General features: G+C 68.2%; 56 protein-coding genes and 1 tRNA gene. 40 read left to right on the top strand and 17 right to left on the bottom strand.

Annotation, left to right across the window (positions count from 1 at the left end; translation table 11 throughout):
- Nucleotides 1-337: 337 nt before the first annotated feature.
- The gene (locus tag OC490_RS29770; RefSeq protein WP_019056394.1) at nucleotides 338-619 is read left to right on the top strand and encodes an HU family DNA-binding protein; all 282 of its coding nucleotides are present in this window, start codon (nucleotides 338-340) and stop codon (nucleotides 617-619) included.
- A 94-nt stretch (nucleotides 620-713) separates the two neighbouring features.
- On the opposite strand, the gene murA is transcribed toward OC490_RS29770, so the two are convergent.
- Complete coding sequence (murA, locus tag OC490_RS29765) at nucleotides 714-2060, bottom strand: UDP-N-acetylglucosamine 1-carboxyvinyltransferase (RefSeq protein ID WP_043679363.1); 1347 nt, start codon at nucleotides 2058-2060, stop codon at nucleotides 714-716.
- A 254-nt stretch (nucleotides 2061-2314) separates the two neighbouring features.
- Here murA and OC490_RS29760 point away from each other — a divergent pair, with 254 nt between their 5' ends.
- The 11 genes from OC490_RS29760 (at nucleotide 2315) to OC490_RS29710 (ending at nucleotide 15638) form a co-directional block, all read left to right on the top strand.
- Entirely contained in the window at nucleotides 2315-2890 is a 576-nt protein-coding gene (locus OC490_RS29760; RefSeq protein WP_262061095.1) for a YqgE/AlgH family protein, read from the top strand.
- Nucleotides 2891-2951: 61 nt separating this feature from the next.
- A complete protein-coding gene (locus OC490_RS29755; protein ID WP_026178118.1) occupies nucleotides 2952-3239 on the top strand; it encodes a DUF3039 domain-containing protein in 288 nt (95 codons plus the stop codon).
- Between the two features lie 242 nt (nucleotides 3240-3481).
- Nucleotides 3482-4777 carry an extracellular solute-binding protein gene (locus OC490_RS29750; RefSeq protein WP_262061094.1) on the top strand — a complete coding sequence of 432 codons (1296 nt, stop codon included), beginning with the start codon at nucleotides 3482-3484 and terminating at the stop codon, nucleotides 4775-4777.
- A 60-nt stretch (nucleotides 4778-4837) separates the two neighbouring features.
- Entirely contained in the window at nucleotides 4838-5737 is a 900-nt protein-coding gene (locus OC490_RS29745) for a carbohydrate ABC transporter permease (protein WP_262061172.1), read from the top strand.
- Nucleotides 5734-6579 (top strand): carbohydrate ABC transporter permease, encoded by an 846-nt coding sequence (locus OC490_RS29740; RefSeq protein ID WP_262061093.1) that lies wholly within the window; start codon nucleotides 5734-5736, stop codon nucleotides 6577-6579. The genes OC490_RS29745 and OC490_RS29740 overlap by 4 nt, the downstream gene beginning before the upstream one ends.
- A 1-nt stretch (nucleotide 6580) precedes the next feature.
- Nucleotides 6581-8212 (top strand): beta-N-acetylhexosaminidase, encoded by a 1632-nt coding sequence (locus tag OC490_RS29735; protein WP_262061092.1) that lies wholly within the window; start codon nucleotides 6581-6583, stop codon nucleotides 8210-8212.
- A 234-nt stretch (nucleotides 8213-8446) separates the two neighbouring features.
- Nucleotides 8447-9340 carry an FAD binding domain-containing protein gene (locus tag OC490_RS29730; RefSeq protein ID WP_262061091.1) on the top strand — a complete coding sequence of 298 codons (894 nt, stop codon included), beginning with the start codon at nucleotides 8447-8449 and terminating at the stop codon, nucleotides 9338-9340.
- On the top strand, nucleotides 9337-11085 hold the full coding sequence (locus OC490_RS29725) for a 2Fe-2S iron-sulfur cluster-binding protein (protein WP_262061090.1): 1749 nt from the start codon (nucleotides 9337-9339) through the stop codon (nucleotides 11083-11085). Before OC490_RS29730 ends, OC490_RS29725 begins: the two co-directional genes overlap by 4 nt.
- Entirely contained in the window at nucleotides 11082-13397 is a 2316-nt protein-coding gene (locus tag OC490_RS29720; RefSeq protein WP_262061089.1) for a xanthine dehydrogenase family protein molybdopterin-binding subunit, read from the top strand. Before OC490_RS29725 ends, OC490_RS29720 begins: the two co-directional genes overlap by 4 nt.
- Before the next feature lie 257 nt (nucleotides 13398-13654).
- The gene (locus OC490_RS29715) at nucleotides 13655-14830 is read left to right on the top strand and encodes an SUKH-4 family immunity protein (protein ID WP_262061088.1); all 1176 of its coding nucleotides are present in this window, start codon (nucleotides 13655-13657) and stop codon (nucleotides 14828-14830) included.
- A 100-nt stretch (nucleotides 14831-14930) separates the two neighbouring features.
- Nucleotides 14931-15638 (top strand): DinB family protein, encoded by a 708-nt coding sequence (locus OC490_RS29710; RefSeq protein WP_262061087.1) that lies wholly within the window; start codon nucleotides 14931-14933, stop codon nucleotides 15636-15638.
- Nucleotides 15639-15647: 9 nt separating this feature from the next.
- Here the strand turns inward: OC490_RS29710 and OC490_RS29705 are convergent, their stop codons facing one another.
- On the bottom strand, nucleotides 15648-16034 hold the full coding sequence (locus tag OC490_RS29705) for an AQJ64_40280 family protein (protein WP_262061171.1): 387 nt from the start codon (nucleotides 16032-16034) through the stop codon (nucleotides 15648-15650).
- 648 nt (nucleotides 16035-16682) lie between these two features.
- Nucleotides 16683-18791, bottom strand: coding sequence for an ATP-binding protein (locus OC490_RS29700; RefSeq protein ID WP_262061086.1), 2109 nt, complete (start codon nucleotides 18789-18791; stop codon nucleotides 16683-16685).
- A 166-nt stretch (nucleotides 18792-18957) separates the two neighbouring features.
- Between OC490_RS29700 and OC490_RS29695 the strand changes: the two genes are divergently transcribed.
- Nucleotides 18958-19986: a DNA cytosine methyltransferase gene (locus OC490_RS29695; RefSeq protein ID WP_262061085.1), complete on the top strand. Its 1029-nt coding sequence runs from the start codon at nucleotides 18958-18960 to the stop codon at nucleotides 19984-19986.
- Between the two features lie 150 nt (nucleotides 19987-20136).
- Here the strand turns inward: OC490_RS29695 and OC490_RS29690 are convergent, their stop codons facing one another.
- The gene (locus OC490_RS29690; protein ID WP_262061084.1) at nucleotides 20137-21153 is read right to left on the bottom strand and encodes a pentapeptide repeat-containing protein; all 1017 of its coding nucleotides are present in this window, start codon (nucleotides 21151-21153) and stop codon (nucleotides 20137-20139) included.
- A 433-nt stretch (nucleotides 21154-21586) separates the two neighbouring features.
- Here OC490_RS29690 and OC490_RS29685 point away from each other — a divergent pair, with 433 nt between their 5' ends.
- Together OC490_RS29685 and OC490_RS29680 are read left to right on the top strand one after the other, a co-directional pair.
- Nucleotides 21587-22033: a GntR family transcriptional regulator gene (locus OC490_RS29685; RefSeq protein WP_262061170.1), complete on the top strand. Its 447-nt coding sequence runs from the start codon at nucleotides 21587-21589 to the stop codon at nucleotides 22031-22033.
- 11 nt (nucleotides 22034-22044) lie between these two features.
- On the top strand, nucleotides 22045-22614 hold the full coding sequence (locus OC490_RS29680; protein WP_262061083.1) for an HD domain-containing protein: 570 nt from the start codon (nucleotides 22045-22047) through the stop codon (nucleotides 22612-22614).
- Here OC490_RS29680 and OC490_RS29675 read toward each other — a convergent pair.
- Nucleotides 22602-23075 (bottom strand): NUDIX domain-containing protein, encoded by a 474-nt coding sequence (locus OC490_RS29675; protein WP_262061082.1) that lies wholly within the window; start codon nucleotides 23073-23075, stop codon nucleotides 22602-22604. The two genes, OC490_RS29680 and OC490_RS29675, sit on opposite strands and share 13 nt — an antisense overlap.
- Nucleotides 23075-23842 (bottom strand): helix-turn-helix domain-containing protein, encoded by a 768-nt coding sequence (locus OC490_RS29670; protein WP_262061081.1) that lies wholly within the window; start codon nucleotides 23840-23842, stop codon nucleotides 23075-23077. Before OC490_RS29670 ends, OC490_RS29675 begins: the two co-directional genes overlap by 1 nt.
- A 498-nt stretch (nucleotides 23843-24340) precedes the next feature.
- Between OC490_RS29670 and OC490_RS29665 the strand changes: the two genes are divergently transcribed.
- The 16 genes from OC490_RS29665 to OC490_RS29590 all read left to right on the top strand — a co-directional run bounded on the left by OC490_RS29665 (nucleotide 24341) and on the right by OC490_RS29590 (nucleotide 37032).
- Complete coding sequence (locus OC490_RS29665; RefSeq protein ID WP_262061080.1) at nucleotides 24341-25153, top strand: DUF4097 domain-containing protein; 813 nt, start codon at nucleotides 24341-24343, stop codon at nucleotides 25151-25153.
- Nucleotides 25154-25255: 102 nt separating this feature from the next.
- A complete protein-coding gene (locus OC490_RS29660) occupies nucleotides 25256-25546 on the top strand; it encodes a hypothetical protein (RefSeq protein WP_262061169.1) in 291 nt (96 codons plus the stop codon).
- Entirely contained in the window at nucleotides 25543-25689 is a 147-nt protein-coding gene (locus OC490_RS29655; protein WP_262061079.1) for a hypothetical protein, read from the top strand. The genes OC490_RS29660 and OC490_RS29655 overlap by 4 nt, the downstream gene beginning before the upstream one ends.
- A complete protein-coding gene (locus tag OC490_RS29650; RefSeq protein ID WP_262061078.1) occupies nucleotides 25686-26813 on the top strand; it encodes a conjugal transfer protein in 1128 nt (375 codons plus the stop codon). Before OC490_RS29655 ends, OC490_RS29650 begins: the two co-directional genes overlap by 4 nt.
- The gene (locus OC490_RS29645) at nucleotides 26810-27424 is read left to right on the top strand and encodes a GGDEF domain-containing protein (RefSeq protein WP_262061077.1); all 615 of its coding nucleotides are present in this window, start codon (nucleotides 26810-26812) and stop codon (nucleotides 27422-27424) included. Before OC490_RS29650 ends, OC490_RS29645 begins: the two co-directional genes overlap by 4 nt.
- On the top strand, nucleotides 27421-27762 hold the full coding sequence (locus tag OC490_RS29640) for an RRQRL motif-containing zinc-binding protein (RefSeq protein ID WP_262061076.1): 342 nt from the start codon (nucleotides 27421-27423) through the stop codon (nucleotides 27760-27762). The genes OC490_RS29645 and OC490_RS29640 overlap by 4 nt, the downstream gene beginning before the upstream one ends.
- Before the next feature lie 123 nt (nucleotides 27763-27885).
- Nucleotides 27886-30114, top strand: coding sequence for a cell division protein FtsK (locus tag OC490_RS29635; RefSeq protein ID WP_262061075.1), 2229 nt, complete (start codon nucleotides 27886-27888; stop codon nucleotides 30112-30114).
- A 141-nt stretch (nucleotides 30115-30255) separates the two neighbouring features.
- Complete coding sequence (locus OC490_RS29630) at nucleotides 30256-30507, top strand: hypothetical protein (protein WP_262061074.1); 252 nt, start codon at nucleotides 30256-30258, stop codon at nucleotides 30505-30507.
- A gap of 16 nt (nucleotides 30508-30523) precedes the next feature.
- Complete coding sequence (locus OC490_RS29625; RefSeq protein ID WP_262061073.1) at nucleotides 30524-30718, top strand: hypothetical protein; 195 nt, start codon at nucleotides 30524-30526, stop codon at nucleotides 30716-30718.
- 20 nt (nucleotides 30719-30738) lie between these two features.
- A complete protein-coding gene (locus tag OC490_RS29620) occupies nucleotides 30739-31206 on the top strand; it encodes a hypothetical protein (RefSeq protein ID WP_262061072.1) in 468 nt (155 codons plus the stop codon).
- A gap of 18 nt (nucleotides 31207-31224) precedes the next feature.
- Nucleotides 31225-31515, top strand: a complete 291-nt coding sequence (locus OC490_RS29615; protein WP_262061071.1) for a hypothetical protein — start codon at nucleotides 31225-31227, stop codon at nucleotides 31513-31515.
- A 201-nt stretch (nucleotides 31516-31716) separates the two neighbouring features.
- The gene (locus OC490_RS29610; RefSeq protein ID WP_262061070.1) at nucleotides 31717-32364 is read left to right on the top strand and encodes a DNA methylase; all 648 of its coding nucleotides are present in this window, start codon (nucleotides 31717-31719) and stop codon (nucleotides 32362-32364) included.
- Complete coding sequence (locus tag OC490_RS29605) at nucleotides 32361-33239, top strand: bifunctional DNA primase/polymerase (protein WP_262061069.1); 879 nt, start codon at nucleotides 32361-32363, stop codon at nucleotides 33237-33239. Before OC490_RS29610 ends, OC490_RS29605 begins: the two co-directional genes overlap by 4 nt.
- Before the next feature lie 316 nt (nucleotides 33240-33555).
- Complete coding sequence (locus OC490_RS29600) at nucleotides 33556-35115, top strand: YfjI family protein (protein WP_410099123.1); 1560 nt, start codon at nucleotides 33556-33558, stop codon at nucleotides 35113-35115.
- Nucleotides 35116-35453: 338 nt separating this feature from the next.
- A complete protein-coding gene (locus tag OC490_RS29595) occupies nucleotides 35454-35681 on the top strand; it encodes an excisionase family DNA-binding protein (RefSeq protein WP_262061068.1) in 228 nt (75 codons plus the stop codon).
- A gap of 85 nt (nucleotides 35682-35766) precedes the next feature.
- Nucleotides 35767-37032, top strand: coding sequence for a tyrosine-type recombinase/integrase (locus tag OC490_RS29590; protein ID WP_262061067.1), 1266 nt, complete (start codon nucleotides 35767-35769; stop codon nucleotides 37030-37032).
- A gap of 110 nt (nucleotides 37033-37142) precedes the next feature.
- Here OC490_RS29590 and OC490_RS29585 read toward each other — a convergent pair whose 3' ends face one another.
- Both OC490_RS29585 and OC490_RS29580 read right to left on the bottom strand, forming a co-directional pair.
- Nucleotides 37143-37934: a hypothetical protein gene (locus tag OC490_RS29585; RefSeq protein WP_262061066.1), complete on the bottom strand. Its 792-nt coding sequence runs from the start codon at nucleotides 37932-37934 to the stop codon at nucleotides 37143-37145.
- Between the two features lie 199 nt (nucleotides 37935-38133).
- A tRNA-Cys gene (locus OC490_RS29580) sits at nucleotides 38134-38208 on the bottom strand.
- Between the two features lie 189 nt (nucleotides 38209-38397).
- Between OC490_RS29580 and OC490_RS29575 the strand changes: the two genes are divergently transcribed.
- From OC490_RS29575 to OC490_RS29560, 4 genes are all read left to right on the top strand, one after another.
- Nucleotides 38398-39945: an MFS transporter gene (locus tag OC490_RS29575; protein ID WP_262061065.1), complete on the top strand. Its 1548-nt coding sequence runs from the start codon at nucleotides 38398-38400 to the stop codon at nucleotides 39943-39945.
- Nucleotides 39946-40062: 117 nt separating this feature from the next.
- A complete protein-coding gene (locus OC490_RS29570; protein ID WP_262061064.1) occupies nucleotides 40063-41862 on the top strand; it encodes a DEAD/DEAH box helicase in 1800 nt (599 codons plus the stop codon).
- A gap of 402 nt (nucleotides 41863-42264) precedes the next feature.
- Nucleotides 42265-42906: an IclR family transcriptional regulator gene (locus OC490_RS29565; protein ID WP_262061063.1), complete on the top strand. Its 642-nt coding sequence runs from the start codon at nucleotides 42265-42267 to the stop codon at nucleotides 42904-42906.
- A gap of 65 nt (nucleotides 42907-42971) precedes the next feature.
- Nucleotides 42972-43766, top strand: a complete 795-nt coding sequence (locus OC490_RS29560; protein WP_262061062.1) for a S16 family serine protease — start codon at nucleotides 42972-42974, stop codon at nucleotides 43764-43766.
- Here OC490_RS29560 and OC490_RS29555 read toward each other — a convergent pair.
- From OC490_RS29555 to OC490_RS29525, 7 genes are all read right to left on the bottom strand, one after another.
- The gene (locus OC490_RS29555) at nucleotides 43763-43948 is read right to left on the bottom strand and encodes a hypothetical protein (protein WP_262061167.1); all 186 of its coding nucleotides are present in this window, start codon (nucleotides 43946-43948) and stop codon (nucleotides 43763-43765) included. The genes OC490_RS29560 and OC490_RS29555 overlap by 4 nt on opposite strands.
- Nucleotides 43948-44544 carry a helix-turn-helix domain-containing protein gene (locus tag OC490_RS29550; RefSeq protein WP_262061061.1) on the bottom strand — a complete coding sequence of 199 codons (597 nt, stop codon included), beginning with the start codon at nucleotides 44542-44544 and terminating at the stop codon, nucleotides 43948-43950. Before OC490_RS29550 ends, OC490_RS29555 begins: the two co-directional genes overlap by 1 nt.
- A gap of 81 nt (nucleotides 44545-44625) precedes the next feature.
- On the bottom strand, nucleotides 44626-45582 hold the full coding sequence (locus OC490_RS29545) for a glycine betaine ABC transporter substrate-binding protein (protein WP_262061060.1): 957 nt from the start codon (nucleotides 45580-45582) through the stop codon (nucleotides 44626-44628).
- Nucleotides 45579-46388, bottom strand: a complete 810-nt coding sequence (locus OC490_RS29540) for an ABC transporter permease (protein WP_410099119.1) — start codon at nucleotides 46386-46388, stop codon at nucleotides 45579-45581. The genes OC490_RS29545 and OC490_RS29540 overlap by 4 nt, the downstream gene beginning before the upstream one ends.
- A complete protein-coding gene (locus OC490_RS29535; RefSeq protein ID WP_262061165.1) occupies nucleotides 46385-47629 on the bottom strand; it encodes a betaine/proline/choline family ABC transporter ATP-binding protein in 1245 nt (414 codons plus the stop codon). Before OC490_RS29535 ends, OC490_RS29540 begins: the two co-directional genes overlap by 4 nt.
- 22 nt (nucleotides 47630-47651) lie before the next feature.
- A complete protein-coding gene (locus OC490_RS29530) occupies nucleotides 47652-48299 on the bottom strand; it encodes an ABC transporter permease (protein ID WP_262061059.1) in 648 nt (215 codons plus the stop codon).
- Between the two features lie 12 nt (nucleotides 48300-48311).
- Nucleotides 48312-48803, bottom strand: coding sequence for an Lrp/AsnC family transcriptional regulator (locus tag OC490_RS29525; protein ID WP_262061058.1), 492 nt, complete (start codon nucleotides 48801-48803; stop codon nucleotides 48312-48314).
- A gap of 126 nt (nucleotides 48804-48929) precedes the next feature.
- Between OC490_RS29525 and hppD the strand changes: the two genes are divergently transcribed.
- Both hppD and OC490_RS29515 read left to right on the top strand, forming a co-directional pair.
- Nucleotides 48930-50075, top strand: coding sequence for a 4-hydroxyphenylpyruvate dioxygenase (gene hppD, locus OC490_RS29520; protein ID WP_262061057.1), 1146 nt, complete (start codon nucleotides 48930-48932; stop codon nucleotides 50073-50075).
- A gap of 32 nt (nucleotides 50076-50107) precedes the next feature.
- A complete protein-coding gene (locus tag OC490_RS29515) occupies nucleotides 50108-50974 on the top strand; it encodes a Teichoic acid biosynthesis protein C (Precursor) (RefSeq protein ID WP_262061056.1) in 867 nt (288 codons plus the stop codon).
- A gap of 20 nt (nucleotides 50975-50994) precedes the next feature.
- Here OC490_RS29515 and OC490_RS29510 read toward each other — a convergent pair whose 3' ends face one another.
- A complete protein-coding gene (locus OC490_RS29510) occupies nucleotides 50995-52476 on the bottom strand; it encodes a tetratricopeptide repeat protein (protein ID WP_262061055.1) in 1482 nt (493 codons plus the stop codon).
- Nucleotides 52477-52568: 92 nt separating this feature from the next.
- Here OC490_RS29510 and OC490_RS29505 point away from each other — a divergent pair, with 92 nt between their 5' ends.
- Entirely contained in the window at nucleotides 52569-53975 is a 1407-nt protein-coding gene (locus OC490_RS29505; RefSeq protein ID WP_262061164.1) for an FAD-binding oxidoreductase, read from the top strand.
- Nucleotides 53976-54000: 25 nt separating this feature from the next.
- Here OC490_RS29505 and OC490_RS29500 read toward each other — a convergent pair whose 3' ends face one another.
- Nucleotides 54001-54474 carry an SsgA family sporulation/cell division regulator gene (locus OC490_RS29500; protein WP_019065934.1) on the bottom strand — a complete coding sequence of 158 codons (474 nt, stop codon included), beginning with the start codon at nucleotides 54472-54474 and terminating at the stop codon, nucleotides 54001-54003.
- A gap of 264 nt (nucleotides 54475-54738) precedes the next feature.
- On the opposite strand from OC490_RS29500, the gene OC490_RS29495 reads away from it, so the two are divergent.
- Together OC490_RS29495 and OC490_RS29490 are read left to right on the top strand one after the other, a co-directional pair.
- Nucleotides 54739-56289 carry an RDD family protein gene (locus OC490_RS29495; RefSeq protein ID WP_262061054.1) on the top strand — a complete coding sequence of 517 codons (1551 nt, stop codon included), beginning with the start codon at nucleotides 54739-54741 and terminating at the stop codon, nucleotides 56287-56289.
- A gap of 89 nt (nucleotides 56290-56378) precedes the next feature.
- Nucleotides 56379-57038, top strand: a complete 660-nt coding sequence (locus OC490_RS29490; RefSeq protein ID WP_262061053.1) for an RDD family protein — start codon at nucleotides 56379-56381, stop codon at nucleotides 57036-57038.
- Nucleotides 57039-57093: the final 55 nt, after the last annotated feature.

Raw genomic sequence — 57093 nt, 5'->3', positions numbered from 1 at the left:
AACCCGGGGCCTTGGGCGGACGTTTATCGTGGCGGCCAGGTTTCGGGCCTCTCCAGGCCCGGCCCTCGCTGCCGGGAGCCGACGGAGCGTCACCACACTGATGCAGTGGCGCTCTTCGTGTGACTCCCACGGGTGTTCTCACGACTCCTACGGGTGCCGGATTGGCTTTCCCGCCGCAGGTAGGGGCAGGATGCGTCTTCGGGCGCGAGGGTCTGGACGACGGACCCGGGTCCGGGGACTCACCGAGGACCCTGGCAGCATCGGCTTCACCGTGCCCGATATGCGGCTCCGCCGCGTGGCACGCCTCAAACGGCAAGAAGAACACGGGAGTAACAACATGAACCGCAGTGAGCTGGTGGCCGCGCTGGCCGACCGTGCCGAGGTGACCCGCAAGGACGCCGACGCCGTTCTGGCCGCCTTCGCCGAGACCGTCGGCGAGATCGTCTCCAAGGGCGACGAGAAGGTCACCATCCCCGGCTTCCTGACCTTCGAGCGCACCCACCGTGCCGCTCGCACCGCGCGCAACCCGCAGACCGGCGACCCGATCAACATCCCTGCCGGCTACAGCGTCAAGGTGTCCGCGGGCTCGAAGCTCAAGGAAGCCGCCAAGGGCAAGTAGGCCTTCGCGTACGCGACGGGATTGCGTACGAGGCTCAGCAACGCGAATGGGGCGGCCACCCGGCAGGGTGGCCGCCCCATCGTCGTACAGATGCTTAACCCAGCGCCTTGCCCGGGAGTTCGACCTTCGCGCCCAGCTCCACGAGCTTCTCCATGAAGTTCTCGTAGCCGCGGTTGATGAGGTCGATGCCGTGGACGCGGGACGTGCCCTGGGCCGCCAGCGCCGCGATGAGGTACGAGAAGCCGCCGCGGAGGTCGGGGATGACCAGGTCGGCGCCCTGGAGGCGGGTCGGGCCCGAGACGACCGCCGAGTGGAGGAAGTTGCGCTGGCCGAAGCGGCAGTGCGAGCCGCCGAGGCACTCGCGGTAGAGCTGGATGTGCGCGCCCATCTGGTTGAGCGCGGAGGTGAAGCCGAGGCGGGACTCGTAGACCGTCTCGTGGACGATGGAGAGGCCGGTCGCCTGCGTCAGGGCGACGACCAGCGGCTGCTGCCAGTCCGTCTGGAAGCCGGGGTGCACGTCCGTTTCGAGCGCGATGGACTTCAACTGGCCGCCGGGGTGCCAGAAACGGATGCCCTCGTCGTCGATCGCGAAGGCGCCGCCCACCTTCCGGTAGGTGTTGAGGAACGTCATCATCGAGCGCTGCTGGGCGCCCCGGACGTAGATGTTGCCTTCGGTCGCCAGCGCCGCGGACGCCCAGGACGCGGCCTCCAGGCGGTCCGGAAGGGCCGCGTGGGTGTAGCCGCCGAGCGAGTCCACACCGGTGATGCGGATCGTGCGGTCGGTGTCCATGGCGATGATCGCGCCCATCTTCTGCAGTACGCAGATGAGGTCCTCGATCTCCGGTTCCACGGCCGCGTTGGCGAGTTCGGTGACGCCCTCCGCCAACACCGCGGTCAGCAGCACCTGCTCGGTGGCGCCGACGGACGGGTACGGCAGCTGGATCTTCGTGCCGCGCAGCCGCTGCGGGGCCTCCAGGTACTGGCCGTCCGCCCGCTTCTCGATCTTCGCGCCGAACTGCCGCAGCACCTCGAAGTGGAAGTCGATCGGCCGGCCGCCGATGTCGCAGCCGCCGAGCCCCGGGATGAACGCGTGCCCGAGCCGGTGAAGGAGCGGACCGCAGAACAGGATCGGGATGCGCGACGAGCCCGCGTGGGCATCGATGTCGGCGACGTTGGCGCTCTCGACGTGCGACGGATCGAGCACCAGCTCGCCCGGCTCCTCACCCGGACGGACCGTCACCCCGTGCAGTTGCAGCAGTCCGCGTACGACCCGAACGTCTCGGATGTCCGGTACGTTGCGCAGTCGACTTGGCTCACTGCCCAGCAGGGCGGCGACCATGGCCTTGGGTACGAGGTTCTTCGCACCGCGGACACGGATCTCGCCCTCCAGCGGGGTTCCGCCGTGGACAAGCAGTACGTCGTCTGAGCCGTTGACGGTCATGAATCTCGCGTTCCGTGGAGTTGGGCAGGGGCCGAAGACGTAAGCGTAATGGCCGCCCACCCCCCTTCAGAAAGCCCGAGGACCACTCAGCTACGTCATAGCTGTGTCACAACACGAACCGTTCTCAATCGGGCACATGGGGTCACCGGGCGGGGGGTGTGCGCGTCGGACGCTTCGGTGCGCCCTGAGCTGCATTCACTCAGGTACCCGCATTGCCTCCCCCATCACGCGGAAGATGCGGGATCATGTCTGGCATGACCGAGGTGTCCTCGCTCACAGGGCGGTTGCTCGTGGCAACACCCGCCCTGGCGGACCCGAACTTCGACCGCGCGGTGGTGCTCCTTCTCGACCACGACGAGGAGGGCTCCCTCGGTGTCGTCCTCAACCGGCCCACCCCCGTGGACGTCGGCGACATCCTGGAGGGCTGGGCGGATCTCGCCGGTGAACCGGGAGTCGTCTTCCAGGGCGGCCCGGTGCAGTTGGACTCGGCCCTCGGCGTCGCCGTCATTCCGGGCGGCGCGTCGGCCGGCGAGCGCGCCCCGCTCGGCTGGCGGCGGGTGCACGGCGCGATCGGACTCGTCGACCTGGAGGCCCCGCCCGAACTGCTGGCCAAGGCGCTCGGCTCGCTGAGAATCTTCGCCGGGTACGCCGGCTGGGGACCGGGGCAACTGGAGGACGAACTGACGGACGGCGCCTGGTACGTCGTCGAGTCGGAGCCCGGTGACGTCTCCTCGCCGTCGCCGGAGCGGCTCTGGCGCGAGGTGCTGCGCCGCCAGCGCAGCGAGCTCGCGATGGTGGCGACCTATCCGGACGACCCTTCTCTGAACTGATCGCTGAACTGAACGACCCTTCGCGGAACTGATGCCGGTGGGCTTCAGTACCCTTGGCCGTATGAGCACTCTTGAGCCCGAGCGCGGGACTGGTACGGGGACCCTCGTAGAGCCGACGCCCCAGGTGTCGCACGGCGACGGGGACCATGAGCGCTTCGCCCATTACGTCCAGAAGGACAAGATCATGGCGAGCGCCCTGGACGGCACTCCCGTGGTGGCGTTGTGCGGGAAGGTCTGGGTACCGGGCCGCGACCCGAAGAAGTACCCGGTGTGTCCCATGTGCAAGGAGATCTACGAGTCCATGGGTTCGGGCGGGGACGGCGACAAGGGCAAGGGCGGCGACAAGTAGCCGTTCGGCAGGTCTGACTTTCTGAGGCTCTCGGTTTCTGAGGCCCTCAGGGCGCGCTTCGGTGCGCCCTGAGGGCCTTTTGCATGTTTCGACGACTTTTCGACGGCCTTTCGCGTGTCACGAAGTGGTTGAGACCTCTTGTGGCCGCGTTCATCTACTCCTTAATCTCCGTGGTGTTGTGCAGAGCGAAACGCCCATTGCATATGTTGCAACGCACGCCCGGATTCCCGGAGGAACGCTCCATGAAGCTCGCCCCCAGATTCGCCGTACTCCTGGCAACCGCCGCTGTCGTGGCCGGCTGCGCGCCCCAGACCTCCGACAACTCGTCCTCGGACAAGGACGATCAGAGCGGCACCCTGCGGGTGTGGCTCTTCCAGGAGGTCGGCAACGACCCGAAGGCCAAGGTCGTCGACTCCGTAGTGGCCGCTTTCGAGAAGGCCCACAAGGGCACCAAGGTGGACGTCGAGTACATCCCGATCGACACCCGCGCCCAGCGCGTCAAGGCAGCCTTCAACGACCCGAAGTCCGCGCCCGACGTCATGGAGTACGGCAACACCGACACGGCCGGCTACGTCCACGACGGCGGACTCCTCGACGTCACCAAGGAGTTCGGCGCCTGGAGCGAGGCCAAGGACACCGACCCCACCGCGAAGCAGTCCGTCACGGTCGACGGCAAGCTGTACGGCTCCCCGTTCTACGTCGGCGTCCGCGCCCTCTACTACCGCACCGACGTCTTCAAGGACCTCGGCCTCCAACCCCCCAAGACCATGGCCGAGTTGGCGTCCACCGCCCGCAAGATCCACAAGGCGAAGTCCGACCTCTACGGCCTTGTCGTCGGCGGCGCCTACACCTACGGCGCGATGCCCTTCGTCTGGGCCAACGGCGGCGAACTCGCCACCGGCACGAACGGCACCTACACCTCCGCGATCGACAGCGCCGCCGCCCAGAAGGGCATCAAGGCCTACACCTCGCTCTTCACGAGCGACAACTGTCCCGCCGCCAAGTGCGCGGTCATGGGCGGCAACGACACGATCACCGCGTTCGCGGCCGGCAAGGCGGGCATGGCGATCGGCGGCGACTTCAGCCACAGCGCGGTCGAGGCCGGCAAGGTCAAGGGCAAGTACGCGGTCGTCCCGCTGCCGGGTGTCGCGTCCGGCTCGGTCGCCCCCGCGTTCGCCGGCGGCAACAACATCGGTGTCCTGAAGAGCACTTCGCACCGCACGCTCGCGGTGGACCTCATGGAACAGCTCACCTCGAAGGCGACGCAGGCGTCCATGTTCGACGCGATGGGCTTCCTGCCTACGTTCACTGATGTGCGGGACGCCGCTGCGGCGAAGGTGCCGTTCGAGAAGCCGTTCGTGCAGACGCTCGCCGCCGGCACCAAGTTCGTTCCCGCGTCGCCGGGTTGGTCCGAGATCGACTCCTCGCTGGTGCTGCCGACGATGCTCCAGGAGGTCATCAGCGGGAAGAAGAGCGTGGCGGCGGCTTCCAAGGACGCGGCCAAGAAGATGAACGACGCGTTCAACTCCGCGGGTTGACCGGTGGCGCCTAATAGCTCGGTGGGTGTGGATCGTTTGCGGGCGCGGGGGCGTCGTGGCCTGTCGCGCAGTTCCTCGCGCCCCCAGGGGGGTTGGACGACCCCTTGGTTGTATCTCGCCCCCGCCCTCGTCGTCCTCGGCGGTCTGCTCGTCTACCCCATCTATCAGCTCGGCCTGATCTCCTTCTTCCAGTACACGCAGGCCCAGGTCAGTGGTGGCGAGCCGACGACCTTCAAGGGGTTCGGGAACTACTCGGAGTTGTTCTCCGACAGCCAGTTCTGGCAGGTGCTGCTGTCGACCGTGCTGTTCGCGGGGGCGTGCGTGGTGTCGACGCTCGCGGTCGGCTGCGCCCTCGCCGTGCTGCTCACCCGCGTGCGTGCCGTGCCCCGACTCGTGCTGATGCTGGCCGCGTTGGGGGCATGGGCGACACCGGCGGTGACGGGTTCGACGGTCTGGCTGTTGCTCTTCGACCCGGACTTCGGGCCGGTGAACCGGATCCTGGGACTCGGTGACCACTCCTGGACGTACGGACGCCTCAGCGCGTTCTTCCTCGTCCTGCTCGAAGTGGTGTGGTGCTCCTTCCCGTTCGTGATGGTGACGGTCTACGCCGGCATCCGCGCCGTACCCTCCGAGGTCCTGGAGGCCGCCGCCCTGGACGGCGCCTCGCAGTGGCGCATCTGGCGGTCGATCCTCACGCCGATGCTCCGGCCGATCCTGACCGTCGTCACCATCCAGTCCGTCATCTGGGACTTCAAGGTCTTCACCCAGATCTACGTCATGACCAACGGCGGCGGCATCGCGGGCCAGAACCTCGTCCTCAACGTGTACGCCTACCAACAGGCGTTCGCGTCCTCGAAATACAGCCTCGGCTCGGCGATCGGCGTCGTCATGCTGCTGATGCTGCTTGCCGTCACGCTGATCTATCTGCGCCTGCTCCGCAGGCAGGGGGAGGAGCTGTGAGTACGCTCCGCGGTTTTGTACGACGGCCCTGGCGGCTCGCGGCCGAGGCCTCGGCGCTGCTGATCGCGGTCGTCGTCGCCTTCCCCCTCTATTGGATGGTGCTCAGCGCCTTCAAACCGGCCGGGGAAATCGAGTCGAGCGAGCCCCGGCCATGGACGCTCGCGCCCTCCCTGGACTCCTTCCGACGGGTCTTCGGGCAGCAGGAATTCGGCCGGTACTTCGTCAACAGCCTTGTCGTGGCGGGCACCGTGGTCATCGTCTCGGCACTGATCGCCTTTCTCGCCGCGACCGCCGTGACCCGATTCCGGTTTCGCTTCCGGACCACCCTCCTGATCATGTTCCTGGTGGCCCAGATGGTGCCCGTGGAAGCGCTGACGATCCCCTTGTTCTTCACCATCCGGGGGCTCGGCCTGCTGAACACCCTGGGGTCGCTGATCCTGCCGCAGATCGCGTTCTCGCTGCCGTTCGCGATCTGGATGCTGCGGGGGTTCGTGAAAGCCGTACCGGACGCGCTGGAGGAGGCCGCGTACATCGACGGGGCGAGCCGGACGCGATTCCTGTGGCAGATCCTTTTCCCGCTCGTCTTCCCGGGGCTGGTCGCCACGAGCGTGTTTTCCTTCATCTCGGCCTGGAACGACTTCCTCTTCGCCAAGTCCTTCATCATCAGCGACACTTCCCAGTCGACCCTGCCGATGGCCCTCCTTGTCTTCTACAAGCCGGACGACCCGGACTGGGGCGGGGTCATGGCGGCCTCCACAGTGATGACGATTCCGGTGCTGGTGTTCTTCGTACTCGTACAGCGACGTCTGGTCTCGGGGCTGGGCGGAGCGGTTAAGGACTGACGTGACTTCAGAGACGGAACTGATTCCGGCGCCCACGGCCGTCGGCGATCCTGGCCGCTGCGGTTTCCCGTTCGAGGCGGACACCGGCCTGTGGGGCGAGCCCGGCACCGAGGGCACGCAACGCTGGCTGCGGTCCACGCTCGGCGCCGCCCTCGGGCTGTCGCTTCCGCCGGGTGAGGAGGGTGCCCGCAACACGGTCGCGCTGCGCCTCGACGCCGGCCTGCCGCCGGAGGCATACCGCCTGCAGGTGGTCGCCACCTGGGGTGTCGTGATCACGGGCGGCAGCCCGGCCGGCGTGTTCTGGGGAGCCCAGACACTGCGTCAGCTCCTCGGCCCCGCCGCCTTCCGACGCGCCCCCGTCCACCCCGGCACGACCTACGGCGTGCCGCACCAGACCATCGACGACGCGCCCCGCTTCCGCTGGCGCGGCCTCATGCTCGACGTCGCCCGGCACTTCATGCCCAAGGAAGGCGTCCTGCGCTACCTGGATCTGATGGCGGCGCACAAACTCAACGTCTTCCACTTCCACTTGACGGACGACCAGGGCTGGCGCGTACAGATCAAGCGGTACCCGAAGCTGACCGAGATCGGCTCCTGGCGGGCCCGCACGAAATTCGGCCACCGAGCCTCACCCCTGTGGGACGACAAGCCCCACGGCGGCTACTACACGCAGGACGACATCCGCGAGATCGTCGCCTACGCCGCCGAGCGGCATATCACCGTGGTCCCCGAAATCGACGTACCGGGACACTCGCAGGCCGCCATCGCCGCGTATCCGGAACTCGGCAACACGGACGTCATCGACACCAACTCCCTCTCCGTCTGGGACACCTGGGGCATCAACCCGAACGTACTCGCCCCCACTGACAACACCCTGCGCTTCTACGAGGGGGTGTTCGAGGAACTCCTCGACCTGTTCCCCTCGGAGTTCATTCACGTCGGCGGCGACGAATGCCCCAAGGACCAGTGGAAGCAGTCGTCGGCCGCGCAGGCGCGCATCGAGGAACTCGGGCTCGCGGACGAGGACGAGCTGCAGTCGTGGTTCATCCGACACTTCGACAAGTGGCTCTCCGCGCGCGGGAGAAGGCTCGTCGGCTGGGACGAGATCCTGGAGGGCGGTCTCGCGGACGGGGCCGTCGTGTCGTCCTGGCGCGGCTACGAGGGCGGGATCACCGCCGCCCGCGCGGGCCACGACGTCGTCATGTGCCCTGAACAACACGTGTACTTGGACTGGCGGCAGGATGGCGGCGAGGACGAGCCGGTGCCGATCGCCCATGTGCGCACCCTGGAGGACGTCTACCGCTTCGAGCCCGTTCCGTCGCAGCTCACCGAGGCCGAGGCCCGTCATGTGCTGGGCGCGCAGGCCAACGTGTGGACCGAGGTGATGGAGGATCACGCGCGCGTGGACTACCAGACGTTCCCCAGGCTGGCCGCGTTCGCCGAGGTCGCCTGGAGCGCCCTTCCGGCGCCCGCGGAACGGGACTTCGCCGACTTCGAGCGCCGGATGACCGCCCACTATCCGCGACTCGACGCCCTGGGAGTCGCCTACCGTCCGCCCACCGGACCCCTGCCGTGGCAGCGCCGCCCCGGAGTGCTCGGACGCCCCAAGGACGGCCCGCCCCCGAACGCCTAGAACACAGAAGGGAGAAAGCCCCCAGGAGTCGCCGATGAGTGGCAATTCGCGTGTACCGGTGATGCCGTACCAAAACGGACCATCTCGCCGATGAGGCGGGCGAATGCCTCCTAGCGGACCCCCGCGTTCGGGTCTTGCGAAGATGTGCCAGAGTTGCCACGTCCGCCCTGTCAGCACGTACCGTACGGCAGCAACAGGTGGGACCAGGTGGGGCAGCGGGAAGGGGCAGCCGGTTTGACCACGCACGCACCGCAGGCGGGGCAGTCCGTCACGCTGCCCACGACGCTGGACGAGGCCGTGGCGGCGCTCACGGCCCTGCCCACGGCCGTTCCCGTGGCCGGCGGCACCGACCTCATGGCGGCCGTCAACTCGGGGCAGCTCAGGCCCAGCGCGCTGGTCGGTCTCGGGCGGATCAGCGAGATCCGCGGCTGGCAGTACCAGGACGGCCACGCGCTGCTCGGTGCGGGCCTCACGCACGCCCGCATGGGCCGCCCCGACTTCGCCGCCCTCATCCCGGCGCTCGCGGCCTCCGCGCGCGCCGCGGGCCCGCCGCAGATCCGCAACGCGGGCACCCTGGGCGGCAACATCGCCTCGGCCGCGCCCACCGGGGACGCGCTGCCCGTACTGGCCGCCCTGGAGGCGACGCTGATCATCGCGGGCCCGGGCGGAGCCCGCCGGGAGATCCCGGTGTCGCACCTCCTGGCCGGCGTCGAGATGCTGCGCGGCGGCGAACTCATCGGCTTCGTGCGCGTGCCCCTGCTGCACGCCCCGCAGGTCTTCCTGAAGGCCACCGGCCGGACCGGCCCGGGGCGCTCGGTCGCGTCCGTCGCGGTCGTCCTCGACCCCGCCAGGCGCGGCGTCAGGTGCGCCGTCGGCGCCATAGCGCCGATGCCGCTCAGGCCTCTGGACGCCGAGCAGTGGGTGGCCCGGCTGATCGACTGGGACAACGGCCGCGCGATCGTCCCCGAGGCGCTGAGCGCCTTCGGGGAGTACGTCGCCGCGGCCTGCATCCCCGACCCGGCCCCGGCCGAGGACGGCTCCGTGGAACAGCTTCCGCCCGCGGTACTGCACCTGCGGCGCACCGTCGCCGCACTTGCCCGACGAGCACTCGGGAGGGCGCTGTCGTGACCGACGACCAGCACGGAGAGGGCACCCCCCAGGGCGGCGGACGCTGGGACCCGCTGCCCCAGGGCGACTACGACGACGGTGCCACGGCCTTCGTGAAACTCCCCGAAGGGGGCATCGACGCCCTCCTCGCCGCCCCGGGCCACGGCTATGTGCCACCGCCCATAGCGGCCGGCCCCGCCCCGGACGGCGACCCGTCGGGCACCGGCTCCTGGGCCGTGCCCGCCGAGGGCGTCCAGTGGCCCGACCCGAACGCCGTACCGCAGCAGGGGACGGCCGGGGGCGAGCAGTTCGCCTACCAGCCCGGGGCCACCGGCCAGTGGACCTACCAGGACAGCAATGCCACGGACGCGGGCACCGCGCCCGGTCACGACGTGACCGGGGAGTGGTCGATCCCCGTCGCCGGGGGCGATCTCCCGGACGAATCGGGCGAGTTCACCACCTCCGCCCTGGTCGAGCAGTGGGGCGGCACCCCGCCCGCCACCCTGCCCGGCGGCGCGCCCGCGCCCTGGGCGACGGACGGCGCGGGCCAGAACTGGGCACAACAGGCGTCCGGCACGGGCGTCACGGAGCGGCCGGGGCAGCCCGACGCGCACCCGGCCGAGCACACCGACGGCCGCGGCGCGGCCTACCCGGCGACGGGCACCGACGGGCGGGGCACCGCATACCCCACCAACGGCACCGACGGCCGGGGTACGGCGTACCCGGCGACGGACACCGACGGACGCGGCGTGGCACACCCGGCCGACCGTTCCGAGGCGCACCCGTCAGCCGAGGCGCCCCGCCGGCCGTACGAGGAACCCCAGGGCGCCGACCCGTACGCCCACTCCCGCACCGAGGCCGCCACCGACCCCTACGGGGACGCGCGCGGCGACCGTCACGACGACGCCTCCGCCGAACTCACCGCGGCCGACACGCAGTCGGCCGACGAGAACGGCACGGCGGGCGACGATGCCGAAGGGGCCGAGGGGGCCACTGAGAGGCCCGCTGAGCCGTCCGTGGCGGCCGACGCGTCCGACGGTGCCGAAGCCGCCCCGGAGGCCGCTGAGGCGCCCGTGACGGCCGCGGACGCCGACGCGCCGGACGAGGACGCCGAGCCCGCCCCGAAGATCCCCGGCGAGGAACACCCGCTCGCCTCCTACGTGTTGCGCGTCAACGGCGCCGACCGGCCCGTCACCGACGCCTGGATCGGCGAGTCGCTGCTCTACGTGCTCCGCGAACGTCTCGGCCTCGCGGGCGCCAAGGACGGCTGCTCGCAGGGCGAGTGCGGGGCCTGCAACGTCCAGGTCGACGGACGGCTCGTCGCCTCCTGCCTGGTGCCCGCCGTCACCGCCGCCGGCTCCGAGGTCCGTACGGTCGAGGGCCTGGCCGTCGAGGGACAGCCCTCGGACGTGCAGCGGGCGCTCGCCAAGTGCGGTGCCGTGCAGTGCGGTTTCTGCGTGCCCGGCATGGCGATGACCGTGCACGACCTCCTGGAGGGCAACCCCGCGCCCACCGAACTGGAGGCGCGCCAGGCCCTGTGCGGCAACCTGTGCCGCTGCTCCGGCTACCGGGGTGTCCTGGACGCCGTACAGGAAGTCGTCGCCGAACGCGAGGCGCACGCCGCTGCCGCCGAACCTGAGTCGGACGGCGACGAGGCGCGTATTCCCCACCAGGCGGGCCCCGGGGGCGGTGGCGTCCACCAGTCGGCGTTCGAGTCCCCGCGCACACAGGACCAGGTGTACGGCCAGGACGGAGGTCAGGCGTGAGCAACGAAGCCGCCACCGCGACCACGGAGGCCGCGCCCGCCCCGGAGCTGCCGGGCCACGGCCTGGGCGCCTCGCTCCCGGCCGCCGACGCCCGCGCCAAGACCGAGGGCACCTTCCCGTACGCGGCCGACCTGTGGGCCGAGGGCCTCCTGTGGGCGGCCGTCCTGCGCTCACCGCACCCGCACGCGCGCATCGTGTCCGTCGACACGTCCCACGCGCGCGACATGCCCGGCGTACGGGCCGTCATCACCCACGAGGACGTGCCCGGCAGGGACCTCTACGGCCGAGGCACGGCCGACCGCCCGGTGTTCGCCTCCGAGGTCGTACGCCACCACGGGGAGCCCATCGCCGCCGTCGCCGCCGACCACCCGGACACCGCGCGGATGGCCGCCGCGGCCATCATGGTCGAGTACGAAGTACTCGACCCGGTGACCGACCCCGAGCAGGCCTTCGAGGCCGAACCGCTGCACCCCGACGGCAACCTGATCCGGCACATCCCGCTGCGCCACGGCGACCCGGACGCGGCCGGCGACATCGTCGTCGAGGGTCTGTACCGCATCGGCCGCCAGGACCCCGCTCCCATCGGCGCCGAGGCCGGCCTCGCCGTGCCCCGTCCCGACGGCGGGGTCGAGCTGTACATCGCCTCCACGGACCCGCACACCGACCGCGACACGGCCGCCGCCTGCTACGGCCTGGAGCCCGACCGCGTGAAGGTCGTCGTCACCGGCGTCCCCGGGGCCACCGCCGACCGCGAGGACCAGGGCTTCCAACTCCCGCTCGGACTGCTCGCGTTGAAGACCGGCTGCCCGGTCAAACTCACCGCCACGCGCGAGGAGTCCTTCCTCGGCCACACCCACCGCCACCCCACGCTCCTGCGCTACCGCCACCACGCCGACGAGGACGGCCGCCTGGTCAAGGTCGAGGCCCAGGTGCTGCTGGACGCGGGCGCCTACGCCGACACCTCCTCGGAGGCACTGGCCGCCGCCGTCTCCTTCGCCTGCGGCCCCTACGTCGTCCCGAACGCCTTCATCGAGGGCTGGGCCGTCCGCACCAACAACCCGCCCTCCGGGCATGTGCGCGGCGAGGGCGCCATGCAGGTCTGCGCCGCCTACGAGGCGCAGATGGACAAGCTCGCCAAGAAGCTCGCCATGGACCCGGCCGAACTGCGCCTGCGCAACGCCATGGCCACCGGTGACGTCCTCCCGACCGGCCAGACGGTGACCTGCCCGGCGCCGGTCGCCGAACTCCTCCAGGCCGTACGGGACTTCCCGCTGCCGCAGCTCCCCAAGGACACCCCCGAGGACGAGTGGCTGCTGCCCGGCGGCCCCGAGGGCGCGGGCGAACCGGGCGCGGTGCGCCGGGGCGTCGGCTACGGCCTCGGCATGGTCCACATGCTCGGCGCGGAGGGCGCGGACGAGGTCTCCACGGCCACCGTGAAGGTCCACGACGGCATCGCGACCGTCCTGTGCGCGGCCGTCGAGACCGGCCAGGGCTTCACCACCCTCGCCCGCCAGATCGTCCAGGAGACCCTGGGCATCGACGAGGTGCACGTCGCCCCCGTGGACACCGATCAACCGCCCGCCGGCCCCGGCTGCCGTGGCCGCCACACCTGGGTCTCGGGCGGCGCGGTCGAACGAGCCGCCAAGATGGTCCGCACCCAACTCCTCCAGCCCCTGGCGCACAAGTTCGGCATGTCCACCGAACTCCTCCAGATCACCGACGGCAAGATCACCTCCTACGACGGTGTCCTCTCGACCACGGTCACCGAGGCCCTGGACGGCAAGGAACTGTGGGCCACCGCCCAGTGCCGCCCGCACCCGACCGAGCCCCTGGACGAGGCGGGCCAGGGCGATGCCTTCGTAGGCCTCGCGTTCTGCGCGATCCGCGCGGTCGTCGACGTGGACATCGAACTGGGCTCGGTGAGGGTCGTCGAACTGGCCCTCGCCCAGGACGTCGGCCGCATCCTGAACCCGACCCAACTGGTCGCCCGTATCGAGGGCGGCGTCACCCAGGGCGTGGGCATCGCCCTGACGGAGAACCTGCGCACCGCGCGGGGCCTGATCCGCCACCCCGACCTCACCGGCTACGCCCTCCCCACCGCCCTGGACACCCCCGACATCAAGATCGTGAAACTCGTCGAGGAACGTGACGTGGTCGCCCCCTTCGGGGCGAAGGCGGTCAGCGCGGTACCGGTGGTCACCTCCCCGGCGGCCATCGCCGCCGCCGTACGCGCCGCGACCGGCCGTCCCGTGAACCGCCTGCCGATCCGCCCCCAGGCGGCGGTCGTGACGAACGGCCAGTACGGGCAGTAGGCGGCGCCGGCAGAGCGGTTGCCGAGGGACGGGAACGTTCACGGGTGGTCCGAGCGTCTGATGGGGTGAGGATGTTCCGGACGTTTCGCGTCCGTCCGCGCTCTGCGATGCGTTTTCACTCCGGGTTCGCCGCGTTTTCGCTGGTCAGAGCCATTGTCAGTGGTGCCGCGTAGTGTTTTGGGCAGTGGGGACGACCGCGGAACACCGGTGCCGCACGGGGAAGATTCACGCACGGTGGAACCATGCACGGGGGAACGATGAGCAGGACCGACGCCGGTTCTACGGCGACCATGATCACCTTGACCGAGGACGACCTCGATCCGTACATCACGCACGCGTCCACGCGCCGCTGGCTGACAGGCCCCGGACTGCCGGGTGACAGTGGCCTGTTGACGTTCGAGGAGCTGCGCAGGGAGGGCCTGCGGACGGTCGCGGACTCGCTGGGCGATCCCGACCCGCTGGCGGAGGAGCTCCGGGACCAGCTGGTGATAGGCGCGCTCTGGGGACCCGACGGCGGCGAGGCGGAGTCGATCCTGCTGGACGGCGAGACGGGCGAGATCGCCACAACGTACTTCTTCCAGGACCGCCCGGACCTGATGGAGACCGGCCCACTGGCCCCGTCGATCGAAACGCTGGCCCGCTTCACCGTGACCACCGACGAACTGACCGCCCTGCGCGGCCAGTTCGCGTCCTACGAGGGCCGCCACGGCGCGCAGACGGCGGCGGAGGCGTCACGCCACCTGCTCTCGATCTTCGAGTCGGAGACCGACGGCGAGGTGCCCCCGTTCTGGAAGGCGGCGGCACTGATCCGTCCGCTCGCCCTGGTCGCGGGCCCGGGCACGACGTCAGGCCTGACCCTGGACATCCCGGCCCGCCTGCTGGACCAGGAGTTCGGCCAGGGCACGGTCGCCCGCTTCGAGGAGGTCGACTTCCCCGCCACCCTCACCCACGAGCCGACCCGCCGCTTCCTGCGCGAGACGGGCCTGCCCGAGGACGCGTTGCTCTTCCAACTGGACACGGACGTCCCGCTCCCGACCCTGGCCGAGTACTACGAGGACGAGCCCGCCGACGAACTCCCCGCCCGCTCCGACGAGTTGATCCGCCTCGGCTATCTCGTAGAGGACAACAGCCTGGTGGTGGACGGCGCCACGGGCGAGATCCTGACCTGGAGCGAGCCGGAAGCGACGCTGGCTCCCCTCAACACGGACGTCTCGACCCTCGCCTTCACGCTCTGGCTGCTCCACCGCGAGAGAGCGATCGACGCGGACCTCTCGGGCGAGCTGACGGCAGAGGCGTACGACCAGTTGGCCACGACGATGCTCCAGACCCTGTCGACGGTGGACCCGACGGGCCGGCACGCCGGGACGACCGGCCGACGCCACCCGCACTACTGGACGGAGGCGTTCCAGGACGAGGCGGGAGGAGTGCTCTGACCCGGATGCGGCGGCGGGTGGCGGAATTCGTTCGCGCCGATGTGAAGTGAGCCGTTACCTTCCTTCCGCCTGACCGCAACGTGGCGAGGGGGAACAGGACATGGACACGGAGATCACACGGACCGACCGCTTGGGCGTGCTGCTGGAGCAGTTCGACAAGGCCCGGGAGATGGCCCAGGTCCGGCTGACGGGACTCGGCGACGAGGAGTACCTCTGGGAGCCGACACCCAACTGCTGGTCTCTCCGCCGCCGGAGCGAGGCGGTGACACCGAGGGCGTTCGGACCGGGGGAGTGGGTGCTCGACCTGGGCGCGCCGGACATCCCGGCAACCGAGTACGCCGAGGTCGCCCGCCAGGCCGCCGGCGGCATGACCGTCGCCAAGATCGCCGAGGACTGGAGCGTGAGCGTCGAACGGGTCGAGCAGGTCCTCGCCCACACAGGCGAGCCGGAACCGGACTCGACACCGATCACGACGATCGCGTGGCGCCTGGGCCACCTGCACTTCCAGTTCGCGGGGGCGTGGGAGTGGACGTTCGGTGAGCGACGCCGGGACCCGAAGCAGATGGTCGACTTCACGCCCTCGGCGGCCGTGACGTTGGAGCAGTTCTGGCCGGTGATCGACCGCTGGCGGGCAGCGGTAGCCACGGTGACAGAAGAGGACCTGGACACTGTCGGCTTCTCTCAATACCCGTACGGCTCCGACCCCGACGACCCGTACATAGCCGTCGTGGCGGGAGCCAACCTGGAATTCATCCACCACATGGCGGAGATCGCACTGCTGCGGGACCTGTGGCGGGCGAGGTCGTGACGAGGTGAGTCAGGTACCGGGCTGAGCGCTCCAGGCGCGCCGGAGAGCTGCCTGCACACCCTCCCCGAGCACCGCACGCGTCGTCATCTCGCCCGGCAGCGTGGGCAGTTCGGCCCAGTGGGTCACGGTCTCGGCACTGTCGAGCCCGTAGGGCAGCCGGACGACGCCGTCGGAGTCGACGAAGCAGTCCCGGTGCTCCGTCCCGTCCGCACCGAAGTGCAGGGAGGTGAAGTACATAGGTCGTACCAGCCAGAATTCCTCACCCAGCGCGGCATCGCCCTCGGCGTCGCCGTCCGCCGGATACCGCCCGGTGATCGCAGCCGCCACCGGCATACCACTCCGGGGCAGCCTGTCGCGCGCGTCGACCCACGTCACCACGGTGTCCAGATTCACCATCTCCATGCCGGGCAAGACGACCGGACGCCCGCGCAGGTTGCGTCAGCTTGCTTCGCGCTGGGTGGCGTAAGCCGCCGCCGCGGACGCGCAGTTGACCCGCGGGTTACCGGCGGGCACCGACTGCTCCACGCGCTGCAGGACACTGAACGCGTCCTCGCCATCGACACCGTGCTTCTTCAGACCCTCCAGCGTGTGCTGTGTCCGGAGGCATCCTCTACCTCGTAGACCACGCCGAAAACGACCAACGAAGCCGCAGGGCATGGCTCCGGGACGGTACACCTGCTTGCGGCGCAGCCGAACGAAAGGGCGGCACCCCGATGGGATGCCACCCTTCCAACTCTGGAGGCCGTGGCGGGAATCGAACCCGCGTAACTCGCTTTGCAGGTTTGTCCGGGCTGGTCAGGGCTTGATCCGGACGTGTTCACTGGCGTTCATTCCCGTACAGACGCTGTGCCCAATGAGGCGGGGCGAACGGTCACGGACGGCCGCGCACGGCCATGAACGAGACGGAAACTGAGACGGGTGCGGCCTCTCTTTGAGGCTGCACCCGATCGACTGTCCGTTCAGAGACCATTGACGCGCCCTCTCGGCCAGCCTCGCAGCGGACGAGTCAGCCGGCACGAACTCCGAGGAGCGGGCCGGATAGCCTCACAGTTCAAGCTCCGGGAGAGCCGGGTTTTCGTTGGAGCTGCGAGGTGCGACGATGCTGGGGGCCGTGTCCGGCCTCACAGGGGTCCACCCACCTGCGGTCGATTCAACCAGCTCAAGGAAGTCCCTGTGTGCTCGCTTGGTGGAATCGAGCACTTCGTGCCATGTTTTTCGGGCCACGTTGGGGTCATTCTCAAGCGAAGAGGTCGACACCTCATCGAGGAGTTCGACGCTATCTACCACGAACGTCAGCCTCCTGTAGGGGAACTGGCGTCCTAGTTCAGGATTGTCGTCGAGGAATTTACGCAATGAATGGAGATATCTCATTGCGTTCAAAAACTCTGCATCGGTCAGCTTGTAGCCGAGCCTCTTGATTTCTACAATCCAGAGGACCCCTGAGTCGTGAAGCAGGACAAAATCAGGTTCCTTCGCTTTCCGGTCAATCGCCGTGGTGCTGATATCGGTACCGTATTTCTTGGCATACCACGCTTCAAAGCTAGCCCTGACTCGTTTAAGGGATTCGTTCATCCCCAATGGGGTCCACTCGGGAGCCAGGATCCACGGAGCCTGTTCGATCAGCTCTTGTAGTGGCCTCTCCAGTGTCCTTCCGTCACCAATCAGTGCCTCCAGTTTGGCCACGACATCTAGCCGTTCGGCTGCCACCTGGCCCAGTGAGTACATTTCCGCAATGTGGGCTTTCTGGAAGAGATCCATGACGGCATCCACAGTGGTTTCAGTCGTCTCGGCCACTTCCCGGAGCGCCTGAAGAAGGCTTCGATGCGGCCCCAGTGACATAGCTAGATTACTAATTCGCTCCACATGCTCGGGGTCCCTGAGTGAATCATTGTCTGAATCCCGCACGAGGAGAGCCGCAGCTTCTTTGACGGAATCCCGGTAGACAGGATCGGATGGTGCTGCTTCGATCAGCTTCTGCTCCAATTGTGAAGTTTCCATGAAGTAACGCGTCTTTGCGCGTCGGGTATGCTCTTCACTCCGCTTCGCAAGCTCACGCATCAAGCTCTGGCCCCACTGGCTGAGAGCTTCCCCTAGGTCTGAAGACCAAATGATGTCTTGTCGGTCGGATCGGATTAGATCTTCGTCCTCATCCAACCATTCGGCGTGAAGCTCTCCCACGATTGAACTTCGCAGTTTGAATTCCCCGTGAAACCCCGTGACGATGCCAAAGTCCATCGTCTGAGCCACGAATTTTCCTCGGGCATAGATCCGGACACCCGCCATGGTGGCGTCCTTGTAGGATTTCTCGCTGTAAGCGACGTATCCAGTTACCGGGAGAAAAGAAGATTCGAAGGGGACGGGTCTGTCAGCGAGATCAATTCGAGTCCCTTCCATTAGGTCAATCTTGAGTCGTCCAAGTGTAAATTTATCGGTCATCGAAGAAGCGTTTTTAACGCACACTCGCCAATCGCTGCGTTCAAGGCCGAACCTTGCAGCAAGTTGCCTATTGAGTTCATCCTTACTGGGTACACGTTTCCGAGAGAAATCTCTCAGCTTAATAGTGGTTCCGTGTTCCTCGGACCATGTGCCGTCCAGTTCGCCAGTCTCTGGATGGTAGTCCTTTTCTGTGTCCGCAAGCATGTCAGAGAGGTGAAGGATTAAGTGAGAGGTTAGGTAACCGCTCTCGGTTTTGTCACCCCCAGCGGAAATTACCTCCACTGTCTTGCAGATGCCGAACGGGGCGAGCTTACCGATCCCCTTTCTGCCCATGACCGGACGATTCTTACCGCGAGACTTATCGCTTCCCGTGCGAGTGCGCCTATCGGCACCCACGGTCAGATAGTGACGATTTATTTCGGCAGGAGTCATTCCGTGGCCGTCGTCAGAGATTACGATCTCGTATGCTGCGGAGAGGTGAGGGGCTTTGGGGTCGAAGAGGAAGGCTCCCCATGGAAGCGTGACAGTTACGTCTTCTGCGTCCGCGTCGTAGGAGTTGGCGATTAGTTCAGCCAAGACTGCCGCTACACGGTCGTAGAGCTTGATTCCGAGCTTGTCGATCGTGAGTCGACTGATGCGCATCGTGTAGACGTGTGCAGGGTCGGTGCTTGGCGACATCGCGGCCGACACACGCTCAGGATCGTCGGGGGCGTGCATGGGAAGCTGCTCAGGGTGGTTCGGCGAGTCTGACATCAAGGGCCCCCTGCGGTGGTGACGATGGGCACGACATCCTGCATGATGTAGCGTCAGCTTGCCTAGGGCGCACGCCAGTTGCAGGGGCGCACGATGGTCACGAAGCGCTAAGTTGGGCTAACATCCAGCCGTGACAAAGCCAACTGCCATCGACCTCTTCGCAGGAGCCGGCGGAGCCACCCAGGGGCTCGTGGAGGCTGGCTTCTCTGTCCTGGGCGCGGTCGAGATTGAATCCGATGCTGCCGCTACCCACGCCAAGAATCATCCTGGTTCCCACCTGTGGGAAACGGACATCCGTGCGCTACAGGCCTCTAAGGTGCGCAAGCAGTTGGGGTTAGCCCCCGGCGAACTGACATTGCTTAAGACCTGCCCTCCCTGTCAGGGGTTTTCGTCGCTTGCGTCTGGCAAGGGACTGACTGATCACGAGCGTAACGATCTCGTTCTGCATACAGTTAGATTTGTACGTGCGCTGATGCCGCAAGCCGTTCTATTGGAAAATGTTCCGGGTCTGGCAAAGGATGCGCGTCTGCAATATGTGCGTGATTCGCTTTACTCTCTTGGTTATGTGTCAATGGTTTATCGGTTCGAGGCGTCCGATTTTGCTGTACCGCAACGCAGGCGTCGTCTAATTATGCTCGCCGTTAGAGGGAAGCGGCGGACATTGCCGGATGATATTGCCGAGATTATTCCCGACCTGCGTGGTTCCGTCTCTGTCAGAGCCGCTTTTTCCGAATTGGAAGATACGTATAGAGCAGGAGATCCGCTAAACCGTCATCGGAAGAATTCTGACAAGGTTCGGCGTCGTATTGAGGCGATCCCCGTTGGTGGAGGGCGCCTAGACCTCCCAGAAGAACATCAGCTCGATTGTCACAAGAGGGTCGGCACAAAACACGCCACTGCGTCGTATGGCCGCCTTAAGTGGGATTCTCCTGCGTCAACTATGACCACCCGATGCACAACACCGGCGTGCGGCATGTTCGTTCACCCGGAAGAGCATCGTGGCATCACCTTGCGTGAGGCTGCCACGTTGCAAACGTTCCCGGCAGATTACGATTTTCAAGGCGACTACGGTTCTATTGAACGGCAGATCGGCAACGCCGTACCTGTGCGTATGGCGCACGTCCTTGGGACGGCTGTGCAGAGGACGCTAAACCTCTGACTATTGATTGCTGCACGTCCGGGGCCGATCTCTGGCGCGTAATGTGATGACGTGATGGCATTCTTGCTAACCGCTCGCATGGCCGTCTATGCGGGTTTACGGAGCAGACCGTACAGGCGGGCCAAGCGGCCCACCCCATTCGGTGAGTTCTTACTCAAGATTTTGAGGAATCTCGGCCTGCTTGAATCCCTCGGCTGATGTCAATTGAGACACAGTCAACCCGCGGCATTGGCTCAGTTTGGCGTCAGCGATATTAGCTCCCTTTAAATTCGCTCCGGCCAATACGGCGCCATCCAGCTTGGCGCCCGACAAATTCGCTCCTTGTAAATTGGCGCCAGTGAGGTTAGCTTTAGTCAGGTCGGCCTTCGAAATATTAGCTCCGCTAAGGTTTGCCTCGGTTAGATTCGCATTTTCCAGGATAGCGCCCTCCAAATCGGCTTGCCCCATGTACGCATTTTTGAGGCTGACTCCCTTGAGCCACCCCTCACTCAAGATGGCACGCCTCATATCTGCCTTGTCGAGTACTGCGTTCCCCAGTCGGACGCGTCTGAGGTTAGAATCTTTAAGGTCGCATTTAAGTAAATATGTCTTTCGTAGATCGATGCGAAAAGGTTCTTCTCGTTTAGGGCGGCGTCCGAGTGCAGTTAAGGCCGCACTCAAGAACTCGGGGAATCTCTTGCTGATCTCCTCTACTTGCGCGGTGTTGTCGAGTTGCGCATTGGCTCGCACGAAAGCTGCCAAAACTTCGGCAATTGTTAGGTGATCCCGCTCCGAATCATGCATGATTCGCTCCAGTGCGTAAATTCCGCCTAGCTTCCCTGTGGAGCTTTCGGAAGATAGCATCTTTATTGCAGCGGCGTACCTGTCGATTACCTGACCTTCGCGGGTTAAGGCGGCTTGCTCATTGTCTTTATCGCGCATATGTTCGAGAAGGTCTCGACTGTGGCGATAGTTGCGGTCGGTGTAGTACAGGCTTGTTGCCGCTATGGCCCCCGCTCCTACTGCCACGAGGGCGGTTCGGAATCCGGTCACCACGGCTGCGGCGCCGGGGGTCAGGGCGGGACCTAAATGCTTTGAGTCCGCCCACCATGGGCCTTTCCAAATCAGCAAAAGAAAAAATGTTGCGCCGACGGCTAACGTGCCCCAGAGAAATGCTCGTTTCCTCATGGGGAAACCTTGCATCGTTCGGGGCTGCCGGGTGCCTACGGTTTAACGTTGTGTTGCGTACTTGTTACATGGCCTTGCGTACGGCCTGTTGGTGAGGACTTGATCACCAAAGTGACGCTCAGTTAATCCATCCCTAAAGGGAGTGCCAGGGCTTTCATTTCGGAAGTCCCCTACGCGTTCGGAGTCTTTCTGCGGGCCTTGCCCAAGTCGTCCAGTGCCTGTCATTGATGTGCACGCAACGCCACCATCATCATTAACCTGGTCGGAACCCGGCTCGCGCACCACCTTGCCTCGCTGGAGTGAGGCTGGAAAGGATCAGTGACCTGGCTGCGAACTCTCAATAGGTCGGGCGTGCTGGCGATGGTCATCAGCGAACCGCAACGGTCGTGGGACCCTTGGCATCGAAAGGTGGAGCGACGTGAGAGGAGCCGAGGTGCCGGAGGCCAGTCCGCGCGGAACCTACCTGGTCATTGCGGAGGCGCTGCGAAGCGAGATCCAGGCGGAGCAGGGCGGCGACACCCTGCCGTCCGAGGCCGGTCTGATGCACTCGCACGGAGTCTCGCGGAACACGATCCGCCGTGCGCTCAAGGTTCTCGAAGCTGACGGGGTTGTCGAGTCTGCCCCCGGGATTGGGTGGCGCGTGGTCCGAGGAGGCGACCGACGGTCGCTCGCGCAGCGCATGACGGACGTGATCAAAGAAGACTCGCTCTCGGTTGGGGACACGTACCCGTCCGAAGCGAAGCTGTGCGAGCGGTTCGACGCATCCCGGACTGCCGTGCGCCGCGTTCTGGCGCAGATGGAGGGAAACGGTCTCCTTGCCACCGTGCATGGCAAGGGGCGGACCGTGCGCGCTCTCCCAACTCCTACCACCCGCCCGTAGTCTTGGCCGCCATGGGACTGACTGAGTGGGCGTACACGCTCTCCGATTCGCTGCTCTCCGAACCGCTGCCGCGCCGGTGGGAGCACTCGCTAGGGGTCGCCAAGCGCGCTCGCTCCCTGAGCCCGATCCTGGGGGAGGACGCGGAGCTACTGGAAGCCGCGGCCGTGCTGCATGACATCGGTTACTCGCCGGCCATTGCTGTCACGGGCTTTCATCCCCTGGACGGCGCGCGGTTCCTCAGGGATCAGGAAGGTGCGGACGAACGGGTTGTTCGTCTCGTGGCGCATCACTCCTGTGCCTTGCTGGAAGCGGAGGAACGCGGACTCCGTCAGGAGCTTGAGGACGAGTTCGACCTAGAGCGTCCCGACCTGGTGGACGCCTTGCTGTACAGCGACATGACGACGACGCCGGACGGGACGCAGACGACGGCGGCTGAGCGGCTGGATGAGATCGTGCAGCGATACGGCGCGGACACGATCGTCGGGCGGTTCATCCAGCGCGCGGCCCCCGAGATCCATGCAGCGTCGAAGCGCGTCGGAGACCGGATGGCCGAAGTCTCCGGTAGCGGTCAGCCGATGTAGGGCTCTCGCCGTGTGTCATCGAGGCCGTGCTGAATGCGCAGCATCATCGAAGGATGGATGTCCAGTCCGCCAAGGTCCGCCGGAGCAATCCAGCGGACCTCTTTCGATTCGCTGCTTGTGCGCAGCGAACCGCCGACCGGATGGGCCCGGAAGCAGATGGAGAACTGTTGCCGGACCTCGCCGTCGTCGTACGCCAACACGTGCTGAGGGTCGGTGTAGAGCCCCACGATGTCGTCGACCTCAACGTTGATGCCGGTCTCTTCCCGGACCTCGCGCACGACCGTGTCAGCGATGCGTTCGCCGATGTCGTGGCCGCCACCGGGCAGGGCCCAAAGGTCGTTGTCTGTCTTGTGGATCAGCAACAGACGTCCCGCATCGTCCCGGACCACCGCCGTCACCGAGGGGACCACTGAGTTGGCCTTCGGGGCGTTCGGGTCGCGGAAGTAGTCGATCCGGCTCATCAGCGCGTACCTTCCCAATCGGCGGGTGAGGAGATCGGACGGGCCGACTCCCACACCTTCTCAACACTCTCAGCGTAGGCGTCGAAGAGTTCACCGCCCGGGACCCGTTGCAGGTGGAGCACGGGGGCCATGTAGGCGCCGACCCCGTACAGGTGGCCGTTCGCCAACATCTCGTCATCGGCCCGGTAGATCGAGTTGTAGAGCGTGGTGCCGTGCAGGCGGAACTCGACACCGGGCAGGCCGAAGAGCGAGCCGTAGTTGACGAGGGCGTTTCGAATCTTGCCTGCCATCGCAGCGCCGATCCCTTCGTCCTCGCCGCGCATGCCAACGGCAGGCGACGTGGGCTCTCCCAGCATGAAGCGGATGGGCACTCCGTCGGCCGACTTCTCTTTCACGATGCGGTGGAACGACGCGTCTTCCGTGAGCCAGAACCCGGAGTACACCAGCAAGTCGAACTGACGGGTCGCCTTGGAGTAGAGGTTCGTCCAGAGGGTTTGCATCACGACGGAGCGGTGTGGATAGAGCCTGACCAACTCCGCGTTGCCGGCAGCCGCGACCTCGGCTGACGTGCGCTCGTCCGGCCACAGGTACGACACCTCGCACCTCAACAGCGATGCGGTTGCGAACTGGAATCGGCGATATGGCTTGCGCTCAGGTTCGTTGATCCATCGCTCAACTGTCTTGGCCGCGACCCCGAGCCGTGCGGCGACCTCATCGAGTGTCAGGCCCAAGTCCACTATCGCGCCGCGCAGTCGCTCGTTCGCCATGCCAACCTCCGACTTCCTGGGACGACTTGGTTCGACTTCACGGTAGCTAAGAACGACCTGAGCCGCGCAACCGCGAAGTCGAACGTCGTCGCTGCCGACGCCAGTCTGTAGGTACATCGAGCGCGAGGGACTCGCAGACCTCCAACAGCCGAAGGGCTTGACGGGGCGAACCTCCCTCTGCAAGATGAGGAACACGTAATACATGTTCCTCTTGTTCGGGTCGCTTCGGCGGGCCGATCGAGCGCACGACAAGGGGCCCGGGACAGAGCGGGCCGAGGGACCCGGACCCCTGGTCAACCGGAGGGCTCAAGACCGAAAGGTCACGTCTCCATACGCCTGAAACGGGAGCCCGTGTTCCCGAAGGAGACAGCGCACTACCTCACATCAACTCCCCGCTACTGGCGGGGAGTTGGCTCGCATTCCCGACGCGGCGGCACTCCCGGACAGGACAGCCCGCCGCGCCCGGTCTCGCATCCCGACGCAGTCAGGAGTTCTTCCATGACCGAGCGCATCATCCCCGTGGACGCCGTCGGCCCGATCGCCCTGGATCTGGCGATGAACACCGGCAGTATCCGCGTTGTAGTCGACCCCGAGCTGAAGCAAGCGCGCATGGTGCTGACGACGGAGGCCGCCTCCGGCCTGTCCGCCGATGCGATCCGTGACACCACCGTCAGCCTCACCGGGCAGAACCTCAGGGTCCGTGTCCCGGACGTCGCCGGCGGCATGGGCGGCAGCACCACCATCCGTGTGGGCGGCAACACCATGACGTTCTCCGGCGGCAACGGCGTGCAGTTCGTCAACGGCAACGTCCACATCAGCGGCCACAGCGGCGGCAAGGTGTTCATCAACGGCCGCGAGGTCACCGGCACCGGCCCGGCCGGAGACGCGGTCACCCCGATCACCGCGACGATCCACCTGCCCGCGCGGTCGGTGGCCGTGATCAGCACGCACAGCGCGAACACCGTCGTCACGGGCACGCTGGCGCGGCTGGAGTACGACGGCACCTCCGGAACGCTGACCGCTGAGCGGGTCGGCGACCTGGAAGCCGTGGTCACCAGCGGCAGCGTCATCGTCGGCGAGGTGGGCGGCCCGCTGGACATCAACCTCACGTCCGGCAGCGTCAACGTCGGCGCCTACAGCGGCCATCTCGCCCGGCTGAACCTCACCTCCGGCAGCGTCCGCATGGCTGCGACGGCGCAGGCCACGGGCCGTCTGTCCGTGAATGCGACCTCCGGCAGCGTCCGCGTCACCGGCGCCGGTCACCTGAACGTCCGCCGCCGGGTGACCAGTGGCCACGTGCAGATCAGCTAACCCCTCGCCCCACTTCACTTCGCGGTGCGGTCGCACTCCCGGACAGGACAGCCGACCGCCCCGCGCACTTCCCGACGTATCTAGGAGAGATCCACCATGCGTATGCGCACTTTCGTCGCCGGCCAGGAAGCGCACGGCGACACCGAGTTCGCGGAACTGGCACTCGGCATCGATGTCGACCTGTTCCGGGGCCCGTTGGAGTTCGAGACGGACGGCGAGCGTGCCGCCCGACAGGACGCGGCCCGTGACATCCTCGCCGACCTGCGTGCGGGGGCGGCGGCCGGTGACGAGATCGCCGGTTGGGACGCCCTGTACGCGGACGCCCTGACCCGCACGGTCCCGTTCCTGCGTTCCGCTCGCGTCTTCCGGTCGGGGACGGGGGAAGCGGCATGAGCGGAGACATGAACTTCGACGACCGCATGTTCCTGGAGAGCGAGGCCGTCTACCAGCGCATCCTTGACGGCCAGGTCACCGACGTGCAGGCCGAACTCATGGAGGCCCAGCTCTGCGCCTCGCAGGAAGGTGATCAGTCATGAGCGCACGCAAGCCGCTGACGAGGGTTCAGATCGGTGTGCTGACGGCCGCGTTCGTGCCGATGCTCGCTACGGGCGTGGTCGGCGGGATCGGCACCTACAGCAACATCGGGCACGCCTACGGCACGGGAACCGCGCTCGGCGCCCTCGGTGCTGGCGAGGGCGCCACCGCTGTTCTCGCCCTGGTCCTGCTGGGACTGACCATGCTGGGACAGTCCTCGCCGCGCGTCGTGCGGACCGGGCTGTGGGCACTGCCGGCCGCCGCCGCCGTCATGGGCGCCATGGCCGCACCGGACCCGGGGCGGACCGTGATCTACGCCCTGACCCCGATGGGCATGTCCGTGTCGGCGGAGGGCATGGCGTTCCTGGCTCGCCGGATCGTCGTCCACACCGACGGCCGCGACGCGGAGAACGAGCGGCGCACCGCCGACATCGTGCAGGCCCTCGCCTACCATCGCGCCCGTGCCGCACACCACCCCAGCGATCGGGTCAAGAAGTGGTCAGAGCGCAAGTCGTGGCGGCTGGCCCGCAAGGTCGGTGTCGGGGATGCCGCGCTCGGATCGAGGCTGCTGGACGTCCAGCGCGACCGGATCACCGACGGCGCGGACGCGGCGCTTGCGTCGATGTTCGGCGGCACAACCCCCGCCCTCGCCCCGGGGCACACCATGGAAACAAATGCGGAGGAATCGGCTGGAAGTAGTCGAGAACGGTCTACCTCTGACCTGCCCGTATCGAGCACTCCCACGGTCGTGGTGACGCGGCTTGTGGTGCCCGACCCGGCGCCGGTCGATCTCGGCAAGTCGGGCGTCGGCACGAAGCCGGTGCCCGCCGCCGTCCCGGCGGTGAAGCCGGTCCCGATCGCCCCGGCACCCTCTCGCTCGGTCCCGGCCGCGTCGATCGTGCCGCGTCGGGCGACGGGCCGCGTCCCGGTCGCTGCCAAGTCGCCCCGCAGCCGCCGCACCCCTGAACAGCTCATGGCACAAGCGCGCAAGGCGACGGCTGGCCTGACGGACGCTCAGGTGACTGGGGAGGGTATCCGCCGGGCCCTGCGCACCTCGCCCGCCAACGCCCGCATGCTGCGTGACGCCCTGCTCGCCGAACGCGCTACTACGGCGGTGACGCCGTGAGCATCCTCGCCGCGCTGTTACCGGCCGTGCCCGCTCTCGGGTGGGCGGTCCATGCCCGGTGGCTGCACAGCCGGTTGACCACCGCCCGCCGGGACCCGCTCACCGGGTTGTGGACGCGGGACGCGTTCACCCGGCGGGCCCGTCGCCTGCTGCGCGACCCGCGCGCGGTGGTCGTGCTGGCGGACGTCGACCACTTCAAGCAGATCAACGACCGTTTCGGCCATGCGGCCGGTGACGCGCTGCTCGCCACGATCGCCGACCGCCTTGCCCATGGTGCCACCCCGCGCGGGGTCGTGGGACGGCTCGGTGGGGACGAATTCGCCGCCGTCGTCATCGACCGCGACGGCACGATGCCCGATCGGCTGCACACCCTTGCCCGTGTCCTGGCCCGGCCGGTCGACACCGCTCCCGAGGTGCACACCACGGTGTCGCTGGGGTGGGTACGGGCCGCCGACCACCCCGGTGAGGACCTGTCCGCGCTGCTGCACCGCGCTGACGAAGCCATGTATGCGGCGAAGCGGTCGGGCCGGTCGGGTCCTCGCCGGGCCCGTCTCGGGCGGCTGCTCGGGTCGGTGGCCGGCCGTCGTCCCGGACGGCGCGGCGCGGCATGAGCACGCTGCCGGTCTTCCGGTGGCACCTCGCCCCGGACGGCTACGCCACCCGCCGTCAACTGCGGGCCCGCGACCTGCGCCCCGGCGGACAGGACGTCGCCGCCCAGCTCGAACGCCCCCGGCGACGAGGCCGCCCGCCGCTTGTCGCCTACCTGTACCGCGTCGACCTCGCCAAACCGGTCCGGCCGATGACCCCGGGTCGGTGGCGGGCCCACGCCGCGATGATGCGCGCCCGCCGCACCTGCCCCGAGTGCCACCGGGACGCCGGATACGTCATCCCGTCCACGCTCGGAACCTGCGTGACCTGCGCCTATCCCGAGGAACAGCGCGCCGCCTAAATCGACATGGAACATTCCGTTCCAGCCTTCGTCGAAATCACCGCCACTTTTGGCGGGTCCGGCCGTCCGCCTCCTACAGCAAGCCGGCCGGACCCTTTCGACTCCCGAAGGAGTACGTACATCGTGACCGAGACCACCGCCTTCACGCCCGCCGGGGACCCGGAGGGCACCGAACAGCCGACGGCCGCCGTGCTGCCGTTCCCGCTGAAGAAGAAGACCGACCCCGACCCGACCACCCCGAGCGAGGGCGCGGTGAAGCCGGGGGAGTGGGAGGCCGAACTCCCCGACACTGACGACCCGGAGGCCGACGGCCTGACCGAGGGGGCGCCGGTCGACCCGCCGCGCGAGGTCTACCCGCCCTCGGTCGCGGAATGGATGGAGGCCAAGGACAAGGCCCGTCTGCCGGTGCTGCCGGACTGGGTGAAGCTTCCCGATCAGCGAACTGCCGTCCGCAAGTGGGCCGTTCGCCACTACTCGGCTGTGATCGGCTACCACGCCGTACGCCTGCCGTGCATCTACACGCCGAAGGTGCTGTGGTACTCGCCGCGCGGGGCGTGGCGTTGGTCGGCCGCGATCGGCCGGTGGGTGTTCGACGCAGAGGGCAAGTCGCTGCGTCTGCACTCCGTGGCCAACGAGGACGCGGCGGAGTACCTGAAGCTGTCGCGGCAGCGCAACGACCGCGTCCGCCTGCGCGGGATCGTTGCGTTCGTCGCCGGAGTTGTCGGTCTCGCCGCCGCTGTGACGCTGTTCGTCATGGCCCCGTCGTGGCTGCTCCTGCTGACCATAGCCACGCTGACCACCACGCTCGGGGCGGTCGGAGCGCCGGCGGACCGGCCGCTGATCGACATGGCCAAGGTGACGTTCCGCAAGCGCAAGTTGTCGTCGGACATCGTCATCCGAGCACACGAGGCGGCCGGGCTGACCACCAAGGATCAGACGATCTCCTTCCCCCGGCCGATCGGCCGCGACGGGGACGGATGGCGCGTGATCGTGGATCTGCCGTACGGCAAGACGTTCGAGGACGCGGTGAAGGCTCACGCCCGTCTCGCCTCCGGTATGGACATCGCCCCCACTCAGCTCTTCCTGGACAAGGACGAGACGAGCGGGCGTCGGGTGTCGTACTGGATCGCCGACCGTGACCCGCTCGCTGTGCCGTCGGGCAGGTCGCCGCTGTTGGGGGCGACGCGGGTGGACTTCTGGAAGCCGTTCCCGTGGGGTGTCGACGAGCGAGGCAACGCGGTCATGGCCACCATGCTGTGGCTGTCGCTGCTGGTGGGCGCCGTGCCGCGTCAGGGCAAGACGTTCTCTGCCCGCACGATCGCGCTCGCCGCCGCGTTGGACCCGTACGTGCGCCTGTACGTGTTCGACGGCAAGGCGTCGCCGGACTGGCGCAAGTTCGCGTTGGTCGCCCACCGCATCGGGTTCGGCATCGTGCCCAAGAACGGCATCGACCCGGTGGGACACCTGCTGGCGTCCTTGCGGGAGTTGAAGGCGGACGTTGAGGACCGCTACCACCGGCTGTCCGAACTGCCGTTGCACGTCTGCCCGGAGGGCAAGTTGACCCCGGAGATCAGCCGGGACAAGAAGCTGAACATGCCCCTGACCCTGTTCGTGGTCGACGAGGTGCAGGAGTACCTGACCCACCCCGAGCACGGCAAGGAGATCCTTTCCCTGATGGTCTACCTCGCCCGGGTTGCCCCCGCGGTGGGTGTCTCGGTGATGACGTCGACGCAGAAGCCGGACGACAAGGCGTGCCCCTCGGAGCTGCGTGACCAGCACCAGGCCCGGTTCGCGCTGCGGGTCGGCGCCTATCAGGTCTCCGACGTCATCCTCGGCGCGGGCTCGTACTCGGAGGGGCTGGACGCGTCCAAGCTGCTGAAGTCCCACAAGGGCGTGGGTCTGCTCAAGGGCATGTCCGACGACTCCGGGATCGTGCGCACCTACCTCGCCGACGGCCGCGACGCCGAACGCATCCTGACCAGGGCCGCCGCGCTGCGCGAGGCGGAAGGGACCCTGTCGGGCGACGCGGTCGGCGAGGTTCCGGCAGTCGAGATGTCCGCGACGATCCTTGACGACGTCGCTGCAGTGCTCGGCAAGGGCGAGGTCAAGGTGTGGTCGGAAACGGTCGTGGACCGCCTCGCCGACCTGCGCCCGGAGGTCTACGGCCCGTGGGCGGAGCTGGAGCCCAAGCCCAAGGCGGAAGCACTCACCGCCGCACTCAAGCCGCACGGCATCGGCACGATGCAGATCAGCCGCCGCATCGACGGCGAACAGGTCAACAAGCGCGGCATCAAGCGCGACGACATCGCCGCCGCGATTACACAGCGCAACCAGAAACGGGACGCCGGATAGGTCGCACAGCCTGCTACCGGTAGCGGCAGGCGTCGCTACCGGTAGCAACCCTGCTAGCGACCGAAACCACCCCTGATCAGGCCGCTAGCGCGTAGCTGCTGACCTGCGGAAACCCCTCAAACACCCTCTGAGAGGCCCCTGATGAGCCTTGCAGTGCTCGCTGCCGCATTCCTACTGATGGTCACCCTCGGTTACGTCGTCAAGTGCTGGCTGAGCCCGTTCGGCGACTGCCGTAAGTGCCACGGCATGGGCCACGGCTTCAAGACCGACCGCAAGGGCAAGACCAAGCGCGGCAAGGACTGCCGCCGCTGCGACGCGACCGGCAAGCGCATACGCGTCGGTCGCTGGATCTACAACCGCGCCGCGCGCACCTACCGCGCCGGCACCCGCTGACCCGCCGGAGACACCCGTGGTCCTCACCATCCCGCTCGTTCTGCTGCTCGCCGTCCTTGTCGGTCTGTTGCTGCGCTTCCGCGCGGTCGGCGCCGGCGCGGCCCTCGCTGTCGCGCTCTTCGGCTTCTACCTCGCCCACACCGGCGCGGCCGACACCGTCAACCAGCTCGTCACCGCCTTCACCGACGCCGTGCCCGGCGTCGGCCGCTGACCCGAAGGGAGACCAGCACCGTGAACGAACCCACCGCGTACGGCCGCCCGGCCCGACACGAGACAGCCGCCGTCGAAGTCCACACCCCCACCCCGATCGTCCCCGCCCACACCGCCCCGCTCATGCCCATGCAGCCGGGCATCATCCCGGCCGTGACGAGCATCGTCCTTCCCGACGGCCGCGTCGTCACCGGCTACGCCATGGAGCCCGCCAAGCCCGAACCGGTCGCCGCCAAGCCGGCCGTCTCGCGGGCGGCGGTGAACATCGCGCTCGGGGGCGTCGGGTTCCTCGCCGTGTGCGGGGGACTGCTCATGCTCACCGCGTTCATCACAGCCCTGACCGCCCTGATCACCCAACTGGTCATCCTCGCCGCCGTCATCTTCGGCGGCTGGATCGCCGTGCAGGTGTTCAGCGCGAGCGGCCACAGCGGCGGAACCACGGTCAACATCCGCAAGGCCGTCATCAAGCGCAACAAGTTCTACGGCTGACAAGGGAGAACAACACCCGTGATCCGACTACGCATTCAGGTCGCCCACTGGCCCCGCCGGTCCTTGGTCCTGACCGACACGCCCCGCCCCGACTGCTCCAACTGCGAGGGATTCGGCGGCATCGAGCACCCCTACGGCGACGAAAACGGCGAGTACGCCGGTGACGAGTGGGAGCCGTGCGACTGCTGGAACGAGTCCCGGCGCTGGTTCCTGATGCCCCTGCCGTACCGGCCCCGGTGGCTGCGTCGCCGCGACAACGGCCGTGACCCGTGGGGACCCGGCGGCTACAGCAACGAACCGCCCTTTTAGCTCTGCCCGTGGGCGGCGGCACTCCCGGACAAGGACAGCCCACCGCCCACGGTCTCCGATCCCGACGTTGCAGAACAGGAGACCAACAGCATGACCCAACTGCATGTATTCGGCGAGGGCTTCTCAGCCCCGGCCACTCGAACGGGGCGCGTGTTTCGGCCGCGTCTACTGGATCTCTTCTCGTGTGCCGGCGGTGTCGCGATGGGCTACTACCGCGCCGGGTTCGCCGTGGACGGCTGCGACATTGCCGACCGTCCCAATTACCCCTTCCCCTACCACCACGGCGACGCGCTGACCTACCTCGCTCTCCTGATCGCGTCGGGTGAGATCCACCGGTACTCGTTCGTCCATGCCTCCCCGCCGTGCCAGCACGGATGCGCCCTGACCGTGGGCACCAACGCCTCGCAGGGATGGGGCCGTACCCACGTCGACATGGTCGCTCCCGTCCGTGACCTGTTGGACGCGACCGGATTGCCGTACGTCATCGAGCAACCCAACGGCCGCGCTGCGATCCGCAAGGATCTGACGCTGTGCGGTGAGATGTTCGGTCTGGGGGTCATCCGGCACCGCAACTTCGAGTTGGGCGGTTGGACTGCCGACCGGCCGGCGCACGTTCCGCACCGTGGGCGGGTGCGCGGGTATCGGCACGGCCGGTTCTACGACGGCCCTTACGTCGCCGCGTACGGCGCCGGTGGCGGCAAGCCGTCCGTGCCGGAACTTCAGGCCGCGATGGGCATCACGTGGACCGACGTCCGCGAGGAACTCACCGAAGCCATCCCGCCCGCCTACAGCGAGTTCATCGGTCGCTCTTACCTCGCCAGCGTGAGGACGCTGGGGGCGGTCGCATGAGCACCACGATCGCCCACCTGCGGACCGCGCTGTATCTGGCCGCGCACGCTGTGCCGGTGCTGCCGCTCCGGGACGGGAAGGTGCCGTTCGGCAACTGCCGCACGTGCGCGAAGAACGCATGTGGTGGGCGGCCGAACATGAAGCGCGCCGGCGCCTGCCGTTGCACCGCCCCGTGCCACGCGTGGGCCGCTGCCACCACTGACCCCGCCGTCGTGACCTCGCCGCTGTGGACGTCGGCATGGGAGCGGGCCGTCTGCGTCGGCTACCACCCCGGTGGGGCCGGGCTGACCGTGGTGGACCTCGACAACACGGCCTCCGTCGCGTGGGCCCGCGAGACCCTGCCGACCACCCGGGTCGTGTCGACGACGCGCGGGCAGCACTGGATCTACCGGGGCGTCATGCCCTCCCACAACGCGGTCCGGCCCGGCGTGGACATCAAGTCGCTTATGTCCTACGTCCGTTGGCTGGGACCCGGCACCGGACCCGTGACCACGCTGCCGGACGCCGTGCGCGCCGTCGTGGTGAAGGAAGACGCCACCCCCGCCCCCGGGGAGGTGGACTCTTCCCTCCCCACCCGCGCCACGTGGTCGCGCGAGGTGGCCACCGGGTGCCGCCACACCGAGGACTACGTCCGCACCGGCCTGGAACGCGGCCTCGCCCTCGTACGGGCCCGCACCGAATCCGGCGCCGGATCACAGGCGTTCGGCGTCGCGCGGTTCCTCGCCGCACAGCACGCGACCTGCCCGGGGCCGTGCGGACTCGCGGCGATCGGCGAGGAGATCGTCACCGCCGCCGCCCTGGTGGGCGTTCCGGAGGCGTACGCCCGCCGCGCGGTCACCAACGGCCTTGAGACGACTGTCGAGCACGCGACATGAATAAAGCATCCCGAACTACTATGAAAGGCCGTCAGGGCGCCGTCCAGGGCCCGCCAAGGCCGCGCGTGGGCGAGCCGAAGGTCGCCGCCCGCAAGGGCGTCCCTATCGCTGTTGGTCCTGACCCGCACACGGTCACCGTCACCGGCATCACCCCGGGGCTTCAGATCCAGTGCGAGGGCCTACCGGTCGCGGACTGGCTCTGTGCCTGCGGGCAGCACGAACGCGCCCGGGGCCGTGCCGCTGTCATCAGGCTCACCGCTCGTGTGCGCGCCGGGACTTGCCCCCACACCGCCACCGCCGAAGGGAGGGCCGCTTCATGACTCCACAGCCTGTGGACAGCCCCGATCTGTGGGTCGGGCTGCCCACCCTGGAACACCCCGGCGAGGACGACGCGGTACTGGACGTGTGGGAGGACCCCATTCCCCTCACCGGCCGCCGCGAGCGACCCGCGTTCCCCGCCCACGTCTTCCCCGCCTGGTTGGGGGAGTTCGTGGCGGCCGTCGCGGAAGAGACGCAGACCCCGGCAGACCTCGCCGGATCGATCGCCCTCGCCGTGCTCGCCACGGCGGCCGGCGGCCGGTCGGTGGTTCACGTGCGCGGCAACTGGCGTGAGCCCACCAACCTCTTCACCGTGGTGGCTCTTCCGCCCGGCACCCGCAAGTCCGCCGTCTTCGGCTTGCTCACCGACCCCTTGTACGAGGCGGAGAAGCAGCTTCAGGCGGCTATGAAGCCCATGATCGTGGAAGCGGAGCTGACGGCACGGATGGCGAAGGAAGCGGCGGACAAGGCCACCACACGGGCCGCGTCCGCCGACGGCGATAAGCGCGACGAGATGGTGGCCACCGCCATCGGCCTCGCGCAGACCGCCGACACCCTCACCGTGCCGGCCGAACCCCTCCTGTTGGCGGACGACTGCACACCGGAGACGGTCACTTCGCTCATCGCGGAACAGGGCGGCCGGTTGTCGGTGATGAGCGATGAGGGCGGAATCTTCGACATCATCGCCGGCCGCTATTCCGGCAGTCCCAACATGGAGGTCTTCCTCAAGGGCCATGCCGGGGGCCGTCTGAGGGTGAACCGGCAGACCCGCCGCGAGTACGTCGACGCCCCCGCCCTGACCATGGGTTTGGCCGTGCAGCCCGATGTGCTGGTGGACATGGGGAAGATCAAGGGCGGGAAGGGGCGAGGCCTGTTGGGTCGCTTCCTGTACTCGCTGCCGGTGTCGACGGTCGGGGACCGGAAGGTCATCACCGACCCGGTCCCCGAGCAGACGGCCGCCACCTACACCGCGAGGGTCATCGACCTCACCCTGTCCCTCGCGGGGTGGACCGACCCGGCGCTCATCCAGCTCACCCCCGAGGCGGACGCGGCCCTGATCGCATATCAGGAACGGGTCGAACCGTGGCTCAAGTCACGCGGCGGGAAGCTGGGCCACATCGCTGACTGGGCTGGGAAACTGGTCGGAGCGACCGCCCGCATGGCCGCGTTGCTGCACCTCGCCGAACACGGCGGCAACGGCTATGCCCACCCGGTGACCGAGGTCACCATGAACGCGGCCATCGAGCTGGGGGAGTACTACACCGCCCACGCCCTCGCCGTGTTCGACGCCATGGGCGCCGACCCGGTCGTTGGCCGTGCTCGCAGTGTGCTGGAAGCGCTGAGGGACAACGGGTGGGAGGACGTCAGCCGGCGGGACGTCTTCACCGTCCTGTCCCGCAGCGAGGTCCCCACCGTCGCCGACCTCGAACCCGCCCTGGCGTTGCTGGAAGAGCACGGATATGTGCGCTCGTACCAACCCGAGAAGACCGGCAAGCGCGGACGGCCCCCGGCTCCCCGCCTCTTGGCCCACCCCGCCCTGCGCCATGGCGGCCGGTGACCGGGCCGCGCCCTCAACCCCTCCCGCACAAACCGCAAAATCCGCAATAACCCCCGGACACCCCGCTGACCTGCGACGGGACCCCCGGCCCCATCCCGACCGGGGCCCGCCACACAATCCCGCGATATTCCGCAAAAAACCGAGCACCACCCAACCGCCGGGGACCGGCTGACGCCCGCCCCTGATTTTTGCGGAATATCGCGGATTTCTGCGGAGCACCACCCACCACCACCTGCGCACCACAACACCGCAGGTCAGTGACTCTCCCCGGTATTTCTGCGGATTTTGCGGTTTGTGCGGCGGCACCTGTCCCTGAACCAGCCTCACAGGAGTGAGCCATGGACGAACACGAGACCCCCGACATTCCCGCTGACGACGACCCGACCCTGGTCTTCCTCACCGTCAAAGAGGCTGCCCGCCGACTCCGTATCGGCCGGACCACGTGCTTCGGGCTCATCCGCACCGGAGAACTGGAGTCCGTCATGGTCGGTGGACTTCGCCGGGTCCCGATCGACGCGCCGGCCGAGTACGCGACCCGTCTCCGCACCGCCCAACGCGCCGCTTGACGACGCCCGGGGCGGCGGCACTCCCGGACAGGACAGCCCGCCGCCCCGGTCTCCATCCCGACACGAAAGAAGCAGGAGTCTGCCTGTGGCAGAGGACAAGAAGAAGCGCACCCGACAGCCGAACGGCCGAAGCTCGATCTACTTCGGTAAGGACGGCAAATGGCACGGCCGTGTCACCGTGGGCGTACGCGACGATGGCACGCCGGACCGCCGCCATGTCGAGCGCAAGACCAAGACTGAGGTAGCGGAGGCTGTCCGAGAGCTGGAGAAGCAGCGAGACGCCAAGACCGTGCGGAAGCCCGGCAAGGCGTGGACGGTCAAGGCGTGGTTGACCCACTGGATTGAGAACGTCGCGCCCCTCGCCGTGAACGACAACACGATGGTCGGGTACCGCGTGGCCGTCCGGAAGCACCTCATTCCAGGCTTGGGCGCCCACCGTCTCGACAGGCTCAAGCCCGAACACATCGAGGTGTTCTACGCCAAGATGCAGGCCAACGGCAGCAAGCCCGCGACCGCTCACCAGGTGCACCGCACCTTCCGGACCGCGCTCAATGAGGCGGTGCGGCGCGGGCATCTCGGCAAGAACCCTGTGCAGTTGGCCAAGGCGCCCAAGACGGGGGATCACGAGGTGGAGCCCTACACCGTCCAAGAGGTACAGCGGCTGTTGAAAGCCGCTGAACAACACCGCAACTCCGCGCGGTGGGCCGTCGCCCTCGCTCTCGGACTTCGCCAAGGGGAGGTGCTGGGACTGAAGTGGAATGACGTGGATCTTGCCGGTGGGTTCCTAGTTGTTCGCCGTAGTCGTCATCGGCCTCAGTACGCCCACGGATGCCCCGAGCCCTGTGGACGCAAGGCCGCCGGGTACTGCCCGCAGAAGCGACGGATCAACCCGGAGTTGTCCGTCACCAAGTCACGCGCTGGCCGCCGGGCGGTCGGCCTCCCTGAACAACTCGTTGACCTTCTCCGTGCGCACATCAAGGCGCAGGAAGCGGAGCGGGAAGCGGCCGGCAAGAGCTGGGAACAGAACGGCTTGGTCTTCCCGGATGAGCACGGCCGTAGCCCGTCCCATCGTAGGGACTGGAGTGAGTGGAAAGCGTTGCTGACACAGGCAAAGGTCCGCGACGGGCGACTGCACGACGCGCGTCACACGGCTGCCACGGTTCTACTCATCCTCGGTGTTCCGGAGCGGGCCGTCATGGGCCTCATGGGATGGTCGACCACAGCCATGGCGGCCCGCTATCAACACATGGTGGACGCCGTACGGACGGACATTGCGAAGCAGGTGGACGGTCTGATCTGGAAGCCCGAGACTGACCGGCCGAATGATGACGACGACGCCACTGCCCGTTAATCAGCGTTCCTGCTGACCACGAGCCTGAAGAATTCCATGGCATCTGACCTGGTCAGATGCCATGGAATTCTGCCGGTTTTGGGATCCGGTTCTAGGCCCGATCATTTCTGTCACGCGTCAGCGTTAAGTATTGCGATTCCCAAGGCTTCACGAGCCACGTTTGACAAGTAGCCTGGAGTGATTATTTCAACAATCGCGATAGCGTCAAGTGCGCAATCTTTGGCTTCACCGCGAAGCAATTTTCCGTATTCTGACGTCTGGACTGGATCGTTCGAATAACCGTTTCCTTTAAGGTGGACTAGGGCATCGCGCATCTTGCGAAGGCGCTGAAATTTCGCCCAGTAGACGGTACCTTTTATGGATTTCTGGCCGGTGGCTAGGGGGGCGACCCTGTCAAGCTTTTCTGGGGTTGATAGGCGGAGTGCCATATCTTGCTTACCTAGCTTGACTGTTTCGCCTTTTGCGTTCTCCTTGTCTAGTGTGGCCTCCTCGGGAAGCTTGCCGATTAGGTCGTTTAGCAGTGCTTCTACTGCGGCGTAGGCAAGCAGAACGGCGCTGACCATTTCGGAAAAGCAGTCAAAGGCTAGCTCCTGATTATTGATGGTCCGATCGCCAGACGAGTTGACGCGCACATCGGCCAGAGCTCGATTTCGGAGCCTCTCACCTCTATCCGAATGTCGCTTCGATTCGACGAGATAGAAGGCGACAAAATTTGGTGAAGGGAAGTGAAGTATTGTTCCGTCGTCCAGGGCTACTGGTTGTACGAGGGCGACGAGCGAGCCGGCTGGGTGGGCGTGCTGCAAGACTCCACCGGCGGGGGTGTCCTGGGCTAGGAAGGTGTGTTGCAGCCTCGGGTCCGGGCGGCTCTGGCGCTTCCTCTGGCTGCGGCTCTTAGATGCCATGGTTCATAGTGAAGAGACCGTCGGATACAGCACAACTGCTTTGCGGCACTCCACCTGCCCCGAAGCCCATCACCGACCGGGAGTGCACTCAGCACCGTGCATGTCCCGTCGCGACCAACTGAGACGGGAACTGAGACGGATGACCAAATGGGCGGCATCTCTGCGGGGTGCCGCCCATTTGTTTTGCCTGGTCAGGCACTGGAGGCCGTGGCGGGAATCGAACCCGCGTAACTCGCTTTGCAGGCGAGTCCCTGAACCACTCGGGCACACGGCCGTGTTTGGTGAGTTGACCGTAGAGCCGGGCGGTGGGCCGGAACAAGAGGGCCGGGGGGCGTGCAACGGGACTGCCATACCGCGTTCATGAATGGTCGAGTGGGGGGCAGCGGTCGTACGACCAAGGTCTCAACGGTGGACCGTCTTTCGACAGGGGTCAAGTCGGCGGATGAGCCTTACGCTGGCCCGCATGACCGTCCTCGAACCGCGTGACGCCGATGTCACGGATACCGCACCTGACCTGGCCGATGAGTGTCGTGACGGGGTGCTGGGGCGGTCGTATCGGGCGCTCAGTGTCGGGATCGTGTCCGTTGTGCTGTTGATCGCCTTCGAGGCGACCGCCGTGGGGACGGCCATGCCCGTCGCGGCTCGGGAGCTGGACGGGGTGTCGTTGTACGCGTTCGCGTTCTCCGGGTACTTCACGACCAGTCTGTTCGGGATGGTGTCCGCCGGGCAGTGGTCGGACCGGCGGGGGCCGCTCGGGGCGTTGACCACCGGGATCGGGGCGTTTGCCGCGGGATTGCTGGTCGCTGGGACTGCCCAGGTCATGTGGGTGTTCATCCTGGGGCGGGCCGTGCAGGGGCTGGGTGGTGGGCTGGTCATTGTCGCTCTGTACGTTGTCATCGGGCGGGCTTATCCGGAGCGGTTGCGGCCCGCCATCGTGGCCGCGTTCGCCGCGAGTTGGGTGGTGCCGTCCGTCGTCGGGCCGCTCGCCGCCGGCGCGGTGACCGAACAGCTGGGCTGGCGTTGGGTGTTCGTCGGGATTCCGGTGCTTGTCGTCTTTCCGCTCGCGCTTGCCCTGCCTCAGATACGGCGGCGGGCCGCCGGGCCCGTGTCCGAGCGCGGCCAGCAGCCGCCCGGCTCCTTCGACCGGCGTCGAATTCGGCTCGCTCTCGGGATCTCCCTGGGTGCCGGGCTCTTTCAGTACGCCGCCCAGGATCTGCGCTGGTTCTCGCTGGTCCCCGCTGCCGCGGGCCTCGCGCTGCTCGTGCCGGCCGTGCTCGGGCTGTTGCCGCGCGGTACGTACCGGGCGGCGCGGGGGCTGCCCTCGGTCGTGTTGTTGCGCGGGCTGGGGGCCGGGACGTTCATCTCGGCCGAGTCCTTCGTGCCGTTGATGCTGGTGACCCAGCGGGGGCTGTCGCCGACGTTGGCCGGGTTCTCGCTCGCGGCGGGCGGCGGGACGTGGGCGCTGGGGTCGTGGGTGCAGGCACGAGCGCGGGTCGAGCCGTACCGGGAACGGCTGATGACGTTCGGGATGGTGCTGGTGGCGGGTGCCATCGCCACGGCTCCGAGCGTCCTCATCCATACGGTCCCCGTGTGGATCGTGGCCGTCGCGTGGGGGTTCGGGTGTTTCGGGATGGGGCTGGTGATGTCCTCCACCAGCGTGCTGCTGCTCCAGCTCTCCGCGCCGGAGGAGGCGGGGTCCAACTCGGCCGCGCTGCAGATCTCCGACGGGCTGTCCAACGTCGTTCTCCTTTCCGTCGGGGGCGCGGCCTTCGGCGCCCTGGGCGGCGGCACGGTCACGCATGCGGTCGGTTCGGCGGGTGCGGGCAGCTCGCATCCGGCCGCGTTCGCCGCCGTGTTTCTGCCGATGGCGGGGGTGGCGTTGGTGGGGGCGTGGGTGACCACGCGGGTGCGGGTGAGCGCCAAGGAGCGGTCAGCAGCCGTAGCGCGGAACTCTGAGGATGCGCAGAGGGGAACGGGGAACTCCGGCGATGTTCCGTCGTCTGCTCTGTGACCTCAGTCCCATCCCCGCCCGCCCCGGCGTCGTCCGCACGTTGACACCGGCGGCCCGCCGGTAGGGTGGCCCGGTTGTCATACGTAGCCGAGCCGCCCTACCAACCAAACGGAGACCGTGACTACCACCGCCGCCTCCTCCGCCAACACCCACCACCTCTCCCCGGCCTTCCCCGGCCGCGCCCCCTGGGGCACCGCCAGCAAGCTGCGCGCCTGGCAGCAGGGGGCCATGGAGAGGTATGTCCAGGAGCAGCCACGGGACTTTCTCGCGGTCGCGACCCCGGGCGCCGGTAAGACGACCTTCGCGCTCACCCTCGCCTCCTGGCTGCTGCACCACCATGTCGTGCAGCAGGTGACCGTGGTCGCGCCGACCGAGCACCTGAAGAAGCAGTGGGCGGAAGCCGCCGCGCGGATAGGGATCAAGCTCGACCCGGAGTACAGCGCCGGGCCGCTCGGCAAGGACTACGACGGGGTCGCCGTCACGTACGCCGGCGTCGGCGTGCGGCCCATGCTGCACCGCAACCGCGTCGAGCAGCGCAAGACGCTGGTGATTCTTGATGAGATCCACCATGCCGGTGACTCGAAGTCGTGGGGCGAGGCGTGTCTGGAGGCGTTCGAGCCGGCCACTCGGCGGCTCGCGCTGACCGGTACGCCGTTCCGGTCGGACACCAATCCGATTCCCTTCGTGACGTACGAAGAAGGGAACGACGGGATCCGGCGGTCCTCCGCCGACTACACCTACGGTTACGGCAACGCGCTGGCCGACCACGTCGTCCGGCCGGTCATCTTCCTCTCCTACAGCGGCAACATGCGCTGGCGGACCAAGGCCGGCGACGAGATCGCCGCTCGGCTCGGCGAGCCGATGACGAAGGACGCGATCAGTCAGGCCTGGCGTACGGCGCTGGACGCGCGCGGCGAGTGGATGCCGAGCGTGCTGCGCGCCGCCGACCAGCGGCTGACCGAGGTCAGGAAGGGCATCCCGGACGCCGGCGCGCTCGTCATCGCCTCCGACCAGGACTCCGCGCGCGCCTACGCCAAGCTGATCCGCGAGATCACGGGCAGCAAGGCGACCGTCGTACTGTCGGACGACACCGGTGCCTCCAAGCGCATCGACGACTTCGCCGCGAGCAACGACCGGTGGATGGTCGCCGTGCGGATGGTGTCGGAGGGCGTCGACGTGCCTCGGCTCGCCGTCGGGGTCTACGCCACCACCATCTCCACCCCCCTCTTCTTCGCCCAGGCCGTCGGGCGTTTCGTGCGGTCCCGGCGGCGCGGCGAGACCGCCTCCGTCTTCCTCCCGACCGTCCCCGACCTCCTCACCTTCGCCAACGAGATGGAGGTCGAGCGCGACCACGCCCTCGACAAGCCCAAGAAGGAGGGCGAGGAGGACCCGTACGCCGAGTCCGAGAAGGAGATGGACGAGGCGAACAAGGAGCAGGACGAGGACACCGGCGAGCAGGAGCAGTTCGCCTTCGAGGCGCTGGAGTCCGAGGCCGTCTTCGACCGTGTGCTCTACGACGGTGCCGAGTTCGGCATGCAGGCGCACCCGGGGAGCGAGGAGGAGCAGGACTACCTCGGCATCCCCGGACTCCTCGAACCCGACCAGGTGCAGATGCTGCTGCAGAAGCGGCAGGCCCGGCAGATCGCGCACAGCCGCAGAAAGCCGGACGACCAGGCCGACCTGCTCGAACTGCCCGCCGAGCGGCGGCCCGTCGTCTCGCACAAGGAGATGATGGAGCTGCGCAAGCAGCTCAACACCATGGTCTCCGCGTACGTCCACCAGACCGGCAAGCCGCACGGCGTCATCCATACCGAGCTGCGCCGCACCTGCGGCGGCCCGCCGAGCGCCGAGGCCACGGCCGGGCAGCTGCGCCAGCGCATCGCGAAGGTCCAGGAGTGGGCCACGCGCATGAAGTGACCCATCCGACCCTGCACTCTCTGGAAGCTGGGGTCATTTCTAACCAGTCAAATTCGGCGACAGTGGTTAGAAATGACCCCATCCTCCAGCACCCCCCACTCGCCGTCGGCCGGTGAATCGATCCCCGGGACGGGGCATAACGGCATCAAGTGAACCGGTCCGTACCAGTCAGTGCCCGGATTCTGGACGGAGACTTCCGCTCAGCGAACCCCCTTCGCTAGTGTCCCGCTACGCACACGCCCCGTGGCAGCGCCGCCGCGGAGCGCAGCCGTGAAGCGACTGGGCCCGGACAAGCCGGGCCGCCTCGCCGATCGGCGGCCTCTGAAGCGCGTCACTGACGGGACTCTGTGACGCATCCGCCGCGAGGGGGCCGCCGACCTCACCACTTAAGGAGTGGGCGTCGTGACCGCGGAGACCTCCCAGACGCTCGACCGGGGACTGCGCGTCCTCAAACTGCTGGCCGATACGGACCACGGGCTGACCGTCACCGAACTGTCCAACAAGCTGGGCGTCAACCGGACCGTCGTGTACCGGTTGCTGGCCACCCTCGAACAGCACGCTCTCGTACGACGTGATCTGGGCGGCCGGGCCCGGGTCGGGCTCGGGGTGCTGCGGCTCGGCCGCCAGGTGCACCCCCTCGTACGGGAGGCGGCGCTGCCCGCGCTGCGGTCGCTGGCCGAGGACATCGGGGCGACCGCTCATCTCACCCTGGTCGACGGGGCCGACGCCCTCGCCGTCGCGGTGGTCGAGCCGACCTGGACCGACTACCACGTGGCCTACCGGGCCGGCTTCCGCCATCCCCTGGACAAGGGAGCCGCGGGTCGCGCGATCCTCGCCGCCCGGCACCAGGCGGCGGACGAGCCCGGATACACGCTGACGCACGGGGAGTTGGAGGCGGGCGCGAGCGGTGCCGCGGCTCCGCTGCTCGGGGTCACGGGGGTCGAGGGCAGCGTCGGTGTGGTGATGCTGGCCGATGCCGTGCCCGAGCGGGTGGGGCCGAGAGTCGTGGACGCGGCGCGGGAGGTCGCTGACGCGCTGCGCTGAGGCCGTTGACGGGCGTGGGGTGACCGGCGCCCGGCCGAAAGTGACCGTCGCGTTAGATTGATCCCGTGCTCCTCTCTCGCCTCACGCGCCCCTGGGCCGTAGCCGTCTGTGCCCTGCCCGTCGTGGCGCTGCTCGCCGCGGCGGGTTTCGCGCCGCTGCCGTTCTCGCTGGCGCAGCCCGGTCTGACCGCGAACGTGCTCGGTGAGAACCGGGGCACCCCGGTGATCACGATCTCCGGGGCGCCGGTGCGCACGACGAGCGGCCAGTTGCGCATGACGACGATCGAGGCGACCGGACCCGATCAGCATGTCTCCTTGAGCGATGTGATCGACAGCTGGTTCCGCACCGATCGAGCGGTCATGCCCCGTGACTCGGTCTATCCGAGCGGCAACAGCGTCAAGGAGATCGAGCAGCACAACACGGAGCAGATGCAGGAGTCGCAGGACGACGCGACCACGGCCGCGCTCAACTATCTGAACCTCAGCGACAAGAAGGTGAAGGTCACGCTCACGCTCGCCGACGTGGGCGGCCCCAGCGCGGGTCTGCTGTTCACCCTGGGGATCATCGACAAGCTGAAGGGCGACGGCGACGGGGGCGATCTCACGGGCGGTCGCGTCATCGCCGGTACGGGGACGATCGGCACCGACGGCACGGTCGGCGCGGTCGGGGGAGTGGCCCTCAAGACCCAGGCCGCGCGCCGCGACGGGGCGACGGTGTTCCTGGTGCCGAAGGCCGAGTGCTCGGACGCCAAGTCCGAACTGCCCAAGGGCCTACGACTGGTCGCGGTGACCTCGCTGAAGGGCGCGGTCAGTGCCCTGGAGGCGCTGGAGTCGGGCAAGGGTTCCGTGCCGGGCTGCTAGACGACAGCGGGCCTCGGAGCAGTCGCGGCGAGACGCAGACCCAGCTCCACGAGGGTCCAGCCGAGGCGGGTTCGGAATTCGCGCGGGGGCCTGGCCGCGTGGGCAAGGCGGTGGGCTGCGGCTTGGGCACGGAGTTCGGCGGCTCGAGTGTGGTGCAGGGCGAGGTGGCTCTCAGGGTCGATCACTGGGGTTTCCTTCGCTCTGTGGTGATGGGGAAGACATGCGAGTGGAGGCGGACCTGCTCCGCTTCCGGGTCGTCTTCGGCTGCCTCGTTGTCCTTGTAGCTTCTGAGCAACTCGTGGATCTTGCCGATGAGTTCGCGTGAGAGCGCCGGGGTCATGCGTAGTTCCCAGTCGCTCAGGTCCATCGCGTGGTCCGACCATGCGGGGAACCACTGGTCGCGGGTGGCCAGCCATGCCGACAGCTCGCGGCCGTGCTGCGTGGCGAGCTCCTGGAGGAACACCTCGGCCGCTCCGCGCACCGACGGATCCGAACTCTGGTGCAGATCCTCTTCCATGGAGATGCCCTGGTTGACCACCTGCCACCAACGCTCCCGCCCCTTGCCCCGCTCCGGCGCGTCCTCGACGAAGCCATGCGTGGCGAGCTGTCGCAGGTGATAGCTGGTGGCACCGCTGGACTCGCCCAGCCGCTCGGCGAGCATCGACGCCGTGGCGGGGCCGTTCCGCCGTAGCGCGCTGAGCAGTTCCATCCGCAGGGGATGGGCGAGTCCGCGCAGCGAACGGGCGTCGAGCTTCCGCAAGTCGGGCTGTTCCGGCATGCGTACAAAGGTAGCGTTGCAAAGGATCAGTTGCAACACTTTCTTTGCAACTCCTTCTTTGTAAGTCACCGCCCCCCAGGGCTACTTCACCAACCCCTCCGCCTTCATCCAGTCCAACGCCACCTGATGCGGATCCTCCCCGTCGACATCCACCTTCGCGTTCAGCGTCCGCGCCACCGTGTTGTTCAGCTTCTTCGTGACCGGGGCGAGGACCTCCGCGATCGCCGGCCACTTCTTCAGGGCCTTCGTGTTGATCTCGGGCGCCGCGTTGTAGTTGGGGAAGAACTTCTTGTCGTCGGCCATCACCGCGAGGCTCATCGACTTGATGCGGCCGTCGGTGGTGAAGACCTCGCCGTACGTGCAACTCCCCTTCTTCACCTGGGTGTAGATGATCCCGGTGTCCATCTGCGTGATGTTCTTCGCCGAGATGTCCATGCCGTACGCCTTCTCCATGCCGGGCAGTCCGTCCGCGCGGTTGGCGAACTCGCTCTCCACGCACACCGTCACCGCACCCGGGTCCTTCTTCGCCAGCGCGGCCACGTCCGACAGCGTCTTCGTGCCGTACTTCTTGAAGTTGGCCTGGTTCATGGCCAGCGCGTAGGTGTTGTTGAGGTCGGAGGGAGGCAGCCAGGTCAGGCCGTTCTTCAGGTCCGCGTCCCGTACCGCCTGCCACTGTTTCATCGGGTCGGCGATCGGCTTGCTGTTGCCGAGGTAGGTGATCCACGCGGTGCCGGTGTACTCGTACATCCCGTCCGCGTCACCGGACTTGACGGCCTCCCGCGCGCCGATCGAACCCTGGATGCCGGTCCGGTCGAGGACATCCGCGCCGGCCGCCTGGAAGGCGATGCCCATCATCGCGCCGAGGATCAGCTGCTCGGTGAACTCCTTTGACGTGACGGTGAGATGGGCGCCCTTGAGGGGCTCGCCCCGCCCGACCGTGCCGGGGCTGACGTCGTCGACCATCGGGGAGCCACTGGTCAGTCCGCAGCCGGAGACGACGATCAGCGCACCGACCGTCACCAGACAGGTGCGTTTCACGCGCCCGCCTCCAATCCCCGTGGCCGCAGCAGGAGTTCGGCCAGCGACGCCAGCCAGTCCACGAGCAGGGCGAGACTGACCGTGAGGATGGAACCGAGGACCAGGACGGGCATCCGCTGGGTGGTGATGCCGGTGGTGATCAGTACGCCCAGGCCGCCGCCCCCGCCGAAGGTCGCCAGGGTCGCCGTACCGACGTTGAGGACCAGGGCGGTTCGGACACCGGCCAGGATCAGCGGGACCGCGAGGGGCAGCTCCACCCTTGCCAGGACGCCGAGTTGGGACATGCCGATGCCTCGGGCGGCCTCCAGGAGCGTGGGGTCGTTGGCCTTCAGGCCCGCGATGGTGTTGGAGAGGACCGGCAGGACGGCGTAGATGATGATGCCGATCAGGGCCGCCTTCTCCCCGGTGCCCAGCCAGATCACCAGCAGGGCCAACAGGCCGATCGCCGGGGTCGCCTGGCCCATGTTGGCGAAGGTCATCGCCACCGGGGCGGCCTTCCGGAACGCCCCGCGGGTCAGCAGGATGCCCAGCGGGATCGCGATGATCAGCACGAAGAACGTGGAGATCACGGTCAGTTGGACATGCTGCCAAAGAGCCTTGCTCACCTGCCCGTTGGAGAGCGCGTTCTCCGAAATCGCGTCCAGGTGGGCCTGGTCGAACCACAGCCAGGTCGCCAGCAGGACCGCCACCAGGAACGCGGGCAGGATCGTCAGCTTCTGCCAGGTGATGCGCCGCTTGGGGGGAGTCGGTGGCACGGGGGCCTCCGCCGCCGACTCCTCCTCGTCCAGTTCGGGAGTGGTGGTCACGTGTCCCGCTCCCCTCCGGCGCCCTCCTGCTCGGCGTGCGTCTGGAGGGCCCGGGCCTCCTCCAGCTCGTGCTGTGCCTCCATCGCCTCCAGCCGGTCGGCCTCCAGGAGTTCGTGCACGGAGTTCATCAGCGTCTCCATGTCGACGACGCCCGTGTACTCGCCGCGCCGCCCGGTCACCGCCACCCGCCCCGCGTTGTCCGTGAGCACGGCCTCCAGGGCGTCCCGCAGTGTCGCGTCCCGGGTCACCGTGTCGCTGACCAGCGTGCCGGCCCGGGCCAGTGACCCCTTGGCGCGCATCATGTCGCCGCGCCGCAGCCACTTGTAGGGCCGGCCGCGCTTGTCGAGCAGCAGGATCTCGTTGGTGCCGCTGTCCCTGAGCCTGTCGAAGATGGTCTGGAGCGGGTCGTCCACCGTGACCGTCGGATAGTCGGTGATCGCCACATCCCGTACGCGGGTCAGGTTCAGCCGCTTCAGAGCGGCCCCGGCGCCCACGAACCCGGACACGAAGTCGTCCGCCGGGTTGGTGAGGATCGCCTCCGGGGTGTCGAACTGGGCGATGTGCGAGCGTTCGCGCAGCACGGCGATCCGGTCGCCCAGTTTGATCGCCTCGTCGAAGTCGTGGGTGACGAAGACGATCGTCTTGTGCAGTTCGTGCTGGAGCCTGATCAACTCGTCCTGGAGGTGGTCGCGGGTGATCGGATCGACCGCGCCGAACGGCTCGTCCATCAGCAGCACCGGCGGATCGGCCGCCAACGCCCGTGCCACGCCCACGCGTTGCTGCTGCCCGCCGGAGAGCTGGCGCGGATAACGGCCCTGGAACTCACCGGCGTCGAGACCGACCAGGTCGAGCATCTCCTCCACCCGGTCCCTGATCCGGGACTTCGACCAGCCGATCATCCTCGGGACGAGCGCGATGTTCTGGGCGACCGTCATGTGCGGGAAGAGACCGCTCGACTGGATCGCGTAGCCGACCTTGCGGCGCAGCTTCACCGGGTCGATGTCGGTGACGTCCTCGCCGCCGATGCGGATCCGGCCGCCGGTCGGTTCGATCAGCCGGTTGATCATCTTGAGCGTCGTGGACTTGCCGCAGCCGGAGGGCCCGACGAAGACGACGAGTTCGCCCGCCTTGATCTCCATGTTGACGCTGTCGACCGCCGGCTGCGGACTGCCCGGATACCGCTTGGTCAGGTTCTCCAGCTCGATGGAGGCACCGGAGGTCGTGGGCGCCGGCTCGGGCACGGATCGCTCGGGCACGGATCGCTCAGGCACGGATCCCCCTGGGAATGGTCAGCCGTCCCAGCAGGACGTACGCGGCGTCGAACAGCAGCGCCAGGACGATGATCCCGAGCGTGCCCGCGAGCACCTGGTTGAGGGCGTTCTTGCTGCCCAGCGAGCCGATGCCGCGGAAGATCTCGTTGCCGAGGCCGGGCCCGGAGGCGTACGCCGCGATGGCCGCGATGCCCATCAGCATCTGCGTCGAGACCCGGATTCCGGTCAGAATCGGCGGCCAGGCCAGCGGCAGTTCGACCCGCGCCAGCCGCATCAGCCGGGACATCCCGATGCCCTTCGCCGCGTCCACCAGGGACGGATCGACCCCGCGCAGGCCCACGATCGAGTTCCGGACGATCGGCAGCAGGCCGTACAGGGTCAGCGCGATCACCGTGGGCGGGACGCCGAGCCCCACGATCGGAATGAGCAGACCGATCATGGCGAGCGACGGAATGGTCAGAATGGTCGAGGTGGCCGTGGTGGCGAGGTTGCCCGCCCACTCGGTCCGGTAGGTCACGACCCCGAGCACCACGCCGATCAGCGTGGCCACGACCATGCACTGGAAGACCGCGCTGGCGTGTTGGTAGGCGTCGGTGAGCAGCTGCTGATGCCGGTTGCCCAGGTACTCCCAGAAGCTCACATGCCCACACCCCTACGTCGGCCAGGTCGTCCCTTCCGGCTCCGCCGCCGCCTGTTTCACCAGCGGGATGACCCGCAGCGGAACGGGGTTCTCCATCACGATCGCGGTGGCGGCCCGGACAATGCCATCAAAACCGACGACCCGGTCGATGACCCGCTGGAGATCGGCGTTCGAGCGGGCCACCAGCCGGCACAGCATGTCCCCGCTGCCGGTGGTCGTGTGCAGTTCGAGCACCTCCGGCACGGTCGCCAAGTGCGCCCGTACGTCCGTCCCTTGCCCCTGCCGGATCTCCAGCGTCGCGAACGCCGTGACCGGATAACCGAGGGCCGCCGGATCCACCTGCGGACCGAACCCCCGGATGACTCCATTCGACTGAAGCCGGTCCAGCCGTGCCTGCGCCGTCCCCCGGGCGACCCCGAGCCGCCGGGACATCTCCAGTACGCCGATGCGCGGCTCCTCGGCCAGCAGCACGATGATCCGGCCGTCGAGCTGATCGATCCCCATGGTGTCCGCCTCCGAGGATGGTCATCCTGTACAGAAAGGCCGCCGAAACGGTCGTACCACTGAACAAGCTGCCCAGCGGAAACGCAAACTATTGCGCACCTTGCCGGGGAGGGGGAGCCTGCGCTCATGACCCAGACCACTCACCACACTCCCGACACCGCCCGGCAGGCCGACCCCTTCCCGGTCAAGGGAATGGACGCGGTCGTCTTCGCCGTGGGCAACGCCAAGCAGGCTGCGCACTACTACTCCACGGCCTTCGGCATGACCCTGGTCGCCTACTCCGGACCGGAGAACGGCAGCCGCGAGACCGCCTCGTACGTGCTCACCAACGGCTCCGCCCGCTTCGTGTTCACCTCCGTCATCAAGCCCGCCACCCCCTGGGGCGAGTTCCTCACCCGGCACGTGGCCGAGCACGGCGACGGCGTCGTCGACCTCGCCATCGAGGTGCCGGACGTGCGCGCCGCCCACGCCTACGCCGTCGAGCACGGCGCCCGCTCGCTCGCCGAGCCGTACGAGCTGAAGGACGAGCACGGCAAGGTCGTCCTCGCCGCGATCGCCACCTACGGCGAGACCCGCCACACGCTGGTCGAGCGCGTGGACTACAACGGCCCCTACCTCCCCGGCTTCGCCCCGGCCGAGCCCCTCGTCGAGGCCCCCGCCCACCGCACGTTCCAGGCCATCGACCACTGCGTCGGCAATGTCGAGCTCGGCCACATGAACGAGTGGGTCGGCTTCTACAACAAGGTCATGGGCTTCACGAACATGAAGGAGTTCGTGGGCGACGACATCGCGACCGAGTACAGCGCGCTGATGTCGAAGGTCGTGGCCGACGGCACCCTGAAGGTCAAGTTCCCGATCAACGAGCCGGCCGTCGCCAAGAAGAAGTCCCAGATCGACGAGTACCTGGAGTTCTACGGCGGCGCGGGCGTCCAGCACATCGCGCTCAACACCAACGACATCGTGCGGACGGTACGGACGATGCGCGCGGCCGGGGTCAAGTTCCTCGACACCCCGGACTCGTACTACGACACCCTCGGCGAGTGGGTCGGCGACACCCGCGTCCCCGTCGAGACCCTGCGCGAACTGAAGATCCTCGCCGACCGCGACGAGGACGGGTACCTTCTCCAGATCTTCACCAAGCCGGTCCAGGACCGTCCTACGGTGTTCTTCGAACTCATCGAGCGGCACGGCTCGATGGGCTTCGGAAAGGGCAACTTCAAGGCCCTGTTCGAGGCGATCGAGCGGGAGCAGGAAAAGCGGGGCAACCTGTAACTCACAGGTCCCGCAAGGGACTTGGGAGGACCGTGGCCGACGCGCCCATCGACCTGACCGCACCGGCAGTGCGCTGGCTGTGGGAGAAGGGCACCCTGCACGAACCCACGGTCCTCCAGTCGTTCGCCCTCGACGAGGTCCACCAGCGCCTGTACGTCCTCCAGTTGAGACAGGGCGGCGCCGACGCGGGCAACCTCTGCCTCAACCAGCTCGACCACACAGGCAAGTTGCTCGGCCACATGCACCTCCAGGGCTTCGGGCACGGGGTCAGCATGGGCGTGCAGAACACCCCCGAGGGAGACGTCTGGATCTGGACCGAGGCCGCCGCGAAGGCCGGTTCCGGGGGCGCCTACGGCCAGGCCGTCACCCGTTTCCACTTCGCGAACGGCGCGGTCCGCACGGCAGCCGACGTCGCGATCCGCAAGCCGATCGCGAACTCCACCAACAACCAGCCCACGGTCTGCACGGCCTCGAACCGCATCGCCATCCGCTACCGCATCGCCAACCAACCCCGGTACCGGGTCTGGGACTTGGACGCCTTCGTCGCCCGCGACTACGCCACACCACTCGCCGACATAGCGCAGACCGGCGCCCACCCGGACTCGGCGATCCCGTTCCAGGGCTACGCCCTCGACGGCGACCACCTCTACCAACTCGCGGGCACCGCCTACAACTCCACCACCAACCCGCCCGCGAAGCACGGCAACACCTACGTCTCCTGCCTCGACATCCGCACCGGCGAACTGCTCCAGCAGTCCCGCACGGAAGCCGGCTACTCCCTCACCTACCGCGAACCGGAGGGTCTGGCCGTCCGCACGAAGCCCGACACCCGCCTGTGCATGGGCTTCGCGTCGGGGGAGGCGGGGGCACGCCGGTTCTCGCTCTGCCAGAAGCCGTAGCCGCGGTATCCGCCGACGGCTCAACCCGCCTTCTCCTGCGGCTCCTTGTCCTGCGGCTCCTTGTCCGAGGGCAAGGGCTCGGCCGGCGGCTCGCCCAGGGTCGCCAGCGCGGCCTGGGCCAGTGGCACCCGCAGCGGCGAGAAGTACGGGTTGATCTGCAGCGCCTCCTGGAGATGCCGGCGCGCGGCGGCGGTCTTGTCCAAGTCCCGCTCGATCATGCCCCGATGGAACGCGTACAGCGCGTCCCGCACCCCGCCCCCGTGCACCCGGTCCGTCGCCACCGACGCGAACTTCAGCGCCTCCGCGTCCTGCCCGGCCCGGTGCAGCGCCCACCCCAGCGCGTCCGCCACCGCGATCCCCGGCTGCCGGGCCCACTCGCCCCGCAGCCGCCGTACGGCATCCTGTGCGTCCCCGTGGTCCGCCTCGAACACGCCGAGCACCAGCTCGTCGTCGACACCGCCGGCCGCGTTCCGGGTCGCCAGGGTCTGCAGGGTGTCGTACTGCACCCGGGCCGCCTGGGTGAGGCCCAGTGACTCGTACAACTCACCCAGTTCCAGGGCGTATTGGGGGGTCGGCTGCTTGGCGAGGGCGACCTGGTAGGCGTTCAGCGCCTCCGAGGTCCGGCTCAGTGCCGCCAGTGCCCGGCCCTCCCCGGCGAGCGCCTCCCGCTGGTCGGGATCGATCCGTACGGCCGCCTCGAAGTGCCGTAGCGCCACCTCCCGGTCCCCGCGTTCCCAGGCCAGCTGGCCGGCCCGCTGCCACCAGGCCGCCTGCTCGGCGGGCGCGGTCGCCCCGGCCGCCGCGTCGGCGAGCTGGGCGGCGGCGTCCTCGCGCCAGCCCCGGTCGCGGTAGACCTCGGCGGCCCGCGCCATCACGGCGGGCCCGGAGTGCAGCTCCTGCAGCTTTTCGAGGGTCCGCCGGGTCGCCTTGTAGTCGCCGAGGCCGGTGTACGCGTCGATCAGCAGCGGATATGTCGTCCACCGCTTCGGCGCCAGCTTCACCGCGGCCTCGCCCCAGGTCCGGGCCGCCCGGAAGTCCCGCCGTTCGTTCGCCAGGGCCGTCAGGCCGTCCATCGCCACGGCGCTCGCGTCGTTCCCCTTGGCCCGCACTTTCAGCGAGGTGTGGAGGGCGTCGTCGGCCTTCGGGTAGTACAGGGCGTCCCCGGTCCGCCGCCCCTGCTCCACATAGGCCACCCCGAGCACCGCCCAGGACCGCGCGTCCCGCGGATCGGCCCGCACCCGGGCCTCGCGGTCGCCGATCAGCGCGGCCAGGTCGGGCAGCGCGGCCGGTACCCCCGCGGTGACGGCGGTCAGCGCCTGCGCCTTGGGTCCCGGCGCGGGCGGCGGCGCCGGACGAGGTTCCTCGGGCAGCAGCCACAGCAGCCCGCCGACCACGGCACACCCGGCGACCGAGGCGATCAGCACCCGCCGCAGAACGGGGGAGCGGCGCCTGCGAGCCTCCGCCACCAGGGACGTACCCGGGCTCCGCTGTTCGTTCTCCATGGCGCTCACTCTGCGTCAGTACGACGACCGTGCCCCGGCAGCCGAAGCCGCGCGCGGACGGGGTTCACACCGATGGCCGCGAGTGCGACGCTGTGATCATGAGCCGTATCGAAGCGCCTCGCGACCACGACACCGGAACCCTGCTCGACCGCCTGCTGACCGGGCTGCCCGCCGAGGCCGTCCTCACCGACCCGGACGTCACGGTCTCGTACGCCAACGACATGGCGAGCTTCTGCCCGTCCGGCACCCCGGCCGTCGTCGTGCTGCCGCGCACGGTCGAACACGTCCAGCACGTGATGCGCGTCGCCACCGAACTGCGCGTCCCGGTCGTCCCGCAGGGCGCCCGCACCGGCCTGTCGGGCGCGGCCAACGCCTCCGAGGGCTGCATCGTGCTGTCCCTGACGAAGATGGACCGCATCCTGGAGATCAGCCCGGTCGACCGCATCGCGGTCGTCGAGCCGGGCGTCATCAACGCGACCCTCTCCCGCGCGGTCAACGAACACGGCCTCTGCTACCCGCCCGACCCCTCCAGCTGGGAGATGTGCACCATCGGCGGCAACATCGGCACCGCCTCGGGCGGGCTGTGCTGCGTGAAGTACGGGGTGACGGCCGAGTACGTCCTCGGCCTGGACGTCGTCCTCGCCGACGGACGGCTGATGAGCACCGGGCGCCGTACGGCCAAGGGGGTTGCCGGGTACGACCTGACCCGCCTGTTCGTCGGCTCCGAGGGCTCGCTCGGCATCGTCGTGAAGGCGGTCCTGGCGCTGAAGCCGCAGCCGCCCCAACAGCTGGTGCTGGCCGCCGAGTTCGGGTCCGCGGCAGCCGCGTGCGACGCCGTGTGCCGGATCATGGAGGGCGGGCACGTGCCGTCCCTCCTCGAACTGATGGACCGTACGACCGTCAAGGCCGTGAACGACCTGGCGCACATGGGACTGCCGGAGACGACGGAGGCGCTGCTGCTCGCGGCCTTCGACACGCTCGACCCCGCCGCCGACCTGGCCGCCGTAGGAGCCCTCTGCGAGGCCGCCGGGGCCACCCAGGTGGTGCCCGCCGAGGACGCGGCCGAGTCCGAACTCCTGCTCCAGGCACGGCGGTTGTCGCTCACCGCGCTCGAAGCGGTCAAGGGTACGACGATGATCGACGACGTGTGCGTGCCCCGGTCGCGGCTCGGCGAGATGCTCGAAGGGGTCGAACGGATCGCGGAGAAGTACCAGTTGACCATCGGCGTCTGCGCGCACGCCGGCGACGGCAACACCCACCCCACCGTCTGCTTCGACGCGCAGGACCCCGACGAGTCCCGGCGGGCCCGCGAGTCCTTCGACGAGATCATGGCCCTCGGCCTGGAACTCGGCGGCACCATCACCGGCGAACACGGCGTCGGCGTCCTGAAGAAGGAGTGGCTGGCCCGCGAGATCGGGCCGGTGGGCGTGGAGATGCAGCGGGCGGTCAAGGCGACCTTCGACCCGCTGGGCATCCTCAACCCGGGCAAGCTCTTCTGAACCCGAACCTGATCCTCCCCGCGGCTCACTCCCCGTCCCGCGACTCGTCCGACGGCCAGGGGTCGCGCAGCCACAGGTCGTCGGCCGGGGTCGGTGCGAGCAGCTCGGCGAGGCCGTCGTCGATACCGAGCTGCTCGGCCTCAGAGCCCGGGGGCACCACCCGCAGGGTCCGCTCCAGCCACGCCGACACCTGGGCCGCCGGGGCCTCCAGGAGGGCGTCTCCGTCGGGTGAACTCAGCGCCATCAGGACGACACTGCGCCCCTCCACCTTCGTCGGCCACACCCGTACATCACCGTGCCCGCAGGGCCGGAACACCCCCTCGACGAGCAGTTCGCGGGCGAACGTCCAGTGCACGGGGTGCTCGGAGTTGATGTGGAAGGAGATGTGGACGGCGTACGGGTCATCCGTGCGGTAGCTGAGCCGGGCCGGAACGGGAATGCTCCGTTCCGGCGACAGGATCAGCTTCAGCTCCAACTCCCGCTCTACCACTGTGTGCATGACGTGTGTCCTCTCTCGCGCACGGGCCCTGCGGTGGGCCCGTACGAGTGGAGAGGGCGTGCGGCCCCAAGCATTACGCGACTTCGGGAAACTTTTTTTCCGCGAGGCTTCGCGAAGGCGTCACGGGGCTTCGGGGCGTGTGGACTCCGTGCACGAGCTTGCCCGGAAAGGGGTGGGTCCGGCGGGACGGGCAGTGGTGGTCCCACGGGTCTGATAGATGTGGACACCCTCATTCGACCTCCGAGCAGATACGGGACGACGGACATGAGCGCCCCAACCCCGGCACCCGGTGACGACAGGCCCCGCGAGGGGTACTACCCGGACCCGTCCATTCCTGGATACGTCCGGTACTGGAACGGCGCGGCCTGGGTGCCCGGCACCAGCCGCCCGGCGCCGTCGGACGGGCTGTCGCCCGGCGCGGGCCCGTCCGTCGCGGGCCCGTCCGTCGAGGAGACCGGGCCGCACTTCTTCGACGAGGACCCCGAGCCGGCGTCGGCCTGGGGCGCGGACCGCGCCCACCAGAGCGGTTTCGGCGGCGCCCGGGACCACCACGTCTCCTGGGGCGCCCCGGACCCGAGGGTCCCCGCCCAACAGGACGAACCGTCCAACCCGGGCACCTTCGTCTTCCGCCGCCCCGCGGGCCAGGACACCCCCGACGAGGGCACGACCACTTTCCGCCGCCCCACCCCGCGCACCCCCCAACAGGACGGGGCACCGGGGGCGCATACCGGGAGCACGGGGAACGCGGGCGGCACGGGCACGGGGACCGCGGGCGACTTCGGCACACCGGGCTCGACGGGATCCGGCGCGGCAGCAGGCGGCTTCGGCCCGCCGGGCCGGGCAGGCTCCGGCCCTCAGGGCTCGGGCGGCTCCGATCCGGCCGCCGGAGGCTACCGCTCGCAGGGTTCGGCCGGTTCCGCCGCCGCGGGCTACGGGCCCGCCGGCACCGGCTCCGCTGCCGGTGGCCAGGGGCCGGGCGGAAATCCGCCCGCCACCGACCCCTCCGGCCCGGGCTTCGGCGCCGGCAAGGCCGCAGCCGCGCGTGCCGCCGCACAGGCCCAGGCGGGCAGTGGCGCCGGGGCGGCGCCCGCACCCGCCGCTTCCACGGCTCTCTCCGGCCCCCCGCAGCCCGCCCCCGGTGTGCCCCAGCAGTCCGGGCCGGGGCAGCAGCCGCAGGCGGCCGTAGGCATGCCCATGGCCACCGGCATCGGTGGCGGGCAGCCCTCCTGGGCGCAGCAGGTGCACCGGCTGGCGGGGGACGAGGACGGGCCCGTAGCGCCCTGGAAGCCGCCCGTGGACGACGTGTTCCAGGCGGCGGCCCGGCGGCAGTCGGCGGCCCGCCCCGCGGGGCTCGGCAAGCGGCTGGCGGCCCGGCTCGTCGACACCGTCGTGCTCGGCGCGGTCACCGCGACCGCAGCCGTGCCGCTCGGTGCCAAGGCGGCCGACCACATCAACGAGAAGATCGACGCGGCCAAGCTCTCCGGCCGTACCGAAACGGTCTGGCTGCTGGACGGCACCACGGGCGCCTACCTCGGCATCGTCCTGGCCGTACTCCTCCTCTTCGGCGTCCTCTACGAGGCGCTGCCCACCGCCAAGTGGGGCCGTACCCTCGGCAAGAAGCTCTGCGGTCTCGAGGTGCGCGGCATCGAGAGCCACGAGCCGCCCGGCTTCGGCGGGGCGCTGCGCCGCTGGCTCGTCTACAGCGTCCCGGGCGTGCTCGGCATCGGGATCGTCGGTGTCGCCTGGTGTCTGTTCGACCGGCCCTGGCGCCAGTGCTGGCACGACAAGGCCGCACATACGTTCGTAGCGGGATAGCGGGGTACGGCATCCGGGGTACCGGATTCCGTACCCCGGACGGCCGCTCGCCGGATGCGGAGACGTGGCGTTCGCGGTCGACTCGGGCCATGAGTACCGAACCGCCTCCGGGCTCCGGCCAGCAGCCGCCGGAAGACGACCCGTTCAGGAAGCAGCCCCCTCCTGGCCAGGGATCGGGCTCACCGTACGACCCGCCGCCGTACGGCAGTCAACCGCCGTCGTACGGCAGTCAGCCGCCGCCCTTCGGCAGTGAACCGCCTCCCTACAGCGGCGGCTCGTACCCCACCGACCCCCTCGCCGGCATGCCCCCGCTCGCCGACAGCGGCCGGCGCACGCTCGCCCGGATCATCGACATGATCCTCGTCGGCATCCTCGTCTGGCTGCTCACCTGGGCCTTCGGCGTGCACGAGTACGACCTGAACTCCGACCACGTGTCGTACGCCAAGTCGCTCGGGCAGTCGTTCACCGCGGCCGTGCTGTACATGGGCTACGACACCGTGATGCTCTCCAAGTCGGGCCAGACGCTGGGCAAGAAGTGGCTGGGCCTGCGGGTGGCCAACCTCGACAACGGGTCGACGCCCTCCGTGCAGACCAACCTGATCCGCGCGGCGGTGCTGTGGATCCCGTTCGCGTTCTGCTGCGCCTGCATCTGGACGGCGATCAGCGGCGGTTGGAGCTTCTTCGACAAGCCGTACAAGCAGGGCCTGCACGACAAGGCCGCCAAGACCGTGGTGGTCAGCACGCGTTGAGGTGATCGGGGGCCGGGGGCAACACCCGGGCGTACACAGCGAATCGGCGGGTCCG

The sequence above is a fragment of the Streptomyces sp. STR69 genome (genome assembly GCF_024519455.1).
In the GTDB taxonomy this organism is placed as follows: Bacteria; Actinomycetota; Actinomycetes; order Streptomycetales; family Streptomycetaceae; genus Streptomyces.
This window is presented reverse-complemented; position numbering and strand designations above follow the sequence as displayed.

Excerpts from the sequence above, each read along its gene's own strand:
- OC490_RS29770 (WP_019056394.1), top strand. The coding sequence starts at position 338 with ATGAACCGCAGTGAGCTGGTGGCCGCGCTGGCCGACCGTGCCGAGGTG.
- murA (WP_043679363.1), bottom strand. The coding sequence starts at position 2,060 with ATGACCGTCAACGGCTCAGACGACGTACTGCTTGTCCACGGCGGAACC.
- OC490_RS29760 (WP_262061095.1), top strand. The coding sequence starts at position 2,315 with ATGACCGAGGTGTCCTCGCTCACAGGGCGGTTGCTCGTGGCAACACCC.
- OC490_RS29755 (WP_026178118.1), top strand. The coding sequence starts at position 2,952 with ATGAGCACTCTTGAGCCCGAGCGCGGGACTGGTACGGGGACCCTCGTA.
- OC490_RS29750 (WP_262061094.1), top strand. The coding sequence starts at position 3,482 with ATGAAGCTCGCCCCCAGATTCGCCGTACTCCTGGCAACCGCCGCTGTC.
- OC490_RS29715 (WP_262061088.1), top strand. The coding sequence starts at position 13,655 with ATGAGCAGGACCGACGCCGGTTCTACGGCGACCATGATCACCTTGACC.
- OC490_RS29710 (WP_262061087.1), top strand. The coding sequence starts at position 14,931 with ATGGACACGGAGATCACACGGACCGACCGCTTGGGCGTGCTGCTGGAG.
- OC490_RS29705 (WP_262061171.1), bottom strand. The coding sequence starts at position 16,034 with ATGGTGAATCTGGACACCGTGGTGACGTGGGTCGACGCGCGCGACAGG.
- OC490_RS29700 (WP_262061086.1), bottom strand. The coding sequence starts at position 18,791 with ATGCACGCCCCCGACGATCCTGAGCGTGTGTCGGCCGCGATGTCGCCA.
- OC490_RS29690 (WP_262061084.1), bottom strand. The coding sequence starts at position 21,153 with ATGAGGAAACGAGCATTTCTCTGGGGCACGTTAGCCGTCGGCGCAACA.
- OC490_RS29680 (WP_262061083.1), top strand. The coding sequence starts at position 22,045 with ATGGGACTGACTGAGTGGGCGTACACGCTCTCCGATTCGCTGCTCTCC.
- OC490_RS29675 (WP_262061082.1), bottom strand. The coding sequence starts at position 23,075 with ATGAGCCGGATCGACTACTTCCGCGACCCGAACGCCCCGAAGGCCAAC.
- OC490_RS29670 (WP_262061081.1), bottom strand. The coding sequence starts at position 23,842 with ATGGCGAACGAGCGACTGCGCGGCGCGATAGTGGACTTGGGCCTGACA.
- OC490_RS29665 (WP_262061080.1), top strand. The coding sequence starts at position 24,341 with ATGACCGAGCGCATCATCCCCGTGGACGCCGTCGGCCCGATCGCCCTG.
- OC490_RS29660 (WP_262061169.1), top strand. The coding sequence starts at position 25,256 with ATGCGCACTTTCGTCGCCGGCCAGGAAGCGCACGGCGACACCGAGTTC.
- OC490_RS29655 (WP_262061079.1), top strand. The coding sequence starts at position 25,543 with ATGAGCGGAGACATGAACTTCGACGACCGCATGTTCCTGGAGAGCGAG.
- OC490_RS29650 (WP_262061078.1), top strand. The coding sequence starts at position 25,686 with ATGAGCGCACGCAAGCCGCTGACGAGGGTTCAGATCGGTGTGCTGACG.
- OC490_RS29640 (WP_262061076.1), top strand. The coding sequence starts at position 27,421 with ATGAGCACGCTGCCGGTCTTCCGGTGGCACCTCGCCCCGGACGGCTAC.
- OC490_RS29630 (WP_262061074.1), top strand. The coding sequence starts at position 30,256 with ATGAGCCTTGCAGTGCTCGCTGCCGCATTCCTACTGATGGTCACCCTC.
- OC490_RS29610 (WP_262061070.1), top strand. The coding sequence starts at position 31,717 with ATGGGCTACTACCGCGCCGGGTTCGCCGTGGACGGCTGCGACATTGCC.
- OC490_RS29605 (WP_262061069.1), top strand. The coding sequence starts at position 32,361 with ATGAGCACCACGATCGCCCACCTGCGGACCGCGCTGTATCTGGCCGCG.
- OC490_RS29600 (WP_410099123.1), top strand. The coding sequence starts at position 33,556 with ATGACTCCACAGCCTGTGGACAGCCCCGATCTGTGGGTCGGGCTGCCC.
- OC490_RS29595 (WP_262061068.1), top strand. The coding sequence starts at position 35,454 with ATGGACGAACACGAGACCCCCGACATTCCCGCTGACGACGACCCGACC.
- OC490_RS29585 (WP_262061066.1), bottom strand. The coding sequence starts at position 37,934 with ATGGCATCTAAGAGCCGCAGCCAGAGGAAGCGCCAGAGCCGCCCGGAC.
- OC490_RS29575 (WP_262061065.1), top strand. The coding sequence starts at position 38,398 with ATGACCGTCCTCGAACCGCGTGACGCCGATGTCACGGATACCGCACCT.
- OC490_RS29550 (WP_262061061.1), bottom strand. The coding sequence starts at position 44,544 with ATGCCGGAACAGCCCGACTTGCGGAAGCTCGACGCCCGTTCGCTGCGC.
- OC490_RS29525 (WP_262061058.1), bottom strand. The coding sequence starts at position 48,803 with ATGGGGATCGATCAGCTCGACGGCCGGATCATCGTGCTGCTGGCCGAG.
- hppD (WP_262061057.1), top strand. The coding sequence starts at position 48,930 with ATGACCCAGACCACTCACCACACTCCCGACACCGCCCGGCAGGCCGAC.
- OC490_RS29510 (WP_262061055.1), bottom strand. The coding sequence starts at position 52,476 with ATGGAGAACGAACAGCGGAGCCCGGGTACGTCCCTGGTGGCGGAGGCT.
- OC490_RS29500 (WP_019065934.1), bottom strand. The coding sequence starts at position 54,474 with ATGCACACAGTGGTAGAGCGGGAGTTGGAGCTGAAGCTGATCCTGTCG.
- OC490_RS29495 (WP_262061054.1), top strand. The coding sequence starts at position 54,739 with ATGAGCGCCCCAACCCCGGCACCCGGTGACGACAGGCCCCGCGAGGGG.
- OC490_RS29490 (WP_262061053.1), top strand. The coding sequence starts at position 56,379 with ATGAGTACCGAACCGCCTCCGGGCTCCGGCCAGCAGCCGCCGGAAGAC.